General features: G+C 68.9%; 53 protein-coding genes (1 of these 53 only partly in view). 26 read left to right on the top strand and 27 right to left on the bottom strand.

The genetic code is table 11. The features are described from left to right. Positions 1-195: hypothetical protein (locus tag WS69_RS35160; RefSeq protein ID WP_231747232.1), on the bottom strand; the 195-nt coding region annotated here is incomplete at its 3' end. A gap of 224 nt (positions 196-419) precedes the next feature. On the opposite strand from WS69_RS35160, the gene rpsT reads away from it, so the two are divergent. Continuing rightward, positions 420-698, top strand: a complete 279-nt coding sequence (gene rpsT / locus WS69_RS26610; RefSeq protein ID WP_059473639.1) for a 30S ribosomal protein S20 — start codon at positions 420-422, stop codon at positions 696-698. A 191-nt stretch (positions 699-889) separates the two neighbouring features. Here the strand turns inward: rpsT and WS69_RS26615 are convergent, their stop codons facing one another. Next, positions 890-1,213, bottom strand: coding sequence for a DUF3579 domain-containing protein (locus WS69_RS26615; RefSeq protein WP_059473640.1), 324 nt, complete (start codon positions 1,211-1,213; stop codon positions 890-892). A gap of 420 nt (positions 1,214-1,633) precedes the next feature. Between WS69_RS26615 and argF the strand changes: the two genes are divergently transcribed. Continuing rightward, positions 1,634-2,563, top strand: a complete 930-nt coding sequence (gene argF / locus WS69_RS26620; protein ID WP_059473685.1) for an ornithine carbamoyltransferase — start codon at positions 1,634-1,636, stop codon at positions 2,561-2,563. A 129-nt stretch (positions 2,564-2,692) separates the two neighbouring features. Here the strand turns inward: argF and murB are convergent, their stop codons facing one another. Continuing rightward, the gene (gene murB / locus WS69_RS26625) at positions 2,693-3,742 is read right to left on the bottom strand and encodes a UDP-N-acetylmuramate dehydrogenase (protein ID WP_059473641.1); all 1,050 of its coding nucleotides are present in this window, start codon (positions 3,740-3,742) and stop codon (positions 2,693-2,695) included. A 136-nt stretch (positions 3,743-3,878) separates the two neighbouring features. On the opposite strand from murB, the gene WS69_RS26630 reads away from it, so the two are divergent. Beyond that, complete coding sequence (locus tag WS69_RS26630) at positions 3,879-4,364, top strand: YajQ family cyclic di-GMP-binding protein (protein ID WP_059473642.1); 486 nt, start codon at positions 3,879-3,881, stop codon at positions 4,362-4,364. Positions 4,365-4,854: 490 nt separating this feature from the next. Here WS69_RS26630 and plsY read toward each other — a convergent pair whose 3' ends face one another. Further along, the gene (plsY, locus tag WS69_RS26635; RefSeq protein WP_059473643.1) at positions 4,855-5,463 is read right to left on the bottom strand and encodes a glycerol-3-phosphate 1-O-acyltransferase PlsY; all 609 of its coding nucleotides are present in this window, start codon (positions 5,461-5,463) and stop codon (positions 4,855-4,857) included. A gap of 109 nt (positions 5,464-5,572) precedes the next feature. Then, positions 5,573-6,064, bottom strand: a complete 492-nt coding sequence (gene ybaK / locus WS69_RS26640; protein ID WP_059473644.1) for a Cys-tRNA(Pro) deacylase — start codon at positions 6,062-6,064, stop codon at positions 5,573-5,575. A gap of 140 nt (positions 6,065-6,204) precedes the next feature. Between ybaK and WS69_RS26645 the strand changes: the two genes are divergently transcribed. Continuing rightward, complete coding sequence (locus tag WS69_RS26645; protein ID WP_059473686.1) at positions 6,205-7,767, top strand: class I adenylate-forming enzyme family protein; 1,563 nt, start codon at positions 6,205-6,207, stop codon at positions 7,765-7,767. A 216-nt stretch (positions 7,768-7,983) separates the two neighbouring features. Here WS69_RS26645 and xerD read toward each other — a convergent pair whose 3' ends face one another. The 3 genes from xerD to queG all read right to left on the bottom strand — a co-directional run bounded on the left by xerD (position 7,984) and on the right by queG (position 10,747). Then, positions 7,984-8,985: a site-specific tyrosine recombinase XerD gene (gene xerD, locus WS69_RS26650; RefSeq protein ID WP_059473645.1), complete on the bottom strand. Its 1,002-nt coding sequence runs from the start codon at positions 8,983-8,985 to the stop codon at positions 7,984-7,986. Beyond that, positions 8,985-9,452 (bottom strand): methylated-DNA--[protein]-cysteine S-methyltransferase, encoded by a 468-nt coding sequence (locus WS69_RS26655; protein ID WP_059473646.1) that lies wholly within the window; start codon positions 9,450-9,452, stop codon positions 8,985-8,987. Before WS69_RS26655 ends, xerD begins: the two co-directional genes overlap by 1 nt. Positions 9,453-9,523: 71 nt before the next feature. Next, positions 9,524-10,747, bottom strand: a complete 1,224-nt coding sequence (gene queG, locus WS69_RS26660) for a tRNA epoxyqueuosine(34) reductase QueG (protein ID WP_059473647.1) — start codon at positions 10,745-10,747, stop codon at positions 9,524-9,526. 17 nt (positions 10,748-10,764) lie between these two features. Here queG and tsaE point away from each other — a divergent pair, with 17 nt between their 5' ends. Further along, positions 10,765-11,319, top strand: coding sequence for a tRNA (adenosine(37)-N6)-threonylcarbamoyltransferase complex ATPase subunit type 1 TsaE (gene tsaE / locus WS69_RS26665; protein WP_059473648.1), 555 nt, complete (start codon positions 10,765-10,767; stop codon positions 11,317-11,319). After that, positions 11,301-12,863, top strand: coding sequence for an N-acetylmuramoyl-L-alanine amidase (locus tag WS69_RS26670; RefSeq protein ID WP_059473649.1), 1,563 nt, complete (start codon positions 11,301-11,303; stop codon positions 12,861-12,863). The genes tsaE and WS69_RS26670 overlap by 19 nt, the downstream gene beginning before the upstream one ends. 337 nt (positions 12,864-13,200) lie before the next feature. Here WS69_RS26670 and WS69_RS26675 read toward each other — a convergent pair whose 3' ends face one another. After that, entirely contained in the window at positions 13,201-14,085 is an 885-nt protein-coding gene (locus tag WS69_RS26675) for an EamA family transporter (RefSeq protein ID WP_059473687.1), read from the bottom strand. A 158-nt stretch (positions 14,086-14,243) separates the two neighbouring features. On the opposite strand from WS69_RS26675, the gene WS69_RS26680 reads away from it, so the two are divergent. Continuing rightward, positions 14,244-15,125 carry a pirin family protein gene (locus tag WS69_RS26680; protein ID WP_059473650.1) on the top strand — a complete coding sequence of 294 codons (882 nt, stop codon included), beginning with the start codon at positions 14,244-14,246 and terminating at the stop codon, positions 15,123-15,125. A gap of 53 nt (positions 15,126-15,178) precedes the next feature. After that, entirely contained in the window at positions 15,179-16,027 is an 849-nt protein-coding gene (gene trxA / locus WS69_RS26685; RefSeq protein ID WP_059473651.1) for a thioredoxin, read from the top strand. Positions 16,028-16,239: 212 nt separating this feature from the next. On the opposite strand, the gene tcdA is transcribed toward trxA, so the two are convergent. Further along, positions 16,240-17,106, bottom strand: a complete 867-nt coding sequence (gene tcdA, locus WS69_RS26690; protein ID WP_059473652.1) for a tRNA cyclic N6-threonylcarbamoyladenosine(37) synthase TcdA — start codon at positions 17,104-17,106, stop codon at positions 16,240-16,242. A gap of 134 nt (positions 17,107-17,240) precedes the next feature. Between tcdA and pdxH the strand changes: the two genes are divergently transcribed. The 3 genes from pdxH to WS69_RS26705 all read left to right on the top strand — a co-directional run bounded on the left by pdxH (position 17,241) and on the right by WS69_RS26705 (position 20,760). Beyond that, complete coding sequence (gene pdxH / locus WS69_RS26695; protein ID WP_059473653.1) at positions 17,241-17,885, top strand: pyridoxamine 5'-phosphate oxidase; 645 nt, start codon at positions 17,241-17,243, stop codon at positions 17,883-17,885. 138 nt (positions 17,886-18,023) lie between these two features. Then, the gene (locus WS69_RS26700) at positions 18,024-19,244 is read left to right on the top strand and encodes an SAM-dependent methyltransferase (RefSeq protein ID WP_059473654.1); all 1,221 of its coding nucleotides are present in this window, start codon (positions 18,024-18,026) and stop codon (positions 19,242-19,244) included. 25 nt (positions 19,245-19,269) lie between these two features. Next, entirely contained in the window at positions 19,270-20,760 is a 1,491-nt protein-coding gene (locus tag WS69_RS26705) for a DUF72 domain-containing protein (protein ID WP_059473655.1), read from the top strand. 493 nt (positions 20,761-21,253) lie between these two features. On the opposite strand, the gene msrA is transcribed toward WS69_RS26705, so the two are convergent. After that, the gene (gene msrA, locus WS69_RS26710) at positions 21,254-21,811 is read right to left on the bottom strand and encodes a peptide-methionine (S)-S-oxide reductase MsrA (RefSeq protein ID WP_059473688.1); all 558 of its coding nucleotides are present in this window, start codon (positions 21,809-21,811) and stop codon (positions 21,254-21,256) included. A gap of 359 nt (positions 21,812-22,170) precedes the next feature. Between msrA and WS69_RS26715 the strand changes: the two genes are divergently transcribed. Further along, positions 22,171-22,686 carry a flavin reductase family protein gene (locus tag WS69_RS26715; protein ID WP_059473656.1) on the top strand — a complete coding sequence of 172 codons (516 nt, stop codon included), beginning with the start codon at positions 22,171-22,173 and terminating at the stop codon, positions 22,684-22,686. Here the strand turns inward: WS69_RS26715 and WS69_RS26720 are convergent. Next, positions 22,673-23,173 carry an Lrp/AsnC family transcriptional regulator gene (locus tag WS69_RS26720; protein ID WP_059473657.1) on the bottom strand — a complete coding sequence of 167 codons (501 nt, stop codon included), beginning with the start codon at positions 23,171-23,173 and terminating at the stop codon, positions 22,673-22,675. The two genes, WS69_RS26715 and WS69_RS26720, sit on opposite strands and share 14 nt — an antisense overlap. Before the next feature lie 128 nt (positions 23,174-23,301). Between WS69_RS26720 and kynB the strand changes: the two genes are divergently transcribed. From kynB to kynA, 3 genes are all read left to right on the top strand, one after another. Continuing rightward, a complete protein-coding gene (kynB, locus tag WS69_RS26725) occupies positions 23,302-23,943 on the top strand; it encodes an arylformamidase (protein WP_059473658.1) in 642 nt (213 codons plus the stop codon). 34 nt (positions 23,944-23,977) lie between these two features. Further along, on the top strand, positions 23,978-25,228 hold the full coding sequence (gene kynU / locus WS69_RS26730; RefSeq protein ID WP_059473659.1) for a kynureninase: 1,251 nt from the start codon (positions 23,978-23,980) through the stop codon (positions 25,226-25,228). A gap of 93 nt (positions 25,229-25,321) precedes the next feature. Further along, complete coding sequence (gene kynA, locus WS69_RS26735; protein WP_059473660.1) at positions 25,322-26,242, top strand: tryptophan 2,3-dioxygenase; 921 nt, start codon at positions 25,322-25,324, stop codon at positions 26,240-26,242. Positions 26,243-26,275: 33 nt separating this feature from the next. Here kynA and WS69_RS26740 read toward each other — a convergent pair whose 3' ends face one another. The 4 genes from WS69_RS26740 to mdlC form a co-directional block, all read right to left on the bottom strand. After that, positions 26,276-27,733: an MFS transporter gene (locus tag WS69_RS26740; protein WP_059473661.1), complete on the bottom strand. Its 1,458-nt coding sequence runs from the start codon at positions 27,731-27,733 to the stop codon at positions 26,276-26,278. Between the two features lie 462 nt (positions 27,734-28,195). Beyond that, entirely contained in the window at positions 28,196-29,128 is a 933-nt protein-coding gene (locus WS69_RS26745; protein ID WP_059473689.1) for a ketopantoate reductase family protein, read from the bottom strand. 12 nt (positions 29,129-29,140) lie between these two features. Beyond that, a complete protein-coding gene (locus WS69_RS26750) occupies positions 29,141-30,592 on the bottom strand; it encodes an aldehyde dehydrogenase (protein WP_059473690.1) in 1,452 nt (483 codons plus the stop codon). Between the two features lie 83 nt (positions 30,593-30,675). After that, on the bottom strand, positions 30,676-32,295 hold the full coding sequence (gene mdlC, locus WS69_RS26755; RefSeq protein ID WP_059473662.1) for a benzoylformate decarboxylase: 1,620 nt from the start codon (positions 32,293-32,295) through the stop codon (positions 30,676-30,678). A 94-nt stretch (positions 32,296-32,389) separates the two neighbouring features. Between mdlC and WS69_RS26760 the strand changes: the two genes are divergently transcribed. From WS69_RS26760 to WS69_RS26780, 5 genes are all read left to right on the top strand, one after another. Beyond that, the gene (locus WS69_RS26760; RefSeq protein ID WP_059473663.1) at positions 32,390-33,301 is read left to right on the top strand and encodes a LysR family transcriptional regulator; all 912 of its coding nucleotides are present in this window, start codon (positions 32,390-32,392) and stop codon (positions 33,299-33,301) included. 181 nt (positions 33,302-33,482) lie between these two features. Next, entirely contained in the window at positions 33,483-34,874 is a 1,392-nt protein-coding gene (gene dalD / locus WS69_RS26765; protein ID WP_059473664.1) for a D-arabinitol 4-dehydrogenase, read from the top strand. A 96-nt stretch (positions 34,875-34,970) separates the two neighbouring features. Beyond that, a complete protein-coding gene (gene xylB / locus WS69_RS26770; protein WP_059473665.1) occupies positions 34,971-36,452 on the top strand; it encodes a xylulokinase in 1,482 nt (493 codons plus the stop codon). 80 nt (positions 36,453-36,532) lie between these two features. Further along, the gene (locus tag WS69_RS26775; protein WP_059473666.1) at positions 36,533-37,489 is read left to right on the top strand and encodes a sugar-binding transcriptional regulator; all 957 of its coding nucleotides are present in this window, start codon (positions 36,533-36,535) and stop codon (positions 37,487-37,489) included. Between the two features lie 176 nt (positions 37,490-37,665). Further along, a complete protein-coding gene (locus WS69_RS26780) occupies positions 37,666-38,967 on the top strand; it encodes a haloacid dehalogenase-like hydrolase (protein WP_059473667.1) in 1,302 nt (433 codons plus the stop codon). Positions 38,968-39,079: 112 nt separating this feature from the next. On the opposite strand, the gene WS69_RS26785 is transcribed toward WS69_RS26780, so the two are convergent. From WS69_RS26785 to WS69_RS26820, 8 genes are all read right to left on the bottom strand, one after another. Continuing rightward, positions 39,080-40,192 carry an ABC transporter ATP-binding protein gene (locus tag WS69_RS26785; protein WP_059473668.1) on the bottom strand — a complete coding sequence of 371 codons (1,113 nt, stop codon included), beginning with the start codon at positions 40,190-40,192 and terminating at the stop codon, positions 39,080-39,082. A gap of 59 nt (positions 40,193-40,251) precedes the next feature. After that, complete coding sequence (locus WS69_RS26790) at positions 40,252-40,974, bottom strand: HAD family hydrolase (RefSeq protein ID WP_059473669.1); 723 nt, start codon at positions 40,972-40,974, stop codon at positions 40,252-40,254. Further along, on the bottom strand, positions 40,971-41,849 hold the full coding sequence (locus WS69_RS26795; RefSeq protein ID WP_059473670.1) for a carbohydrate ABC transporter permease: 879 nt from the start codon (positions 41,847-41,849) through the stop codon (positions 40,971-40,973). Before WS69_RS26795 ends, WS69_RS26790 begins: the two co-directional genes overlap by 4 nt. Then, positions 41,846-42,790, bottom strand: coding sequence for a carbohydrate ABC transporter permease (locus WS69_RS26800; RefSeq protein ID WP_059473691.1), 945 nt, complete (start codon positions 42,788-42,790; stop codon positions 41,846-41,848). The genes WS69_RS26795 and WS69_RS26800 overlap by 4 nt, the downstream gene beginning before the upstream one ends. Before the next feature lie 106 nt (positions 42,791-42,896). Continuing rightward, complete coding sequence (locus WS69_RS26805; protein ID WP_059473671.1) at positions 42,897-44,225, bottom strand: ABC transporter substrate-binding protein; 1,329 nt, start codon at positions 44,223-44,225, stop codon at positions 42,897-42,899. A gap of 51 nt (positions 44,226-44,276) precedes the next feature. Beyond that, positions 44,277-45,764, bottom strand: a complete 1,488-nt coding sequence (locus WS69_RS26810) for a class II D-tagatose-bisphosphate aldolase, non-catalytic subunit (protein ID WP_059473672.1) — start codon at positions 45,762-45,764, stop codon at positions 44,277-44,279. Further along, on the bottom strand, positions 45,752-46,708 hold the full coding sequence (locus WS69_RS26815) for a sugar kinase (RefSeq protein ID WP_059473673.1): 957 nt from the start codon (positions 46,706-46,708) through the stop codon (positions 45,752-45,754). Before WS69_RS26815 ends, WS69_RS26810 begins: the two co-directional genes overlap by 13 nt. Before the next feature lie 87 nt (positions 46,709-46,795). Then, positions 46,796-47,572 carry an L-iditol 2-dehydrogenase gene (locus tag WS69_RS26820; RefSeq protein ID WP_059473674.1) on the bottom strand — a complete coding sequence of 259 codons (777 nt, stop codon included), beginning with the start codon at positions 47,570-47,572 and terminating at the stop codon, positions 46,796-46,798. 273 nt (positions 47,573-47,845) lie between these two features. Here WS69_RS26820 and WS69_RS26825 point away from each other — a divergent pair, with 273 nt between their 5' ends. The 4 genes from WS69_RS26825 to WS69_RS26840 all read left to right on the top strand — a co-directional run bounded on the left by WS69_RS26825 (position 47,846) and on the right by WS69_RS26840 (position 51,032). Continuing rightward, a complete protein-coding gene (locus WS69_RS26825) occupies positions 47,846-48,310 on the top strand; it encodes a Fur family transcriptional regulator (protein WP_059473675.1) in 465 nt (154 codons plus the stop codon). 71 nt (positions 48,311-48,381) lie between these two features. Then, a complete protein-coding gene (locus tag WS69_RS26830) occupies positions 48,382-49,353 on the top strand; it encodes a metal ABC transporter solute-binding protein, Zn/Mn family (protein WP_059473676.1) in 972 nt (323 codons plus the stop codon). A gap of 16 nt (positions 49,354-49,369) precedes the next feature. Next, entirely contained in the window at positions 49,370-50,248 is an 879-nt protein-coding gene (locus tag WS69_RS26835; protein WP_059473677.1) for an ABC transporter ATP-binding protein, read from the top strand. Continuing rightward, positions 50,241-51,032: a metal ABC transporter permease gene (locus WS69_RS26840; protein ID WP_059473678.1), complete on the top strand. Its 792-nt coding sequence runs from the start codon at positions 50,241-50,243 to the stop codon at positions 51,030-51,032. The genes WS69_RS26835 and WS69_RS26840 overlap by 8 nt, the downstream gene beginning before the upstream one ends. Positions 51,033-51,148: 116 nt before the next feature. On the opposite strand, the gene fghA is transcribed toward WS69_RS26840, so the two are convergent. Both fghA and WS69_RS26850 read right to left on the bottom strand, forming a co-directional pair. Further along, positions 51,149-51,997 (bottom strand): S-formylglutathione hydrolase, encoded by an 849-nt coding sequence (gene fghA, locus WS69_RS26845; protein ID WP_059473679.1) that lies wholly within the window; start codon positions 51,995-51,997, stop codon positions 51,149-51,151. A 116-nt stretch (positions 51,998-52,113) separates the two neighbouring features. Beyond that, complete coding sequence (locus WS69_RS26850; protein ID WP_059473680.1) at positions 52,114-53,220, bottom strand: S-(hydroxymethyl)glutathione dehydrogenase/class III alcohol dehydrogenase; 1,107 nt, start codon at positions 53,218-53,220, stop codon at positions 52,114-52,116. Positions 53,221-53,789: 569 nt separating this feature from the next. On the opposite strand from WS69_RS26850, the gene WS69_RS26855 reads away from it, so the two are divergent. Then, positions 53,790-54,824 carry a GlxA family transcriptional regulator gene (locus tag WS69_RS26855; protein ID WP_059473681.1) on the top strand — a complete coding sequence of 345 codons (1,035 nt, stop codon included), beginning with the start codon at positions 53,790-53,792 and terminating at the stop codon, positions 54,822-54,824. A 183-nt stretch (positions 54,825-55,007) separates the two neighbouring features. Here the strand turns inward: WS69_RS26855 and WS69_RS26860 are convergent, their stop codons facing one another. After that, entirely contained in the window at positions 55,008-56,432 is a 1,425-nt protein-coding gene (locus tag WS69_RS26860; RefSeq protein ID WP_059473682.1) for a xylulokinase, read from the bottom strand. A gap of 397 nt (positions 56,433-56,829) precedes the next feature. Between WS69_RS26860 and WS69_RS26865 the strand changes: the two genes are divergently transcribed. Further along, positions 56,830-56,841, top strand: the 5' end (the start) of a protein-coding gene (locus WS69_RS26865; protein WP_059473683.1) for a nucleobase:cation symporter-2 family protein. 1,362 nt of this gene lie beyond the right edge of the window; only the first 12 of its 1,374 coding nucleotides appear in the window; the start codon lies at positions 56,830-56,832; its stop codon lies off the right edge, out of view.

Genomic DNA, 56,841 nt, shown 5'->3' on the forward strand with positions numbered 1-56,841 from the left:
TCCGCTTGCGTCAGGCGCTTCTCCTGCCAGTCCGTGTAGACCTCTTCGAATCTCATCTTCCGGGTTTCCTGTAACCACCGTGCCCGGCTTACGGGTGGCTTCATGCCGCACCCAAAAACCGGACAGATTACGTGCTACAGACCCGGACAATTCATTTGCTCGCGACACAAGATGCGGCCCGCGCTTGCCACTCATTTTATTTTGTTGTTATAATTCCCGGTTTCTGAGCCTGTCATACGCATTGATACGCATTGCGTGGCGTCGCCAAGCATCGTTTCGCAGTCAAGCGTGCCGGCCGGCCTCGGTTAAACCGACGTTTTTTTGCGCTCCCGGGCAATCGCTCCCGGGAGTCGAATCGAAAAGCAGCGCTTGGCCGTCAGGCTCCAAGCTCTGGAAACAGGACAGGATAAGGAACCGTCATGGCTAACTCCGCACAAGCACGCAAGCGCGCCCGCCAGGCAGCGAAGGCAAACTCGCACAACTCGGCGCTGCGCTCGAAATTCCGCACCGCGATCAAGGCCGTCCGCAAGGCGATCGACGCTGGCGATCACGCCAAGGCCGCCGAAGTCTTCAAGGCCTCGACGAAGACGATCGACACGATTGCCGACAAGAAGATTGTTCACAAGAACAAGGCCGCTCGCCACAAGAGCCGCCTCGCCGCAGCCGTCAAGGGCCTGCAAGCGCAAGCTGCGCAGTAAATCCGGCGCGCCCGCGAAGCGGGCGCCCTGTTTCCTCTGCGATCGACAAAAAAGCCCGCTTCATGCGGGCTTTTTTGCTGGGTCTTCGGGGGACATTTCGACGGCCATCTCTCGACGCCTCCTTTCGATGCCTCAATTGTCGGCTTTGCCGGGCTGCCGCCCGAGCGATCCGATGCCACCGCCTCATCGCGTCACTTCTGCGCCCTGTCGTAATCAGGCAGTTCGCACGCCTCGGTGACGACGAGGTTGTTGTCCTTCGCGAAATTCATCACGAAATCGAATGCCATCGGCTCGATGTCGCGCAGCCGGGCATCGACGATCACGCATTTGAGGTCGCCGAGCAGCGTCGGCCGCACGTAGCGCGAATACTGAAGGCGGGCATTGGGCCCACTCGCTCCCGGGCCGTAGCACGACATCACGCCAGCCAGGCGTTCGGACCAATCGCTCGGCCGAAACTTCTTCCCATCTTTCGTGATGCCCTGAATGAAATATTCGGTCGGGAGAGTTTCAGCCATGAGGGTACCCAAGTGACGGCCCAGCAGTGCGCAGGCGAAGCTTCGCCTGCGTACTTCGAACACAATGGAAGCGGTTTCGCGGCGGCCCGCGACGAGCCCGCCTGAACGAGCGTTCCGGCTTGCGGCGCATCGCGCGCAGGCAAGCCGCCGCCCTCGCCGATTGTGTCCCGCAGACCAAGCATGAACCTTGCCCGCCGGGCTTGAGAAAACTTCGAAATTATACCGCAGCGCGCCATCGCGCGTCGTGTCGAACGCATGCCGGAAACCGGAAGCGCACCGTCCCGCGCGGCGGGCGGCGACGGCGCGCGGCAGCGGCTCGTCAAAGCGGAAAAAATCCTTTATGCTGCATCGAGTTATCACATCCGACGGCGGCGCCGTCCGGCGCGTTCTCCGCCGGGTGAGTCCGCCGCGTTTCGTTTCATGATCGCCAAAACCATTCGTCACTACCTGCAGTTCAAGGATTTCTCGCTGGAAGACTACGAGTACGTGCTCGAACGCACGGGTATCCTGAAGCGCAAATTCAAGAACTACGAGACCTATCACCCGCTGCACGACCGCACGCTCGCGATGATCTTCGAGAAGAGTTCGACACGTACGCGCCTGTCGTTCGAAGCCGGGATCTTCCAGTTGGGCGGCCATGCCGTGTTCATGAGCACGCGCGACACGCAGCTCGGCCGCGGCGAGCCCGTCGAGGATTCGGCGCAGGTGATCTCGCGAATGGTCGACATCATCATGATCCGCACGTTCGAGCAGGACATCATCCAGCGCTTCGCCGAGAATTCGCGCGTGCCGGTAATCAATGGTCTGACGAACGAATACCACCCGTGCCAGGTGCTCGCCGACATCTTCACGTATTACGAACACCGCGGCCCGATCCGCGGCAAGACGGTTGCGTGGATCGGCGATGCGAACAACATGCTGTACACGTGGATTCAGGCCGCGCGCATCCTCGACTTCAAGCTGCGCCTGTCGACGCCGCCCGGCTATACGCTCGACGCGAAGCTCGTCGATCCGGAAAGCACGCCGTTCTATCAGGTGTTCGACGATCCGAACGAAGCGTGCAAGGGCGCGGATCTCGTCACGACCGACGTCTGGACGAGCATGGGCTTCGAAGCGGAGAACGAAGCGCGCAAGCAGGCGTTCGCCGACTGGTGCGTCGACGGGGAGATGATGTCGCACGCGAATCCCGACGCGCTCTTCATGCACTGCCTGCCCGCGCACCGCGGCGAGGAAGTGACGGCGGGCGTGATCGACGGGCCGCAGAGCGTCGTGTGGGACGAGGCGGAAAACCGCCTGCACGTGCAGAAGGCGCTGATGGAGTTCCTGCTGCTCGGGCGGTTGAATCACTGACGCGGGAGCTCGCACCGCCGCCGCGACGGCGCATCGAGCGCCGACACACCCTTCTTCGTCGCCACGAAAAACCTCGCTGGTTCGCAGCGAGGTTTTTTTATTGCCGATGCGCGCGCGTCCGCGCTCCGCCTACAGGCACACCGGCTCCGCCTCCAGTTCGACGCCGAAACGCTCCAGCACGTCGCGCTGAATTGCGCGCGCGAGCGCGAGCACATCGGCGCCTGTCGCGCCGCCCCGATTGACGAGCACGAGCGCCTGCCGCTCGTGGACGGCCGCCGCGCCGAGCGTCCGCCCCTTCCACCCGCAGCGGTCGATGAGCCAGCCGGCCGCAAGCTTCACGCGGCCGTCCGGCTGCGAATACGACACGACGTCCGGCTCCCGCGCGCGCAGCGCGGCGAACGCATGCGCGTCGATCACCGGATTCTTGAAGAAGCTGCCAGCGTTGCCGAGCTCGAGCGGATCGGGCAGCTTCGCGCGCCGGATCGCGACGACTGCGTCGAACGCGTCGCGCGCACTCGCTCGGCTCGCGTCGATCCCGCGCGCGGCAAGCTCGCGCGCGACGTCCGCGTAGCCGAGCCGCGGCGTCCACGCCTTCGGCAAGCGAAACGTCACCGCCACGATCGCGAAACGGCCACGCCCTTCCCGCTTGAAGAAGCTGTCGCGATAGCCGAATGCACAGCGCTGCGCATCGAATTCGACGATCTCGCCCGTCGCGAGCTCGACCGCGCGCAGCGACGCGAAATGTTCCTTCATCTCGATCCCGTACGCGCCGATGTTCTGGATCGGAGCCGCGCCGACCGTGCCTGGAATCAGCGCGAGGTTCTCGAGCCCCGGCATCCCTTTTGCGAGCGTCCATTCGACGAACGCATGCCAGTTCTCGCCGCCGCCCGCCTCGACGTACCACGCGCCGTCGTCTTCGCGCACGAGCGCGCGACCGCGGATTTCGTCGAGCAGCACGAGGCCGTCGAAGTCGCCCGTGAACACGACATTGCTGCCGCCGCCGAGCACGAGCGTGTCGAGCCCCGCGACGCGTGGATCGCCCGCGAGCGACGCGAACTGCTCGGGCGAGCCGATCCGCGCCGCGACGCGCGCGCGCACGTCGAAGCCGAACGTGTTGTGCGCACGCAGCGGATAGTCGGGAATCAATCGGATGGAAGAATCGGGACGGAACATCGGCATTCGCGGTTGCGCCGGCGCGCGGTCAAGCCTGCGGCCTTGGGCAAATGTAGGGGCGCCGGTAAAATGGCGGTCAGCCCGCAATTATAGCGAGTGACCGCGCGCAGGCCGCGCGCGGCACGCTCTACAGGAGAATGCCATGCCATCGTTCGACGTCGTTTCCGAAGCGAACATGATCGAAGTGAAAAATGCAGTCGAGCAATCGAACAAGGAAATTTCCACCCGCTTCGACTTCAAAGGCTCCGACGCGCGCGTCGAGCAGAAGGAGCGCGAGCTCACGCTCTACGCCGACGATGAATTCAAGCTCGGCCAGGTCAAGGACGTGCTCATCGGCAAGTTGGCGAAGCGCAACGTCGACGTGCGCTTCCTCGACTACGGCAAGATCGAGAAGATCGGCGGCGACAAGGTGAAGCAGGTTGCGACGATCAAGAAAGGCGTGTCGGGTGACCTCGCGAAAAAGGTCGTGCGCATCGTGAAGGACAGCAAGATCAAGGTGCAGGCGAGCATCCAGGGCGATGCGGTGCGCGTGTCCGGCGCGAAGCGCGACGATCTGCAAAGCGTGATCGCGCTGCTGCGCAAGGAAGTGACCGACACGCCGCTCGACTTCAACAACTTCCGCGACTGAAACCGGACGAGCCGCTCGCCGGTCGTATCGTAGCGGGCGGCTTCAGGTCGGGCGCGCCAGTCGCGGCGCGACAAGTCGTCGAAGGTCGATTCGCCGTGCGCCGCGCACCGTATCGCGTGGAGCGGATGCGTCGTTCGCGGCGTGACGGTCGGCTGAATAAGCGGACGCACCGTTCGCCAAGCGGCAAATCGTCGAGATTAAGCGCGTCTTCGTTGCACGCGCCGCAGCGGCTTGCGTGATTTATGCGCGAGCACAACGGACTCCGGAACACGCGGTGCGCCTTGCATCTGCGCTCGTTCGCGTGCCGCTTGCGCTAACTGCAGCATCAACGTTTGAGGATGCGATCGACGCCCGAATCGCGTGCGCCGCCGATGCAAAACCGGCCTTCCCGCTCCGATCGAACACATCTCGATGCGCGACGGCACCGCGACGCGCATCGTATCCGCGTGTCCCGAACGAAACCAAACGAAATCGGGCGAATCCGCCCAGATTACACGCCGGTCTTCTTCTGCCCGATCCGGCTTTCCTCGCCTGCAATGAGCTTCGAAATGTTCGAGCGATGCCGCCAGATCAACAGCACGCTCATCGCAAGCACCGCCCACGCGACGGGATTGTTGCGCGTGCCGAACAGAAACACGTCGAAAACCGGCGCAAACACGGCGGCGACGAGCGCCGCAAGCGACGAATAGCGGAAGAAGAACGCGACGATGACCCAGGTCAGCGCGGTCGCGAGGCCGAGCACCGGATGCACGGCAAGCAGCACGCCCGCCGCGGTCGCGACGCCCTTGCCGCCCTGGAAGCGGAAGAAAACCGGATACAGGTGGCCGAGGAACACGGCGGTCGCCGACAGTGCGACGCCGATCTCGCCGCCGATGCCGAAGCGCCTGACGAGCCAAACCGCAAGCCAGCCCTTGAACGCGTCGCCGACGAGCGTGAGAATCGCCGCCTTCTTGTTGCCGCTGCGCAGCACGTTGGTCGCGCCGGGATTCTTCGAGCCATACGAGCGGGGGTCGGCGAGCCCCATCGCGGCGCTGACGACGACGGCAAACGACACCGATCCGATCAGATAGGCGGCGACGGTAGCGAGCAGGATCTGCATGCGAAGGACTCTTGTTTCAACGTATAGGTTGGATGGGCGGCCTCGGTCGCGAGGTCGCGGCGGCGCTCATTCTACCGAACCGGCGCGGCACGCCATGCGGGTGAAACCCTCAGTCGACGATTGCGCACTGCACGGGCCGTGCATCCAGGAGCGTCGTCAGCGCCGCGGGCGCGAGGCTCACGAGGTAGCCGCGCCGGCCGCCGTTCAGGTAGATCGACGGCAAGTCGAGGATCGTCGATTCGACGTAGACGGGCATCGCCTTCTTCGTGCCGAACGGCGACGTGCCGCCGACGAGGTAGCCCGAATGCCGGTTCGCGACCTCGGGCTTGCACGGCTCGACGCGCTTCGCGCCGATCTGCCGCGCGAGGTTCTTCGTCGACACCGTGCGATCGCCGTGCATCAGGATGATGAGCGGCTTCGCGCGCTCGTCTTCCATCACGAGCGTCTTGACGACGGCGTGCTCGTCGACGCCCAGTTGCCGCGCCGATTCGGACGTGCCGCCGTGGTCGACGTAATCGTAGACGTGCTCGCCGAACGCGACGCTGTGGCGGCGCAGGAACTGCGTCGCAGGCGTTTCGGAAATGTGTTTGGATTTGCTCATGTGCGCATTTTAATTGCAGGCGGCGCACGGGACTATTGTCCGAATGGCAGATTGTCCGCGCGGCCGCCGCGTGGCACGATCGTCGGCACACGGTCGGCAACGGCGCGACGTCGCGCTCGCGCCGACCATACGGAGACGCCATGACAACCCATTTTTCCGCTGGCGCGGCGATCGACGTCGACGCGCTGATCGCCGCGTTGCCGTCGCGGATCGCGGCACTGCCCGCGCGCATCGCCGAACGCATGCCCGATCACGTCGCGCTGATCGAGGACGCGCGCCGGCTCACGTACGCGCAGCTCGCGCATGCGATCGACGCGGCCGCCGACCGGCTGCGAAGCCTCGGCGTGCAAGGCGGCGACCGCGTGATGATCGTCGCGGAGAACAGTGTCGCGCAGCTCGTGCTGCTGTTCGCCACGACGCGGCTCGCAGCATGGGCGATCGTGTCGAACGCGCGCCTTGCGGCGGCCGAGCTCGATGCGATCGCCGCGCATGCGCAGCCGCGCCTGATTGCGTTCGTCACCGGCACGTCGCCCGACGCGTGCGCGCATGCCGAACGGTGCAGCGCGCAGCAGGCCGCGCCGTTCGAGCTCGACATCGGCGCGTGGTCCTACACGCTCGACGCGAGCGTGCGCGCGGAACCGGTCGAAGCGGACGGCGCACGCCAGTGCGCGGCGCTCATCTATACGACGGGCACGACCGGCACGCCGAAGGGCGTGATGCTGTCGCACCGCAACCTGCTGTTCGTCGCGGCGGTGTCGAGCACGCAGCGGCGCGTCGCGCCGACCGACGTGGTCTACACGGTGCTGCCTGTGTCGCACGTCTACGGGCTCGCGTCGGTATGCCTCGGCAGCCTCTACGCGGGCGCAACGCTCAAGCTCGTGCCCCGCTTTTCGCCGGAGGCGCTGCGCCGCGCGCTCGCCGACGAGCGCGTAACCCTCTTCCAGGGCGTGCCGGCCATGCACGCGAAACTGCTCGAGCATCTCCGCGCGCACGGACACGCGTGGCACGCACCGCATCTGCGCTTCGTCTATTCGGGCGGCTCGCCGCTCGACGCCGATCTGAAAGCGCGCGTCGAACGCGTCTACGGCCTGCCGCTGCACAACGGCTACGGGATGACCGAGAGCAGCCCGACGATCACGCAAACGCCGATCGACGCGCCGCGCGCCGACTGCTCGGTCGGCATGCCGATTCCGGGCGTCGCCGTCCGCTTCCGCACGGCGAACGGCGCCGACGTCGCGCCGGGCGAAGTCGGTGAGCTGTGGGTGCGCGGACCGAACGTGATGCTCGGCTACTACCGCAATCCGGAAGGCACGCGCGCGGCCGTCACGGCGGACGGCTGGCTGAAGACAGGCGACCTCGCGCGCGCGGCCGACGACGGCGCGGTGACGATAGCCGGCCGCAGCAAGGAACTCATCATTCGCTCGGGCTTCAACGTCTATCCGTCCGAAGTCGAACAGGCGCTGAACGCGCATCCGGACGTCGTGCAGTCGGCCGTGATCGGGCGCGCGGTCGAAGGCAACGAGGAGGTGATCGCGTTCGTCGAGCTCGCGCCGAATGCAGCCGCAACCGAAGACGATCTGAAGGACTGGTGCGCGGGCCGGCTCACCCCGTACAAGCGCCCCGCGCAGATCCGCGCGCTTGCCGCGCTGCCAGCCGCGTCGACGGGCAAGGTGCTCAAGCACAGGCTGCGCGAGATGCTGTGACGTGGCGCGGCTCGCACGCCGGCGTCCGACGCACACGGAGAGCGGATGCCGGAAGGACGAAGATGTTCCGCAAACGACCGATACCCGAATGATCGATGCGTGAAGGATCGATCATCCGCACTCGACGCGAACCGCGCCGCGGGCAGCCGCGCGACGCCCGCGCGGCGGATGCGCGAGTCGCGCGCGCGACGAATGGGCGCAAGGTCGCCGCAGGCGTCACCCGCGCGGATGATGCGCCGCATGCAGCGTCTTCAGCCGCTCGCGCGCGACGTGCGTGTAGATCTGCGTCGTCGAGATGTCGCTGTGGCCGAGCAGCAGTTGCACGACCCGCAGGTCCGCGCCGTGGTTCAGCAGATGCGTCGCGAACGCGTGCCGCAGCGTATGCGGCGACAGATGTGCGCGGACGTCCGCCTGCTGCGCGTGGCGCTTGATGATGTTCCAGAACTGCTGGCGCGTCATCCCGTCGCCGCGCGCGGTGACGAAGAGCGGATCGGCTGCGCGCGCGCCGAGAAGCGCGGGCCGCCCGTCGCGCAGGTAGCGCTCGATCCAGCCGTGCGCGACTTCGCCGAACGGCACGAGCCGCTCCTTCGAACCCTTGCCCGTCACGCGCACGACGCCTTCGTTCAACCCGACCTCGACCGACTTCAGCGTGACGAGCTCGCTCACGCGCAGCCCGCTCGCGTACATCAATTCGAGCATCGTCCGGTCGCGCAGGCCGAGCGGTGTATCGACGTCGGGGGCGGCAAGCAATGCCTCGACCTGCGCCTCGGACAGCGTCGACGGAAACCGCGGCGCCTGTTTCGCCGATGCGATCCTGAGCGTCGGGTCGGCGGCGGCGCGATGCTCGCGCAGCGCCCAGCCGTAATAGCGGCGAAACACCGACAGCCGGCGATTCGACGACGTCGCCTTGCCGTCGCTGCGCGCGGCGATGTAGCCCGTCAGCATCGCCTCGCTCGCCTGATCGACGTTCGCCTCATGCTGCGCGGCGAGCCATTGCGCGAACAGTTGCAGGTCGCGCCGGTACGCGTCGAGCGTGTTGCGCGACAGCCCGTGCTCGAGCCACATCGCATCGCAGAACAGATCGATCGACGTGCGGCTGTCGACCCATGCGGGCGACGCGGCCAGCTCGTCGGACGGACGATCGGACGACGGCGCGTGCGCACGCTCGGGCTCGACGATCGCCACGGGGGCCGCGGGGGCACCTGCTGCGCGCGCCATCAGTACTGCACGCCCTCGTGCGCAAGCAGCCAGCGCTTGACCTTGAGGAAGTAGCCGTCGTCGTCGTGGTTCGCGAAGCCGCCGATCCCGCCCGACGCGACGACGCGATGACACGGAATCACGAGCGGAAAATAGTTCGAGCCGCACGCCTGGCCGACCGCGCGCGGCGCGCTGCCGATCTGCTTCGCGATCTGCCCGTAGGTCAGCACGACGCCGGGCGGAATCGCGCTGATCGCGTTCCACACGCGATGCTGGAACGGCGTGCCGACTGCCGCGAGCGGCAGGTCGAAACGCGCGGACGCACGCTCGAAATAGCGCTCGATCTGGCGCGCGGCCCGCTTCGCGAGCGTCGTGTCCGGCGCGACGCTCTTCATCGATTCGGGCAGATAGACGATCTCGCGCACGACCGACGCATCGGTGCGGATACCCATCTTGCCGAATGGCGCATCGATTACTGCGTTGAACATCGTTGTCTCCTGAAAGGGGCTCGCCCGCGACGTGCGCCGGCCGCCCGCCAAACCGTCACTTTACGCCGCCTTCACGCAGCGCGCAGCGCCCACTCGACGTGCTCGCGCACGAGCTCGGACGAATCGTCCGCACGCGCGCGCAACGCCGCGACGATCGCCGCGCGCGCGACGGGCTCGACGCTGCCGGGCGCCGTGCGCAGCGCGTTGCCGAGGCCGACCGCGAGATTGCGCAGCCAGCGCTCGTGACCGATCCGGCGAATCGCGCTGCCTTGCATCCGCTCGTCGAATTGCTCGGCAGTCCATGCGAACAGTTCGACGAGCGACGCGCGATCGAGCCCGTGCCGCACGTCGAAGTCGGCCACGGGCGCCGCCTGCGCGAACTTGTTCCACGGGCAGACGAGCTGGCAGTCGTCGCAGCCGTACACGCGATTGCCGACGAGCGGCCGCAGCGGCTCGGGAATGCTGCCGTGTAATTCAATCGTCAGATAGGAGATGCAGCGCCGCGCGTCGACGCGATACGGCGCGACGATCGCGCCGGTCGGGCACGCGCCGATGCAGCGCGTGCAGCTGCCGCAATGCGCGCCGGACGTCTCGGGCGCGGCGGCGGGCGACGTCTGCGCGTCGGTCGGCAGCGGCACGTCGACGTAGATTTCGCCGAGAAAAAAGAACGAGCCCGCGTCGCGCTGCAAGAGCAGCGTGTGCTTGCCGCGCCAGCCGACGCCCGCCTTCTGCGCGAGCTCGACTTCAAGTACCGGCGCGGAATCGGTGAACACGCGATAGCCGAATGCGCCGATCTCGGCTTCGATCCGCTCGGCGAGCGTCTGCAACCGGTGGCGCAATACCTTGTGATAGTCGCGGCCGCGCGCGTAGACGGACACGACGGCCGCCTGCGGATCGGCGATGCGCGCCGCCTCGCGCGCGCGCCAGTCGCGCGGCGCGGCGCTCGAATCGGGTGCGTCGCCGAGCGTCGCGGCGGGCAGATAGGCGAGCCGCGCGGAGATCACGCGTCGCGTGCCGGCCACAAGTTCGGCCGGCCGCGCACGTTTCATCCCATGTTTGGCCATATAATCCATCTCGCCGTGGCATCCGGCTTCCAGCCAGGCGGCGAGCCCCGCTTCGGCATCCGAGAGATCGGTATCGCTGATGCCGATCGCCCCGAAACCCAATTCGCGCCCCCACGCCTTGATGCGCGACGCGAGCCCGGCGAGCTTCGCATCGTCGAGGCGAGACGGCGCGGCGCGCCCGTCCTGCGAGGGGCGCGCATCTGCGACTGCGAGTTCCGGAATTCGGTCCATCGCTCTATTTTACGAGAATGTCCGAGCAGCCTAGCCACGCGCATGCCGCGCCCTTCCCGCCCGCTCCGATCGCCGAGCGCACGCTCGCGCTCGCCGACGAGGCGGCGACGATCGCGTTCGGCGAGCGCTTCGCGCACGCGCTCGACGCGGTGCGCGGCGAGCGCGCCGCCGCGCACGCGTTCGACGGCCTGCAAATCCAGCTTTACGGCGATCTCGGCGCAGGCAAGACGACGCTCGTGCGCGCGATGCTGCGCGGCCTCGGCCACGCGGGCCGCGTGAAGAGCCCGACCTACGCGCTCGTCGAGCCATACGCACTCGCGCGTTCCGATGGGGAACTCGAGGTCTATCACTTCGATCTGTACCGTTTTAGCGATCCGGCCGAATGGGCCGACGCAGGCTTTCGCGAGTATTTCAATTCCGGCGCGATCTGCGTCGTCGAATGGCCGCAGCGGGCGGGCGCGCTCCTTGGCGTGCCGGATCTCGTGTTCTCGCTCGACGTGGACGGCGAAGGCCGGCTCCTCACCGCCCGAGCGTACAGCGCATCAGGAAAGGCATGTCTCGAAAGATGTTGATCAAACCGTTCCGCTCGATCGAATCGGCGGCCACCGCGACCCATAACTGGCGACGCCGGCAGATCCTGCGCGCCGGCGCGTCGACGCTCGTGCTCGGGCTCGCGCTGCCGCGCCTCGCGCACGCGTCGTCGGTGCTCGGCGTGCGCGTGTGGCCCGCGCGCGACTACACGCGCGTGACGATCGAATCCGACCAGCCGCTGCAGAACTCGCAGCAGTTGCTGCAAAGACCGGACCGGCTCGTCGTCGATCTGAACGGTCTCGATCTCGACCAGGCGCTGCGCGACCTCGTGTCGAAGATCACGCCGAACGATCCGCAGATCCAGTCGGTGCGGGTCGGCCAGTATCAGCCGCACGTCGTGCGGATGGTGTTCGACCTGAAAGGCTCGGTGAAGCCGCAGGTGTTCACGCTGCCGCCCGTCGGCACCTATCGCTACCGGCTCGTGTTCGACCTGTATCCGGCCGTCGCGCCCGATCCGCTGTCCGACCTGATCGCGCAGACCGAGCGCAAGGAACAGCAGCTGAACGACACGATGCGCGCGCAGCAGGCGCAGCCGCCGACGGCCGCGCTCAACGGCCCGGCCGCCGCGCCGCCCGCCGCGGCCGACAACAGCGACGCATTCTTCCAGCGCTTTGCGCAGAACAATCCGCCGCCCGCGCACGCCGCGCGCCCGGCGCCGGGCGCGCCTGCCAATCCGCCCATCGCGCAGACGCCGCCTGCCGCGCCGTCGCGGCCCGCGGTCAAGCCGCCGCCCGTCATCGCGCGCAAGAACGACGACGAATCCGGCGATGCCGACACCTACGCGTTCTCCGCGCCGAAATCCGGCCGCGGCACCGTGCGCCTCCTCACCGTCGCGATCGATCCGGGCCACGGCGGCGAGGATCCGGGTGCGATCGGCGGCGGCGGCACGTACGAGAAGCACGTCGCGCTCGACATCGCGAAGAAGCTGCGCGCGAAGATCGACGCCGCGCCGAACATGCGCGCGATGATGACGCGCGACGCCGACTTCTTCGTGCCGCTCAACGTGCGCGTGCAGAAGGCGCGGCGCGTCGGCGCGGATCTGTTCGTGTCGATCCACGCGGACGCGTTCACGACGCCGTCGGCGCGCGGCTCGTCGGTGTTCGCGCTGTCGGACCACGGCGCGTCGAGCGCGGCCGCGCGCTGGCTCGCGAACAAGGAGAACTCGTCGGACCAGATCGGCGGGATCAACATCAAGACGCAGGACGTCTCGGTGAACCGCGCGCTTTTCGACATGTCGACGACCGCGCAGATCCGCGATTCGCTGCGCTACGGCGGCTACGTGCTGAAGGAAGTCGGCGGCATCAACAAGCTGCACAAGGGCTCGGTCGAGCAGGCGGGGTTCGCGGTGCTGAAGGCGCCCGACATTCCGTCGATCCTCGTCGAAACCGCGTTCATCAGCAATCCGGACGAGGAGCGCCGGCTGAACGACGACGCGTACCGCGACCAGATGGCCGATGCGATCTTCCGCGGAATCAAGCGCTATTTCGCGGCCAATCCACCGCTCGCGAAGAGCCGGATGACCTGACGCGCCCGGTCTGGCGCGGCGGCGTCCCGCGCCGCCGCGCGCGGGGACGCTCGAGCCCGCCGATTCGTCCCGCGCGCCTTCGCGATAGTCCCTTCGCGATAGTCCCTTCGTCAAATTGCGCGCTGTACCGCGTCTCGCAACCCGATCTTCCCGGCGGTGCGCACCGCTTCGGCACGCCCGCCTTAGCCGTCTCGCCCCAGCCTTCGTCGATCGCGGTCGCCGCGCGCGAATTCCGCGACTGGCCGATCAGCACGTCCGCCGCACGATCCGGCGCCGCGCATCGCGCCGAGTACCTCGTTGCCATGCGCCTTTTCGCCGCCGGAATCCCGCGGCGCGATCACGACGCCGCGGCGAAGAACCGCCGCGCGAGTCGGTCGCCGAACACGTTGACCGCGAGCCCTGCCATCACGAGCGCCGCGCCCGCGAGCTGCGCATGCGTCAACTGCTCGCCGAGCAGCAGCGACGACGACGCGAGGCCGACGATCGGCACGAGCAGCGAGAACGGCGCGACCTGCCCGGCCGGATAACGCGACAGCAGGCGGCTCCACAGCCCGTAGCCGAGCAGCGTCGCGACGAACGCGAGATAGACGACCGCGAAGACCGACGCGCCCGACAGCGACGTCAGCGCGGCCCCGATCCGCTGCGGCCCCTCGAAGCAATACGACAGCACGAAGAACGGCACGGGCGGCACGAGGCTCGCCCAGACGACGAGCGACACGAGATCGACCTTGCCGAGCTTCTTCGTCACGACGTTGCCGAGCGCCCACAGCGCGGCGGCGCCGAGCGTCAGCAGAAAGCCCGCGAGCGTCATGCCGCGACCGCCCTGCACGGCGATCACGACGAGCCCGGCCGCCGCGATCGCGAGGCCCGCGAGATTCTGCGCGCGCAAGCGCTCGCCGAGGACGAGCATCGCGAAGAACAGCGTGAAGAACGCCTGCGACTGCAGCACGAGCGAAGCAAGTCCGGCCGGCATGCCGACGTGCATCGCGGAAAACAGGAACACGAACTGGCCGAGCAGGATCGTCGACCCGTACAGCGCGAGGAGACGCCACGGAATCTGCGGGCGGCGCACGAAGAACACTGCGGGCACCGACGCGAGCAGGAAGCGCAGCCCGCCGAGCAGCATCGGCGGCACGCCGTGCAGCCCGACCTTGATCACGACGAAGTTCACGCCCCACGCCAGGATCACCACCAGCGCCAGCAGCAAGTCTCTCGGGGCCATCGTCGTCTCCATGTTTTTTGCGCGAGCCGTCGAGTCTACCGGCGTTCCGTCAAGCCTGCAGACAGCCGCGCGCGTCCCGAGCGCATCCGCCGCGAGCGCCGCTACGCCGTTACAATGGTTCGCATTCCGCCGCACGAACGCCCCGAACGCCGCCCGCCATGACCGACTCGATCAAAGCCATCCTGAAGCCGCACGTCCGCGACATCGGCAACCTGACCGTGCGCCGCACGCTGCCCGCGCTCGCCGCGCGCACCGTCGGCCCGTTCATCTTCTTCGATCACATGGGCCCCGCCGAGCAGCCCGCGGGCGCGGGCCTCGACGTGCGCCCGCATCCGCACATCGGCCTCGCGACCGTCACCTATCTGTTCGACGGCGCGATCATGCATCGCGACAGCCTCGGCTCCGTGCGAAAAATCGTGCCGGGCGACGTCAACTGGATGACGGCCGGACGCGGGATCGTCCATTCGGAGCGCACGCCGGACGAGGCGCGCGCGAGCGGGCAGACGGTGCACGGGATCCAGACCTGGGTCGCGCTGCCGCTCGCGCACGAAACGCGCGAGCCGTCGTTCGAGCACCACGCGGCCGCGACGCTGCCGAAACTCGAGCGCGACGGCGTCGTGATGACGGTGATCGCGGGCGACGCGTTCGGCGTGCGCTCGCCCGTCACGACGTTTTCGCGCACACTGTACGTCGCCGCCGTGTTCGCGGCAGGCGGCGCACTCGCGCTCGATGCCGAGCACGAAGAGCGCGCGGTCTATCTCGTCGACGGCGACCTGACCGTCGACGGCACGCCGCTCGAAACCGCCCAGATGGCGATGCTCGCGCCGGGCACGCGGGTTGCGCTCGCAAGCGCCGGCGGCGCGCGCGCGATGCTGCTCGGCGGCGACAAGCTCGACGGCGAGCGCTTCATCGAATGGAATTTCGTCGCGAGCTCGCGCGGCGCGATCGAGCGCGCGAAGCGCGCGTGGGCGGCGCAGGAGATGGGGACGGTACCCGGCGAAACCGACTGGATTCCGTTGCCCGAGCGCCGCGCGCATTGAAAAAAAGGCCGCGCACCCTCATTGTGCATTCATCCAATACTGACGAGGACGCCATGGACACCACGCTCGCCACTTTCGAACGAGACGTCATCGAAGCATCGCTTGCCGCCCCCGTGCTGGTCGACTTCTGGGCGCCCTGGTGCGGTCCGTGCAAGACGCTCGGTCCGCTGCTCGAAAAGCTCGAGCGCGAATACGAAGGCCGCTGGAAGCTCGTCAAGGTGAACGTCGACGAAAACCAGGAGCTCGCCGCGCATTTCCAGACGCGCAGCATTCCACACGTGATCGCATTCGCGGGCGGGCAGCCGGTCGACCAGTTCGTCGGGGTGCTGCCCGAGGGGCAGCTGCGCGTGTTCCTCGACCGTCTCGTGCCCGCGCCCGACGAAGCCGAACGCCGCGCCGCGCAAGTCGCGCTCGCCGAAGAACGCATCGACGACGCGATTTCGCACCTCGAAAATGCGCTCGCGCTGAATCCCGGCTACGATGAGGCGCGCCTCGATTTCATCGAGCTGCTGCTCGCGCTGAACCGGATCGACGAAGCACGCGCCGAAGCAGAGCGCCTGTCGCCGCAGATAACGGGCGGCGCGGACGCCCGCTACCAAGCGATCAAGACGCGCTTCGACGCGCTCGACGCGGCCGCGGATCTGCCGCCGACCGACGCGCTCGAAGCGCGGATCGCGAGCAACCCCGCCGATCTGGAAGCGCGCTTCGATCTCGCGCAGGCCCTGATCGCGCGGCGCGCGTACGAAGGCGCGCTCGAGCAGCTGCTGGAGATCGTCCTGCGCGACCGGACGTTCGGCGACGACCTCGGCCGCAAGACGATGATTTCGGTGTTCGATCTCGCGGCGGACCAGCCGACGCTCGTGTCCGCGTGGCGGCGCAAGCTGAGCGCGGCGCTGAACTGACGAACCCGAGGCTTAAGGCCGGAGCGGCCATGCGGCGGCACGCGTTGCGCGTCCGCCGCTTTTTTCTTTCAACGCCATTTCACGACGGCTACGCCGTCCTTTCTTTCAATGAATGGGCCGCGTCGGCGCCATGCCGCAATCGCGCTCAGACAATTCCGCGCCAGGCGCGAACGCAACTCCGGCGGCGATCGCCTCGCGCGTCAAGATGAGCGTTATCGCCCCGCCCGCGCGGCGAGCGCGCGCAGCGCATAAGCCGCCGCCGCGAAGCCGAAGCTCGCGGTCACGCACACGCTCGAGCCGAAGCCCGCGCAATTGAGCCCCGTCGGCCCCGGCGCCTGCGCGCCCGTCGCCGTGTGCATCGCGACGTCGTCGACATCGCACACGGCCGCCTCCGGATAGATCAGCGGCTCGTCCGAATAAACGGCGCACACCTTGAATTTCGCTTTCGGCCCGCGCGGAAAGCCGTGCTGCTTGCGCAGCTGCGCGCGCACTTTCGACAGCAGCGGATCCTGGATCGTCTGCGCGAGATCGTCGATCCGGATGCGGGTCGGGTCGAGCTGGCCGCCCGCGCCGCCAACCGTGACGAGCGGCTGCCTGCGAGCGACGCACCACGCGATCAGCGCGACTTTCGTGCGCACGCTGTCGATCGCGTCGACGATGAAATCGAAGCCGCCGCCAAGCAGCGCGTCGAGATTGTCCGGCTCGACGAAATCCTCGATCTTCACGACCTGGCACGCCGGATCGATGAGCGCGATCCGCTCGGCCATCGCGTCGACCTTCGGCTTGCCGTAGTTGCCGTCGAGCGCGTGAATCTGCCGGTTCGTGTTGCTTTCGGCGACGTTGTCGAGGTCGATCAGGGTCAGTTCCCCGACCGCGCTGCGCGCGAGCGCCTCGGCCGCCCACGAGCCGACGCCGCCGATGCCGATCACGGCGACGCGCGCGCGCTCGAACGCGGCGAGCGCGTCGACGCCGTAGAGCCGGGCGACGCCGCCGAAGCGCCGCGCCCGATCCGCGTCAAGCTGTCCGGATAGCTGCGGAGTAAGATCGTGAGGCGTTGCAATGGCGTCGGTACGGGACATACAAGCTGAATGAAACGAAAGGCGATAGCCCGCTATTTTGCCTGATCACCCCGTAGCAAACACGCGCCGAACCGTTGCAACGCAGATTTTTTCCACCTTCGCTATACTGGCCCCGATTGAGCGTTCGCACACCAATGACGACACTTGCCGATCTCCGCACCAACTATTCCCGCGCGTCGCTCGACGTCGCGGACGTGAATCCGAATCCGTTCGTCCAGTTCGACGTCTGGTTCAAGGAGGCGCTCAGCGCGCAGTTGCCCGAGCCCAACACCATGACGCTCGCGACCGTCGACGAATCCGGGCGGCCGTCCGCGCGGATCGTCCTCATCAAGGGCGTCGACGAGCGCGGCTTCGTGTTCTTCACGAACTACGAGAGCCGCAAGGGGCGCGAGCTCGCGCACAACCCGAACGCGGCGCTCCTCTTTTACTGGATCGAGCTCGAGCGGCAGGTGCGCGTCGAAGGACGCATCGAGAAGACGAGCGAAGAAGAAAGCGACCGCTATTTCGCGTCGCGGCCGCTCGGCTCGCGGATCGGCGCGTGGGCGTCCGACCAGAGCGCGGTGATCGAGAACCGCGCGATGCTCGAGGTTCGCGAGAAGGAAATCAGCGCGCGCTTCGGCGAGAATCCGCCGCGCCCGCCGCACTGGGGCGGCTACCGTCTCGTGCCGACCTCGATCGAATTCTGGCAGGGCCGCCCGTCGCGGCTCCACGACCGCCTGCTGTATGCGCGCGATTGCGCGTCGGCGAGCGGCTGGAAGATCACGCGCCTCGCGCCGTAGTTCGCCGCGGCGCGCCCGCAACCGCGTCCGCCCTGCCGTGCGTTTCGTTTTGCTCGCGGGCGGTCGGCGATTCCGAACGCCGGCCGCCCGCTCGAAAACTAGGCTTCATTTCGTTTCAACGAACAACGGAGATTCCAAATGTTCTGGGAAAAGAAACTGGCACAGTGGGCGGACGAAGTACGGGAGAAGTCGAACATACCGGCGCGCCTCGTCCTCTGGAACGGGCAGCAACTCGATTTCGGCACGTTCGCGGCGCCGCAGGTGACGCTCAAGGTCAACAGCGCGTCGGCGCTGCCGCTGCTGCTCGAACCGAGCCTCGACAATCTCGGCGAGGCGTACGTGAAAGGCAAGATCGACATCGAGGGCAAGCTCGCCGACATCATCGACATCGGCTACGCGCTCGCGCGCAGCACGGTGACGAACGCAAGCAAGCTCGCGCGCGTGCGGCGCTACTTCAATCACTCGAAACACTCCGACAAGAAGGCGATCCAGTATCACTACGACGTGTCGAACGAGTTCTACAGGCTGTGGCTCGACGAGAACATGGTCTATTCGTGCGCGTACTTCGAGAACGGCGACGAAGACCTCGGCACCGCGCAGATCAAGAAGATCGACCACATCCTCACCAAGATCCAGGTGCAGCCCGGCCAGCGCCTGCTCGACATCGGCTGCGGCTGGGGCGCGCTCGTGCTGCGCGCGGCGGGCAAGTTCGGCGCGCGCTGCGTCGGCGTCACGCTGTCGCAAAACCAGTTCGATCTCGCGACCGAGCGCGTGAAGAAGGCCGGCCTCGAAGACAAGATCGACATCCGGCTGCAGGACTATCGCGAAATCGAAGGCCAGTTCGACCGGATCACGAGCGTCGGGATGTTCGAGCACGTCGGCCGCAAGAACCTGCCGCTCTACTTCTCGCGGATCCGCGAGCTGCTCGCGGACGACGGCGTCGCGATGAACCACGGCATCACGTCGACCGATGCCGACAGCGGCGAAACGGCGCTCGGCGGAGGCGAGTTCATCGACCGCTACGTGTTCCCGGACGGCGAGCTGCCGCACATCAGCCTCGCGCTCGAGGCGGCGCAGCGCGGCGGGCTCGAGGCGGTTGACGTCGAGAGCCTGCGGCGGCACTATGCGCGCACGCTCGACATCTGGACCGAGAACTTCGAGGCGAAGGCCGAAGAAGCCAGAAAGCTCGTCGACGACGAAAAATTCCGCATCTGGCGCGTGTACCTGGCCGGCTGCGCGTATGCATTCGAGCACGACGACGTGTCGATCTTCCAGATCGTGTGCCGCAAGGCCGGGCAGAGCGCGAAGACGCTGCCGTGGTCGCGGCGCTACATGTACGAACACGCGCTGCCGCGCTGAGGGCGGCGCCTTTTTGCGATGACGGATGGGTGACGGCAGCACGCGGCGCAAACCAGCGCAGCCACGACGACAAGACGACGCGCCGAGCGATCAGTTCGATCTGTTCGGGGCGGAGCCGCTGCCGGCGCCGCCTTCTTCGTCCGCTTCGCCCCCTTCGCCCGCTTCCGCATCGGGAGCGAAGCGAAAGCGCGCGGCGGACGGCAAGCCGCGCGACGTGACGCACAATGCGGCGGCGAGCGATGCGCCGCTGCCGGACGATGTCGCGGGGACCGCCGAGCCGGCGGTCGGTGCTGCGCCAGGTGCCGGCGATGCCGCCAATGGCGAAGTCGATGCCGGCGCGGATGCGGATGCCAAAGCGGATGCGGATGCGGATGCGGATGCGGATGCCAAAGCCAAAGCCGAGAATAACCCCGAGGCCGACGGTCCGGGCAAGCCGGCCGATACCGCCGCCCCCACCGACTCCGCCGCGACGCCCCCGCTCCCCGGCTTCGACGCGCCTCCCCCCGCCGCCCCGCCGAAGAAGCGCCCCCGCCGGCGCGGCGTCGCACCCGCCGCGATCTCCGACGAAGTCGCCGCCACCGCCCGCGAACTGCCGCCGCACGTGCGGCTCGGCACGTCGTCGTGGTATTTCCCCGGCTGGAAGGACATCGTCTACGGCGACGACTACGCGCAATCGAAGCTGTCGCGCGAAGGGCTCGAAGCGTACGGCGCGCATCCGCTCCTCAAGAGCGTGAGCCTCGATCGCTCGTTCTACGCGCCGCTCACGGTCGCCGACTATCTGCGCTACGCGCAGCAGGTGCCGGACGACTTCCGCTTCGTCGTCAAGGCGCCCGCGCTCGTCACAGACGCCGTGCTGCGCGGCGCGCGGGGCGAGCCGACCGGCCCGAACCCGGCGTTCCTGAACGCGCAGCTCGCCGCCGACGAATTCGTGCGCCCGTGCGTCGAAGGCCTCGGCCGGAAGGCGGGCGCACTCGTGTTCCAGTTCCCGCCGATGCCCGACGCGATGCTCGCCGACCCGGCCGCGCTCGTCGACCGCCTGAGCGCGTTCCTCGGCGCGCTGCCGCCGCTGCCGGACGATCCGGACGGCCCGCGCTACGCAGTCGAGATCCGCGACGCGAGCCTGCTGACGCCGCGTTTCATCCGCGCGCTCGCGGCGGCGGGCGTGCGCTACTGCGTCGGGCTGCACGCGAAGATGCCTGATCCGCTGCGGCAGGCGGCAGCGCTCGCGCTCCTCGACGGCGAGCCGTCGGGCCCGCTCATCGTCCGCTGGAGCCTGCACAGTGGCTTCAAGTACGAACAGGCGAAGGCGAAGTACGAGCCGTTCGATCGGCTCGTCGACGAGGATCCGCACACGCGCTCGGCGCTCGCGGAACTTGCCGCGCGCTACGTGCTCGCCGGGCAGCCGGTGCTCATCACCGTGAACAACAAAGCGGAAGGGTCGGCCCCATTGTCGTGCATCGCGCTCGCGAAGGAGATCGCGGCCGCGTGCGCGCGCTGGCGCGGCGAGGCGGCGTAACGCGCGTTGCGTCGAGCCCGGACCGCGGCCGGGGCGCCATTCACCGTCGACGACGCCGTGAAACGCTCGGTGCCGCTGCGCGCGTCACACTAACGCGGAGAAGCGCAGCAGCCTGGCACACCGACGTGGCGAAGCGGTACGGCTCGCGTTGGCCGTCGGGTTCGGCTCACAGCCGGCGCCATTCGCCGTCGACCACGCGGCGAAAAGCCCGGCGCCGCTGTCTGCGTCAGACTCGCAAAGAAAAGCGCGACGACCCATGTGCGCCGACGTGCCGACACGGCACACGGCAAGACGCGCGTGACTCGCCACGCATGCCATTTAGCCTGCGCCTTTCATGGCGAACGGCAACGCAAGAAGCTCGACGCCGCTGCCCGCATCGCGCCCGCAAAAGCGATCACGAACACGCCGCGGCACGCCGGACCGACGACACGGCGACACGGCACGGCGACGCGCTGCACGGACACGCGATGCACCCGTGCTCGCCCCACCGCCGTCAAGCGCCGCGCGACTTCAGCCGACGCGCGAACTTCTGGCGAAACTTCGCGAGCTTCGGCCCGATCACGACCGAACAGTAGCCCTGCCCCGGATTGCGCGCGTAGTAGTCCTGGTGATACGCCTCGGCCGGCCAGTAGTTGCCGTTCAGCGGCTCGACCTGCGTGACGATCGGATCGTCGTAGAGCTTGTCGCGCTCGAGCGTCCGAATCAAGTCGAGCGCGGTGTCGCGCTGCGCGTCCGAGTGCGTAAAGATCGCCGACCGGTACTGCGTGCCGACGTCGTTGCCCTGGCGGTTCAACTGCGTCGGATCGTGCGTCGCGAAGAAGATCTCGAGGATTTCGCGATAGCCGATCCGGCTCGGATCGAACGTCACGTTGACGACTTCCGCATGGCCCGTGTCGCCGCCGCATACGTCGCGATAGCCGGGGTTGCGCGTGCGGCCGCCCGCATAGCCCGATTCGACGGCCGTCACGCCGTCGACGTCCAGGAACACAGCCTCCTGGCACCAGAAACAACCGCCGCCCAGCGTGGCCACTTCGTTCGTTGCTTGACTCATACCGGTTTCCCTTTCGTTCGTTATGTCCGTTGCACGCGCCGCGTGCAGCACGTGTCCGCCGCGCGCCATGCTTTTCCGGCGGCTCGACGCGCATGCGCGCCCCGCCGGCAGATCGCGTCGCCATCGCAGCACCTGCGTCCGCACGCGCCAAAACACGCGACGCATTCCGCGAAAAATGTGGCGTCGGCCACTCGCCGGGCGCGGCGGCCCGTCGCAGCTCCGCGCGATTCCGCTAAAATCGTCCCCAACCAGACGAATTTTCCGATGACCGTCCTGCTCACTTCCCGCCATTCCGCACGCGCCGCCGCCGCCCGTTCCGCTCGCCGCAGCGCGCTTTCGTCGCTCGAGGCCGTCACGCGATGAAAAAAGAACAGGCCAGCCCTCCGAATTTCGATGCCGGCGCATTCCGCCAGGCGCTCAGCCAGTTCGCAACCGGCGTGACCGTCGTCACGACGCGCGCGCCGTCCGGTCAGTTGATCGGCATCACCGCGAGTTCGTTCAACTCGGTGTCGCTCGATCCGCCGCTCGTGCTGTGGAGCCTCGCGCACAAGTCGGCGTCGATGCCGGTGTTCCGCACGAACAGCCATTATGTCGTCAACGTGCTCGCCGCGTCGCAGCACGATCTGTGCATGCGCTTCGCGACGCTGAAGGGCAACCGCTTCGAAGGCGTGTCGCACGCAGAGGGCGACACCGGCATGCCGGTGCTCGACGGCGCGCTCGCGTGGTTCGAATGCCACAACCGCAGCCGCTACGACGAAGGCGACCACGTGATCTTCGTCGGCGAGGTCGAACGCTGCGGCGTGCACCCCGACGCCGCGTCGCTCGCGCCGCTCGTGTTCCAGAGCGGCGGCTTCCACCGTCTCACACGACTTTGACGGCGCCCGTGCGCGCGAGCGCGACGGGCGGCCCCGCTTCGTCCTTCAGCGTCTGCAGCACGATGTTCGAGCGGATGTCGAGCACGCCGGGCGCCTTGTACAACTGATTCAGCACGAAATCGGAGTAGTGCCTCAGGTTGTGTGCGAGCACGCGCAGCAGATAGTGCGTCTCGCCCGTCACGACGAATGCGCCGACCACCTCCGGCCATTCGCGCACCGCTTCCGCGAAACGCTCGTGCCATTGCGTCTGGTCGTTGCGCATCGACACCTGCACGAACGCCTCCAGCTCGAACCCGAGCTTCTCGCGGCTCAGGCACGCGCGATAGCGTTCGATCACCCCCTGCTCTTCGAGGAGCCGCATCCGCCGCAGGCAGGCGGAAGGCGACAGCGAAATGCGCTCCGCCAGGTCGAGGTTGCTGATCCGGCCTTCCTGCTGCAGGACCGCGAGAATACGGCAATCGGTTGCGTCCAGCGTGATCGCATGCATTTTTGGTCTCCGTTTTAGATCTGTTTCGAATTATCTGCCATATTAGTGGATTGTCCATGCTTATTTCGCAAGCACCTGCCTCGCGTGTTTGCCTATCATCCGAAGCATCCAACGTTCTTCGATATCGCATGGACACGATCTGGGACATCTCCCCGTCAATCGACCCCGAAACGCCCGTCTGGCCGGGCGACACGCCCGTCGGCGTCGAGCGCGTGTGGCGGATGGAGGCGGGCTCGCCCGTCAACGTCGCGCGCATCACGCTGTCGCCGCACACGGGCGCGCACGCGGACGCGCCGCTCCATTACGACGAGCACGGCGCGCCGATCGGCGCGGTGCCGCTCGACGTGTATCTCGGGCGATGCCGCGTGATCCATTGCATCGACGCCGGCCCCGTCGTCGCGCCCGACGACGTGCGCGCTGCGCTCGCCGACGCGCCGCCGCGCGTGCTGCTGCGCACGTACCGGCAAGCGCCGCAGCGCGCGTGGGACAGCGCGTTCTGCGCGGTCGCGCCGGACACGATCGATCTGCTCGCCGCACACGGTGTGCGCCTCGTCGGCATCGACACGCCGTCGCTCGACCCGCAGGAATCGAAGACGATGGACGCGCACCGGCGCATTCGCGCGCACCGGATGGCGATTCTCGAAGGACTCGTGCTCGACGACATCGCGGCGGGCGACTACGAATTGATCGCGCTGCCGCTCAAGTTCGCGACGCTCGACGCGAGCCCCGTGCGCGCGGTGCTGCGCCCGCTGCCCGGCGCGCCGCGTTGAGACCGCGCCCCCTTTCCCAACCAGGTTCGACATCATGAAAACACGTGAAGAAGCGCTCGCGCTCGACCGCGACGACCCGCTCGCGTCGCTGCGCGACCAGTTCGCGCTGCCCGACGGCGTGATCTATCTCGACGGCAATTCGCTCGGCGCGCAGCCGCGCGCCGCGGCCGCCCGCGCGCAGCAGGTGATCGGCGCCGAATGGGGCGCAGGCCTCATCCGCAGCTGGAACACGGCCGGCTGGTTCGCGCTGCCGCGCCGCCTCGGCGACCGGCTCGCGCCGCTCGTCGGCGCGGCGGCGGGCGAAATCGCGATCACCGACACGATCTCGATCAACCTCTTCAAGCTGCTGTCCGCGATGCTGCGCCACCAGGCGCGGCACGCGCCGAAGCGTCGCGTGATCGTGTCGGAGCGCTCGAACTTTCCGACCGACCTGTACATCGCGCAGGGCCTGATCGCGCAACTCGGCGGCGACTACGCGCTGCGCCTCGTCGACGATCCCGCCGACCTGCCCGACGCGCTCGACGACGAAACCGCCGTCGCGATGATCACGCACGTGAACTACCGGACGGGCTACATGCACGACATGCCGTCCGTCACGCAAACGGTCCGCCAGGCGGGCGCACTGATGCTGTGGGATCTCGCGCATTCGGCGGGCGCCGTGCCCGTCGACCTGAACGGCGCGCTCGCGGATGGCGCGGTCGGCTGCACGTACAAGTATCTGAACGGCGGCCCCGGCTCGCCCGCGTTCGTCTGGGTGCCGAAGCGCCATCAGCATGCGTTCGAGCAGCCGCTCTCCGGCTGGTGGGGCCATCGCGCGCCGTTCGCGATGCAGCCGACGTTCGAGCCCGATCCGGGCATCGCGCGCTTTCTGTGCGGCACGCAGCCGATCGTGTCGATGTCGATGGTCGAATGCGGGCTCGACGTGTTCGCGCAGACCGACATGCATGCGATCCGCCGCAAGTCGCTCGCGCTGACCGACGCGTTCATCGCGCTCGTCGAATCGCGCTGCGCGGGCCAGCCGCTCAAGCTCGTCACGCCGCGCGCGCATCATCAGCGCGGCTCGCAGGCAAGCTTCGAGCATCCGCACGGCTACGAAGTGATGCAGGCGTTGATCGCGCGCGGCGTGATCGGCGACTACCGCGAGCCGCACATCCTGCGCTTCGGCTTCACGCCGCTCTACACGCGCTTCGTCGACGCGTGGGACGCGGTGGAGACGCTGCGCGACATCCTCGAAACCGACGCATGGCGCGCGCCCGAATTCGCGACGCGCGCCGAGGTGACCTGAGCCGGCCCGGTCGCGCGCCGTCCGCGCCACGCCGCGACTCGTCGCTCACCCCGCAACGCATTCTCAAGGGAGACAACCGTGAATTCAGGTCACATGCAACCGCCCGGCGACGGTAACGCGCCCGGCTGCCCGTTCGCCGGCGCCCATGCGCACGAAGCGCCGCACGTGCCCGTCGCCGAAGGCGAAGACGCGCCGGCCGGCTGGCACCACGCGCAGCTCGACTTCTCGCAATCGATGAGCTACGGCGACTACCTGTCGCTGTCGACGGTGCTCGACGCGCAGCATCCGCGCTCGCCGGACCACAACGAGATGCTGTTCATCATCCAGCATCAGACGAGCGAGCTGTGGATGAAGCTCGCCCTCTTCGAGCTGCGCGCGGCGCTCGCGTCGATCCGCGACGACGCGCTGCCGCCCGCGTTCAAGATGCTCGCACGCGTGTCGCGCGTGCTCGAGCAACTCGTGCAGGCGTGGAACGTGCTCGCGACGATGACGCCGTCCGAGTATTCGGCGATGCGGCCGTATCTCGGCGCGTCGTCGGGATTCCAGTCTTATCAGTATCGCGAGCTCGAGTTCATCCTCGGCAACAAGAACGAGCAGATGCTGCGTCCGCACGCGCACCGGCCGGAAATCTACGCGCATCTCGAGGCGTCGCTGCGGGCGCCGTCGCTGTACGACGAAGTGATTCGCCTGCTCGCGCGCCGCGGCTTTCCGATCGCGCCCGAGCGGCTCGATGCGGACTGGTCGCAGCCGACGCGCCACGATCCGACGGTCGAGGCCGCGTGGCTCGCGGTCTACCGCGAGCCGAACGCGCACTGGGAGCTGTACGAAATGGCCGAAGAGCTCGTCGATCTCGAAGACGCGTTCCGCCAGTGGCGCTTCCGCCACGTGACGACGGTCGAGCGGATCATCGGCTTCAAGCAGGGCACGGGCGGCACGAGCGGCGCGCCGTATCTGCGCAAGATGCTCGACGTCGTGCTGTTTCCCGAGCTCTGGCACGTGCGGACGACGCTGTAGCACGCGCCGTCCGTCCATGCGGACGGCCGCGCGTCAGGGCGCCGTGTGCGCGAGCTCGTCGCTCGCCGGCAGACCGCCGCGGCGCAGCCGCGGGATGTGCCGGCGCAGCGCGAGCAGCGCGACGAGCACGACCGTCATCGCGGCGGCGAGCATCGTCAGATACGCGTTCGCGCCGCCCGCCGAGATCACGTACGCGCCCGCGAACGCACTCAGAATCGCGCCGGTGCGGCCGAACGCGACGGCGCCCGCGGTGCCCGTCGCGCGCACGGGCGTCGGGTAGATGAACGTGCAGAGCGCGTACATCGTCGATTGCACCGCGTTGACGAAGAAGCCGTGCGCGCCGAGGCCGAGGATCAGCCAGCCGGTGTGGCTCGCCGCATCGATGCCGAGCAGCCACGCGGCGCTCGCCGCGCCGCCCGCGCAACAGAACGCGAGCGGCCAGCGCGACCCGAAACGTCCGATCGCGAATGCACAGCCGAGCGCGCCCAGCACGCCGCCCAGGTTGTACGCGGTGAGTCCCGAACCCGCGACCGACACGCTCAAGCCCTGTGAAGTCAGCATCGTCGGCAGCCAGCTGAATGCGCTGTAGACGGCGAGCAGGCACATGCAGAACGCGCACCACAGTGCGATCGTGTCGCGCGCGTAGCCGGCCGAGAACAGCACGCGCATGCCGCGCTGCTGGCCTTCGTGCGCGCGCGCTTCGGCGAGATCGGTGAACGCGGTGCCGTCGGCGACGGGCCGCCCCATCCGCACGAGCAGCGCGCCGAGCTCGCGCCAGCGCGCCGGATTGCGCGCGAGATAGCGCGGCGATTCGGGCAGCGCGCGCACGAGCAGCAAACCGAGCGCGAGCGGCAGCGCGCCGCCGATCCAGAAGAGGCCGCGCCAGCCGTACGCAGGCAGCACCTCGTGCGCGAACAGCCCCGCGAGCATCCCGCCGAGCGGCACGCAGACGATCGTCGCCGTCACCATCATCGTGCGGCGGCGCGCGGGCGTGTATTCGGCCGTCATCGTCGTCGCGGTCGGCAGCGCGCCGCCGATCCCGAGCCCGGCGACGAAGCGCAGCGCGGCGATCGTCGCGATGTTCGGCGCGAAGCCGATCGCGCACGTGGCCGCGCCGAATACGAACACGCTGCCGATGATCGCCCAGCGCCGGCCGAAGCGGTCCGCGAAGAGGCCCGCGCACGCGCTGCCGACACCCATCCCGAACAGGCCCGCCGCGACGGCGGGCGCAAACGCGCCGCGCGTGATTCCCCACTCCTTGATCAACACGGGAATCGCGAAGCCGATCAGCTGGCTGTCGAAGCCGTCGAGCACGATCGCGAACGCGGCGAGCAGCACGGCGATGCGCTGCATCGCGGTGAACGGTCCGTGGTCGAGCGTCGCGCCGATGTCGACCGCAAGCGGCGCGCTGCCGTGACGGGCGCTCATGCGAGCCTCCGGCGCGCGGCGGTCGAACAACAAAGAACGCGGCGGCGCGCCGCGGCGAAACACGGGGTCGGGGTGTGCTGCATGTCGTCTCCTGAATGTCCTCTGGATCGGCGCGTCGCGCTGACCCGCCCCGCCCGGCTTTCTTCGGAACCGTTTGCGATGTCGCGGGCAAACCCTGCGGCGCTAGGGCTTCATCGGCCTCGCGCAGCCGCCGCGCAGCGCCGGCTGGCGGCGTCCGCACGACGAAACATTGATCTGGCGCAAGGCTACGAATTTACGCATAGTAAAACTAATTTCGATTAGTTGAATTATTGGAAACCCCTAGCGCCGCTGGCATGCGCTCGCGCGGCGGACGTCGTATGCCGGCGTGCACATCGATCCTCCTGACGAATGCGGACGACGTCGGCTCGACGGCGGACGATGCATGCGCTGTCGATGCCGATGCCGATGCCGATGCATCGATCGGAACGGCGGCTGCGCGAACGGCCGGCCGAACGCCTGCCCGAGTCTGCGTCTGCGCCCGCGTCATCCGACGCGCGCGTCGATCAGCCTGACGAGCTGCAGCAGCGTCTCCGCATGCGGCGTCGCGACGCCGACCCCGCGCGCAGCCGCGACCACCGCGCCGTTGATCGCCTCGATCTCGGTGCGCCGCCCCGCGAGCACGTCCTGCAGCATCGACGGCCGATGTCCGTGATGCGCTCGGATCGCGTGCAGCACGTTGTCGCGCATCTTGCATTCGTCGACGCCGATGCCCTTCGCACGGGCGACCGCCGCCACCTCCGCGACGATCTCAAGCGCGAGCGCCGGCCCGTCTTCGCGCGCGCCGAGTTCGTCGACCGTGCAGCGCGTGACCGCGCACAGCGTGTTGAGCGCCGCGTTGAATCCGACCTTCTCCCAGATCGTCGTCCACACGCCGGCGTCCACCGCGCAGTTCAGCCCGACGCGCTCGAACGCGTCGGCACTCGCCTGCACGATCGGCCGCATCGCGCCGTCCGCGCTCATCAGCCGGATCCAGCCGGCGCCGTGCGAGCGCACGTGCGCGGGCCCGGCGAGATCGGCGGGCCACGTCGTCACGCCGACGAGAATCCGCTCGAGCGGCACGAACTCGCCGAGCGTCTCGACGTTGCCGAGCCCGTTCTGCAGCGTCAGCACGAACGTCTGCGGGCCGAGCAGCGCGCGCACGCCGTCGAGCGCCGCGCGCGTGTGCAGCGTCTTCGTGAATACGATCAGCAAGTCGGGCGGCGCGTCGGCACCCGCCTGCACGTCGTCCGGCCGCAGCGCGCGCAGCCGCGCGACGCGCCGGTCGCCGCGATCGGTGTCGAGCCGCAGCCCGTCGCGCGCGATCGCGTCGACGTGCGCGGCGTTCACGTCGACGAGCGTCACGTCGCGCCCCTCTTCCGCGAGCAGGCCGCCGAACAGCGAGCCCATCGCGCCCGCGCCGAGAATCGCAATCTTCATCGTCGTCATCGTTCAGAACGGATAGTGGCGCGGCGCCGTCTGCACGGTGATCCAGCGCAGATCGGTGAATTCGGCGATGCCCGCCTGGCCGCCGAAATGGCCGAAGCCGCTCTCCTTCACGCCGCCGAACGGCATCTGCGCTTCGTCGTGGACGGTCGGCCCGTTCACGTGGCAGATCCCCGATTCGATCCGCGCGGCGACGCGCATCGCGCGCGCGACGTCGCGGCTGAACACCGCCGACGACAGCCCGAACGCGTTGTCGTTCGCGCACGCGATCGCTTCCTCTTCGCCCGCGACGCGCACGATGCCCTTCACCGGCCCGAACGATTCGTCTTCGTAGATCCGCATCGCGGACGTCACGCGATCAACGAGCGTCGCGGGCATCAGCGTGCTCGCCGCCTTGCCGCCGCAGAGCAGCACCGCGCCTTTCGCGAGCGCGTCGTCGATGAGCGCGTTGCAGCGCTCGACGGTGCGCATGTCGATGACCGAGCCGAGCACGACGGGCCCGTTGCGCGGATCGCCCAACGGCAGCGACGCGGCCTTGTCGGCGAGCTTCGCGACGAACGCGTCGGCGATCCGCGCATCGACGATGATCCGCTCGGTCGACATGCAGATCTGCCCGGAATTCGCGAACGCGCCGAACGCGGCCGCCGCGACGGCCGCGTCGAGATCGGCGTCGTCGAGCACGACGAACGGCGCCTTGCCGCCGAGTTCCAGCACAGCGGGCTTCAGATGCCGCGCGCAGCGCTCGGCGATGATCCGGCCGACGCGCGTCGAGCCCGTGAAGTTCACGCGGCGCACGGCCGGGTGCGCGATCATCGCGTCGACGATCGCGCCGGCGTCGGCGGGCGCGTTCGTCACGAAGTTCACGACGCCGGGCGGCAGCCCTGCTTCCTGCAGCGCATCGACGATGAGCCCGTGCGTCGCCGGACACAGCTCCGAGCCCTTCAGCACGACGGTGTTGCCGCACGCGAGCGGCAGCGCGATCGCGCGCACGCCGAGGATCACGGGCGCGTTCCACGGCGCGATGCCGAGCACGACGCCCGCCGGCTGACGCACGCCCATCGCGAGCGAGCCCGGCACGTCGGACGGAATCAGCTCGCCGCCGATCTGCGTCGTCAGCGCGGCCGCTTCGATCAGGCCGTTCGCGGCGAGCTGCACGTTGAACTGCGCCCAGATCGCCGAGGCGCCCGTCTCGGCCGCCATCGCGGCAACGAACGCGTCGCGCTTCGCTTCGAGCGCGGTGGCCGCCTTCAGGAGCAGCGCTCGGCGCGCGGTCGGGCCGAGCGCGGCCCACGGCGCGAAGGCGGCCGCCGCGGCGTCGACGGCCGCGCGCGCATCGTCGGCGGTCGCGGCGCTCGCGCGCGTCGCGACTTCGCCGTCGAGCGGATTGCGGCGCTCGAACGTCGCGCCGCCCGTGGCCGAGCGGCGCTCTCCGCCGATCAGCATCGAGATGTCCTGCATGCGGGTGTTCTCCTTCGGGTTGCTTGTTAACGCTTGCAATGCGTGATCATGCGATGGATGCAACAACGGCGCGACCGCGCGCGTCACGCGATCTCGACGTCGACAACGACGGGAGTCGGCGACGTGAGCGCCTGTTCGAGCGCATCGCGCAGGCGCGCGCCGGCAGCGACGCGCACGCCCGCGCAGCCCATCCCATGCGCGAGCGACACGAAATCGAGATCGGGCAGCGCGGTGCCCTGCACCGGCTCGCCTTCGCGAAAGCCGAACACGGGCGCGAAGTCCTGCAATGCCGCGTAGCGCGCGTTGTTCAGGATCACGAACGTGATCGGCAGCTTCAGGTGCGCGGCGCTCCAGAGCGCCTGGATCGAATAGAGGCTGGAGCCGTCGCCGATCAGCGCGATCACGCGCCGCCCCGGCTGCGCGAGCGCGACGCCGACCGCGGCCGGCATGCCGTAGCCGAGACCGCCGCTGTCCATCGTGTAGAACGTGTCGCGGCGCGTGAACGGCAGATGCCGCTGCATCACCGACCGCGCGCTCGGCGCTTCCTCGACGACGACGTCGCTTGAATCGCGCACGTCGGCGAGCGTCTGCAGCGCGAACGCAACCGGCATCCGCCCGCCCGGCGCGCCCGGGCCGACGCGCTCGCGCGGCGCCTGCGGCGCGGGCATCGGCCGCGCACGCGGCGCGGGACGCGCGAGCAGATCGCGTGCGGCGAGCCTCAGATTGCCGACGACCGCGTCGCCGACGGGCGTCCACGCGGCGACCGACGGATCGTCGACGAGCTGGTGAAGCGTCGCGCCCGCGGGCACGTGCGGGCCAAAGCCTTCGACGTGATACGTGAACGCGGGCGCGCCGAACGCGAGGATGAAGTCGTGGCCCGCGAGCTGCTCGACGATCCGCTCGCGGATCGCCGGCAGGAAGCCCGCAAACAGCGGATGATCCTCGGGAAAGCTGCAGCGTCCCGACATCGGCGCGACGAACACGCGCGCGCGATGCCGCTCGGCGAGCTGCACCGCCTCGTCCCACGCGCCCGCGCGCGCCACCGCCGCGCCGATCACGAACGCCGGGCGCTCGCTCGCGTCGAGCGCGTCGGCGAGGCGCGCGAGCGCGTCGGGCGCGGGCCGCACTTCGGCGCTCACCGTGCGCGCGGGCACGGGCTCGGCGGGCCGGTCCCAATCGTCGGCCGGAATCGACACGAACACGGGCCCGCGCGGCTCCTGCATCGCGACACGATACGCGCGCGCGATCGCCGCAGGCACGTCCTCCGCGCGCGCGGGCTCGATGCTCCACTTCACGTACGGCTTCGGCAGCTCGGCCGCCTGCACGGACGCGAGAAACGGCTCGAACGGCAGAATCGAGCGCGCCTGCTGGCCGGCCGTGACGATGAGCGGCGTCCTGTTCTTGTACGCGGTGAAGAGGTTGCCCATCGCGTTGCCGACGCCTGCCGCCGAATGCAGGTTCACGACGGCGGCATTGCCCGTCGCCTGCGCGTAGCCGTCCGCCATCCCGACCACGACCGCCTCGTGCAGGCCGAGCACGTACTGGAAATCGTCGGGGAAGTCGCGAAACATCGGCAGCTCGGTCGAGCCCGGATTGCCGAATACCTTGTGGATGCCGAACTGGCGCAGCAGATCGATTACGGCGTCGCGGACCGTGTACAGGGTGCGCATCGGTGCGTCGGCGCGAAGGTCGGGGGCGGTCATGCGTGCGTGTCTCCTCATTATCGATTTCCACAGTATCGACGGCGGACACATTCCCCGATACTGTATTTTCTGCAATAAGCCATTACGTGACAGCATGACTTTCGATCTGCGCCAGCTGCGCGCCTTCACGACGATCGCCGCGAGCGGCAGCCTCGGCCGCGCGGCCGACGCGCTGCACGTCACGCAGCCCGCGCTGAGCCGCATCCTGAAGCGGCTCGAGGATCAGATCGGCGCGCCGCTCTTCGAGCGTCATTCGAAGGGAATGCAGCTCACCGCGATCGGCGAGGCGCTCTTGCCGCATGCGACGCTCCTGCAGCACGAGGCCGAGCACGCGCGCGAAGAAATCGACGCGCTGCGCGGGCTCGCGAAGGGCGCGATCAAGGTCGGCGCGGTCGGCAGCATCGCGAGCCTCGTGCTGCCCGTCGCGATCGGGCGCGTGCTCGACCGGTGGCCCAACCTGCGCATCGAGATCGTCGAAGGCGTGTGGGACCGGCTCGTCGAAGCGCTCCTGACACACGAGGTCGACGTCGCGCTCAGTACGCGCGTGCCGGACACCGACGATGTCGTCGCGATCCCCGAATGCCGGTGGAACGACGTGAGTCACGTCGTCGCCGCGCCCGATCATCCGCTGCGCGGCGCCGGCATGCCGCTTGCGCTCGCCGACACGCGCGCCGCGCGCTGGGCGATCCCGCCACGCGGCACCGCGCCGTACGAGCAGATGCGCGCGGCGTTCGACGCGCAAGGGCTCGCGCCGCCCGACGTCGCCGTCGAGACCCGCTCGGTGACGGCGCTCAAGAGCCTCGTCGCGCATGCGGGCTTCCTGAGCTGGATGGCCGAGCCGATGTATCGCGCGGAGCGCCGCGCGCGCACGATCGATACGCTGCCCGTCGAAGGCGTCGCCGCGACCCGCACGCTGACCGCGTTCCGCCGCCGCCACGGGATCCTGCCCGGTCCGGCGGCAAAGCTGCTCGAGCAGCTCGCGCTGCTGACCCGCCAGCCTTTCTGACGCTTCGCACCGACGCGTCCCCCCTCACGCGCGGCGCGCCCGGATTGGCGCGCCGCAGCATCGAAACCCCACGCGATCGCCTTGACTTTCGCCCAATCGAATAAGATCATTCGCTCACATAAAGAGCAAATGATCTTATTCGGGATTCGGCAGGCGCCAGCCAGCCGCCAGGAGACACGGGATGAGCAGTCCATCCAGCGCCGCGCCGGCGATCTTGCACATCGGCGTCGGCTCGTTCCACCGCGCGCATCAGGCGTGGTACCTGCATCGCGTCAACGCAGCGTCGCCCGCCGGCGAGCGCTGGTCGCTCGTCGTCGGCGACATCCGCGACGACATGCGTGCGACGCGCGACGCGCTCGCCGCGCAGCACGGCGTCTACACGCTCGAAACGGTCACGCCGCAGGGCGAGCGCGCATACGAGACGGTCCGCTCGATCTCGCGCGTGCTGCCCTGGTCGATCGATCTCGCGGCGCTCGTCGACGCGGGCGCCGATCCGGCGTGCAGGATCGTGTCGTTCACGGTGACGGAAGGCGGCTACGCCCTCGACGAGCACGATCGGCTCGACACGTCGAATCCCGATCTCGCGGCCGATCTGCAAGGCGCGCGCGTCACGATCTACGGCGCGCTCGCGGCGCTGCTCGCCGAGCGCGTCGCGCGCGGCGCGGGCCCCGTCACGCTGCAGAGCTGCGACAACCTGCGCAACAACGGCGCGCGCTTTCGCGCCGGCATGCGCGAATTCCTGTCGCGGCGCGGGCTCGTCGATCTGCTCGCGTGGTTCGACGCGAACGTCGCGTGCCCGAGCTCGATGGTCGACCGCATCACGCCGCGCCCGACGCCCGATGTCCGCGAGCGCGTGCTCGCGGCGGCGGGCGTCGACGACGCGTGCCCGGTCATGGGCGAAGCGTTCATCCAGTGGGTGATCGAAGACCGCTTCGCGGCCGGCCGACCGGCATGGGAGAAGGCGGGCGCGGAGCTCGTCGGGGACGTTCATCCGTACGAGGAAGCGAAGATCCGGATCCTGAACGCAACGCACAGCTGCATCGCATGGGCGGGCACGCTCGCGGGCTACGCGTACATCCACGAAGGCACGCACGACGCCGGCATCCGCCGCTTCGCGCACGCGTACGTGACGGACGGCGTGATCCCGTGCCTCGCGCCGAGCCCGCTCGATCTCGCGCGCTACCGCGACGTCGTGCTCGACCGCTTCGGCAATCCGCACATCCGCGACACGAACCAGCGCGTCGCGGCCGACGGCTTCTCGAAAATTCCCGGCTTCATCGCGCCGACGCTCGCCGAATCGATCGCGCGCGGCGTCGAGCCGGCGTCGACCGCGGTGCTGCCCGCCCTCTTCCTGCGCTTCCTGCAACGCTGGGCGAAAGGCACGCTGCCGTACGCGTACCAGGACGGCGTGATGGACCCCGACGCCGCGCGCGCGATCGCGGGCGCGGACGATCCCGTCGCCGCGCTCGCGGGGCAGCGCCCGCTGTGGGGATCGCTCGCTGGCACGGCCGCGCTCGACCACGCGCTGCGCGCGGGCCTCGCGCGCGTCGACGCGTGGCTCGCGAGCCGCTGAACGGCCGTGCGCGTCACTCGGGTCAAATCGCCATTGGCACGGCAGCGGGCGCGCGGCTAAAGTAGCGGCTCCCTGTCGACGCACCGTTTTCCGCCCATGTATCTCGGCATCGATCTCGGCACCTCCGAAGTCAAGGTGCTGCTGCTCTCGCCCGACGGCATCGTCGTCGGCACGGCGGGCACGCCGTTTACCGTCGCACGCGCGCATCCGCGCTGGGCCGAGCAGCATCCGGACGACTGGTGGACGGGCACGCTCGCCGCGCTCGCCGCGTTGCGCGCGCGGCATCCTCGCGCCTTCGGCGACGTGCGCGGGATCGGCCTGTCCGGCCAGATGCACGGCGCGGTGCTGCTCGATCGCCACGATCGCGTGCTGCGCCCGGCCATCCTGTGGAACGACATGCGCAGCGCCGACGAATGCGTGGCGCTCGAAGCCCGCGCGCCCGATCTGCATGCGATCGCCGGCAATCTCGCGATGCCGGGCTTCACCGCGCCGAAGCTCCTGTGGGTCGCGCGGCACGAGCCGCACGTGTTCCGCGAGATCGCGTGCGTGCTGATGCCGAAGGATTATCTGCGCCTGAGGCTCACGGGCGCGAAGGTGTCGGACCCGTCCGACGCGGCGGGCACGCTGTGGCTCGACGCCGCGAAGCGCGACTGGTCCGGCGCGCTCCTCGCCGCGGGCGGCATGGCGCGCGCGCAGATGCCGCGGATCGTCGAAGGCAACGCGCCGTCCGGCACGCTGCGCGCGGACATCGCACGCGAGCTCGGGCTCGCCGAAGCGGTCGTCGTCGCGGGCGGCGGCGGCGACAATGCGACGAGCGCGCTCGGCATCGGCGCGACGCAGCCGGGCGACGGCTTCGTGTCGCTCGGCACGTCGGGCGTGCTGAGCGTCGTCGGCGACCGCTTCCGGCCGAACCCGGCGTCGGCCGTCCACGCGTTCTGCCACGCGATTCCCGACCGCTGGCAGCAGATGAGCGTCGTGCTGTCGGCGGCGAGCTGCCTGCGCTGGATCTGCAAGCTGACGTCGACCGACGAGCCGGCGCTCCTCGCCGAAGTCGCCGCGCTCGATCCCGCCGCGTGCGGGAACGCGCCGTACTTCCTGCCCTATCTGTCGGGCGAGCGCACGCCGCACAACGATCCGTATGCGCAAGGCGTGTTGTTCGGGATGACGCACGGCGCCGACCGCGCGCTCCTCGGCTACGCGGTGCTCGAAGGCGTGACGCTCGCGCTCGCCGACGGCTTCGACGCGCTGATCGCAGGGGGCACGCAGACCGACGCGCTGTCGCTGATCGGCGGCGGCGCGAGAAGCGCGTACTGGGCGCAACTGATCGCCGACGCGCTCGGCGTGCGCACGCGCCGCCACGGCGGCGGCGAGACGGGCGCGGCGCTCGGCGCGGCTCGGCTCGGCTGGCTCGCGGTCGGCGGCGATCCGCGCGACGTGCTGACGAAGCCGCCGCTGCGCGACGAGTTCGCGCCGAACGCGGCTCGCCACGCGGCGCTGCGCGAGCGGCTCGACACGTTCCGCGCGCTGTACCGTCACGTGCGGCCGCTGTTCGAGCCGTCGCGCGAGCGGCTCGCGTGAGCGCCGTGCGCTACAGTGCGAACTTTTCCCCGGCGCTCGACGGCCCGCCTGACGCCCGCCTGACCTGAGATCCCTCTACCGTGTCCAAATCCTCCGAAAAACTCGATCTCGCGACGCGCGCCGCGTGGCTCTACTACGTCGCGGGCGACACCCAGAACGAAATCGCCGAGAAGCTGCAGGTGTCGCGCCCCGTCGCGCAGCGCCTCGTCGCGTTCGCGGTCGAGAAGAACCTGATTCGCGTGCGCGTCGACCATCGCGTCGCCGACTGCCTCGATCTCGCCGCGCAGCTATCGAAGCGCTACGGCCTCGCGATGTGCGAAGTCGTGCCGATCGACGGCGACGCGCCCGACGCGGTCGACCGCAAGCTCGCGGTCGCGGGCGCGCAGGTGATGGAGCGCTATCTGAACGAAGAAAGGCCGATGGTGGTCGCGGTCAGCAGCGGCCGGACGCTGAAGGCCGCGGTCGCGCAGATCGCGCAGATCGAGCGGCCGCAGCACCGGCTCGTGTCGATGGTCGGCGCGATCGCGCAGGACGGCTCGTCGAACCCGTACGACGTCGCGCAGCACATCTCCGAGAAGACGGGCGGCAAGCATTTCCTGCTGCCCGCGCCGCTCTTCGCGGACAGCAACGCCGAACGCGCGCAGTGGTGCAATCACCGGCTGTACCGGATCGTCGAGAAGCTGTCGGCGGAGGCGGACGTCGCGTTCGTCGGCGTCGGCAACATCGGCGCGCACTGCCCGCTGTTCGAGGACGGCTTCATCACCGCCGACGAACTGAGCGAGATGGTCGAGCTCGGCGCGGTGGCCGAAATGCTCGGTCTGCCGATCGATGCGCAAGGCCGGCGGATCGAGGCGTCGACGAGCGCGCGCGTGACGAGCGTCGCGCTCGACGCGCCGCCGAAGCGTCCGACGATCGGCTTCGCGGGCGGGCCGCGCAAGCGCGTCGCGGTGCTCGCGGCGCTGCGCGGCGGGTGGCTGTCGGGGCTCGTGACCGACGAAACCTGTGCGCGAGCGGCGCTCGTCGAGCAAGCCTGCTAGCGACACGCCGCGTGCTGCGCCGCATCAGTCGCGTTTCGACAGACAAACGTCCGATTTCGTCATGCAATCCGTTTTATGGGGCGCGATGCTGACCGGCATCCCGTCGCTTCCAGCGAATCGGGCGGCGTCATTTCCGTCGTTCCGCTTCGCCGCGCGCATCCCTTCGGAGAACCTCGATGAAAACAGGACGTCGACACTTCGTTCGCTCGCTGGCGAGCGCCTCGGCCGCGATGGCCGCCGCCGCATGGTCCCCGGCGCGCGCCGCGTCCGACGCATCCGCCACGCCCGCCGCCCCGCTGTCGCTGACGCCCGGCCGCTGGTCGCCGCGCAACGTCGCGCGGCTGCGCGCCGTGCTCGCCGCGCACGGTGCGCCGAGCCCGACCTACCGCGCCGACCGCCGGCCCTACGCGGTGTTCGACTGGGACAACACGAGCATCATGAACGACTGCGAAGAGGCGTTGCTGATGCACCAGATCGACGGGCTGCATTACCGCCTGACGCCTGGCCAGTTCTCCGCGATCCTGCGCCAGGGCGTGCCGGACGGCCCGTTCGACGCAAAGCTCGGCTACACGACGATCGACGGCAAGCCGGTGCGGATGGAGGACATCGCGGCCGACGTCGACAATGACTATCGCTGGCTGCACGCGAACTATCAGGGCCTCGGCGGCGACAAGCCGCTCGACGAGATCCGTCGCAGCGAGCGGTTCTTGGATTTCCGCGCGAAGCTGTATTTCATGTACGACGCGATCTGCGACACGTATCCGGTCGAGATCGGCTACAAGTGGATCATGTACTGGTACGCGGGCATGACGCGCGACGAGTTGCAGGCGATGGCGTATCAAAGCAACGTCGCGAATCTCGGCGACGCGCTGCGCAAGGTCACGTACGAAAGCTCGCGCGCGCTGCCCGGCCGAGCGGGCGTCGTCGCCGCGACGCACTTCCACGGCATCCGCATCCACGAGGAAATTCGCGCGATGATGGACACGCTGCGCTCGAACGGGATCGACGTATACGTCAGCACCGCGTCGCTCGACGACGTCGTGCGCGTGTTCGCCGGCCATCCGGCGTTCGGCTACGGCGTGCCCGACGCGAACGTGATCGGCATGCGGCTCGTGACGGCCGACGGCAAGTACGTGAACGAATACGCGCCGAACTGGCCGTTCAACTACGGGCCGGGCAAGACCGTCGGCATCCGCAACGAGCTGCAATCGAAGAAGGGCTACGGGCCGCTTCTCGTGTTCGGCGACAGCGACGGCGACGCGTGGATGCTGCGCGACTTCGCCGACACCGCCGTCGGCGTGATCGTCAACCGGATGAAGAAAGGCGAGATCGGTGTCGACAGCCGGAAGGCGGCCGAGCAGATCGGCGCGAAGGACGCGCGTCTCGTGCTGCAGGGGCGCAACGAGAACACCGGGCTGATGGTCGCCGACGAGCGCTCGATCAAGTACGGCAAGAGCGATCCCAAGCTGCTCGCGTGATCGCGCCTGCGCGCGCGCATCTCGCCGCAATGCGCACCGCAACGCGCACGGCAATGCACGCCGCGACGCGCGCCGGATCGGGCGACAGGCCAGATCCGGCGCGGCCCTCGCGTCAAGCCGCCATCGCGTGCTTCGGCTTCCGCTTGAACGCGCGCCCCGCTTCGTCGAACAGATGGCAATGCTCGGGCTGCGCGCCGACGCGCAGCCTCTCGCCCGCGCGATACATGTCGAGCGGCGGAATCCGCGCGATCAGCCCGTCCGGCGCGACAGCCGACTCCGCGTACAGATAGGCGGCGTCGCCGAGCGACTCGACCGCCATCGTCCGCGCGACGATGCCGTTGCCGCCCGCGATGCCGACGTGCAGATGCTCGGGCCGGATGCCGACCGTCACGCGCTCGCCCGCGCGCAGCGCCGCCGCTTCGACCGCGACGCGCTGCGTCTCGCCCGATTCGAAGCGCACGAGCACGCCGTCGGCCGACGCCGATTCGACGACGCCCGCGAGAAAGTTCATCTTCGGCGAGCCGATGAAACCCGCGACGAACTGGTTCGCGGGCGCGTGATACAGCGCGTTCGGCGCGCCGACCTGCTGGACGCTGCCCGCCGACAGCACGACGATCTTGTCGGCGAGCGTCATCGCCTCGACCTGATCGTGCGTCACGTAGATCATCGTCGTCTTCAGCGCGTCGTGCAGCCGGGCGAACTCGAGCCGCATCTTCACGCGCAGCGCCGCATCGAGGTTCGACAGCGGCTCGTCGAACAGGAACACCTTCGGCTTTCTCGTGATCGCGCGGCCGATCGCGACGCGCTGCCGCTGGCCGCCCGACAGTTGCTTCGGCTTGCGGTCGAGCAGATGGTCGATGTGCAGGATCTTCGCCGCCTGCCTGACCGCATCGTCGATCGCCTGCTTCTTCGCGCCCGCGAGCTTGAGGCCGAACGCCATGTTGTCGTAGAGCGTCATGTGCGGATAGAGCGCGTACGACTGGAACACCATCGCGATGCCGCGCTTCGCGCTCGGCGCGTCGTTGACCTTCGCGCCGTCGATCAGCAAGTCGCCGCTCGAGATGTCCTCGAGCCCGGCGATCATCCGCATCAGCGTGGATTTGCCGCAGCCGCTCGGCCCGACGAACACGACGAACTCGCCGTCCGCGATGTCGAGATTGACGTTGCGCAGCACTTCGTTGTCGTCGTAGCGCTTCGCGATATTGCGCAGGAGCACGCTTGCCATGATTTGTCTCCGTTCAGTTAGGCGGCCGCGCGACGATCGAACGCGCTCGGCATGATCGTTCAGTGCGGCTGCACCGCGCCCGTCGCGACCCATTGCGCGACGAGCCCGGGCAGCTCGCGCATGTCGTCGAACACGCGCCGCGCGCCGATCCCGCGCAGCGCACCGACCTGCGCCGGCGACGCGTGCCCGCCGCCGACGAAGCCGAGCACCGTCATGCCCGCTGCCGCCGCGGCCGTCACGCCCGTCGCGCTATCCTCGACGACGAGGCACTGCGAAGGCGCGACGCCGAGCGCGCGCGCGGCGGCGAGATAGACGTCGGGCGCGGGCTTCGGCCGCGCGACGCCGTCCGCGCAGAAAAGCCGCTCGCCGAAGAAGCGCTTGAGGCCCGTCCGGCGCAGCGCGGCGTCGACGTAATGCCGCCGGCTGTTGCTCGCGCACGCGATCGTCAGATCGATCTGCGCGAGCGCCGCGTCGATGCCGTCGACGATCGGCGCCTCGACGGCCGCTTCCTCGACGCTGCGCCGAATCGCTTCGACATCCGAATCGACGAGCGCGCGGCCCGCGCGCGCGCTCGCGCTGTCGAGCACGCGCTCGGTCCGCAGGCCGAGGAGCGGCATCACGATCGGCCGCACCGCGACGCCCGGCCAGCGCGCTTCGAGCTCGCGCACGAGCACGTCGGCCGCGATCGCCTCGCTGTCGATCAGCACGCCGTCGCAGTCGCAGACGAGCACGCGCGCGTCGTTCGCCCGCGCCGTCGCACTTGCCGTCGCACTTGCCGTCATTTGACCGCCCCGAACGTGAGGCCGCGCACGAGCTGCTTCTGCGACAGCCAGCCGACGACGAGGATCGGCGCGACCGCGAGCAGCGACGCCGCCGACAGCTTCGCCCAGAAGAGCCCTTCGGGGCTCGAGTACGACGCGATGAACACGGTCAGCGGCGCGGCGTTCGAGCTCGACAGATTGATGCTCCAGAACGCTTCGTTCCACGACAGGATCACGAGCAGGAGCGCGGTCGACGCGAGCCCCGGCAGCGCCATCGGCATCAGCAGATAGACGATCTCCTGCCACGTCGACGCGCCGTCGATGCGCCCCGCTTCGAGGATGTCCCTTGGAATCTCGTTGAAGTACGTGAACGTCATCCACACGGCGATCGGCAGATTGATCAGCGTGTAGACGATCACGAGCCCCGAGACGGTGTCGAGGAGCCCCGCGTTCTTCCACAGCAGATAGATCGGCACGAGCACGCCGACGGACGGCATCATCTTCGTCGACAGCATCCACAGCAGCACTTTCTGCGTGCGCTTGCCGGGAAAGAACGCCATCGCGTACGCGGCGGGCACCGCGAGCAGCAGGCAGATCACGGTGGCGCCCGCCGAGAGCAGCACCGAGTTCCACGCGAACGCGAAGTAGTTGCTGCGCGCGAACACCTCGCGGAAACTGTCGAGCGTCGGCACGAAGACGAGCGTCGACGAATACGCCTGCTGCTCGGTCTTGAACGCGGTGATCGCCATCCAGAAGATCGGGAAGAACAGCACGAGCGCGACGAGCCACGCCAGCACGCCGGGCAGCGCGCGCTTCACGGCGCCGAACGCGGCGGGCAGCCCGCCGCCCGCGCCGCGCGAAGTCCCATGCGAAGTCGATACGGTCAGATCGCTCATGCTTCGTACTCCCCTTTCAGATTCCGCGCGAGCATTCTCACGAGGAAGAACGACACGACGTTCGCGAGCACGACGGCGAGAATCCCGCCCGCCGATGCAAGCCCGACGTCGAACTGCTGCAGGCCGAGCGCGTAGATCAGGTACGACAGGTTCGTCGTCGCGTCGCCCGGGCCGCCGCCCGTCGTCGTATAGATTTCCGCGAAGATCGACAGCAGGAAGATCGTCTCCATCATCACGACGACCGCGATCGCGCGCTTCAGGTGCGGCAGCGTGATGTAGAAGAACATCGCGAACGGGCCCGCGCCGTCGATCCGCGCGGCCTCCTTCTGCTCCTGGTCGAGCGACTGGATCGCGGTGAAGAGAATCAGGAAGGCGAACGGCAGCCATTGCCACGCGACGATCATCACGATCGACGCGAGCGGATATTGCGCGAACCAGTCGATCGGCTGCATCCCGAGCGCGCGCATCGCACACGCGACGAGTCCGTATACCGGATGCAGGATCATGTTCTTCCAGATGAGCGCCGACACCGTCGGCATCACGAAGAACGGCGCGATCGCGAACAGGCGCGCGACGCCCTGCCCGTAGAACTTGCGGTCGAACAGCACGGCCATCAGCACGCCGCCGGCCACCGTGATCGCGAGCACCGAGCCGATCAGCGCGAGCGTGTGCCAGATCGCCGGCAAGAACGACGGATCGGTCGCGAGAAAGCGGTAGTTGTCGAGGCCGGCGAAGCCTTGGACGTCGGGGTTCAGCAGGTTGTAGCGAGAAAGCGAGAACCAGATCGTCATCGCGAGCGGGATCGCCATCCACAGGAACAGCACGGCGACGGACGGCGTCGCGAGCCAGCGCGCCGGCTTGCCGCGCGCGCGCTCGTCGGCAGCGGGCCTCGCGTCGCCAAGCGACGCCGAGTGAGCGAGAGGAAGACGTAAGTGACGCATGATCGGGATCACCTCGTTCGATACGCGGGCGCGCGTGCCGCCTGCGCCCGCGTCACTGCGATGCCGTGCGCGCCGCGCCCGCGAGCGGCGCGGCGCGCGCGGCGCTTCACTTCCGGTAGCCGGCCTGGCGCGCCGCGCGATCGGCCGCGGCCTGACCGGCGGCGAGCGCCTGATCGACGCTCATCTGCCCCGCGACCGCGCCCGCGATCGCCTGGCCGACCACCGTGCCGAACGACTGGAATTCAGGAATGCCGACGTACTGGACGCCCGTGTACGGCACCTTCTTCAGCGAAGGATCGTTCGGATCGGCGGTCTGGATCGCCTTCAGCACGAAGTCGGAGAACGGCGCGGCGGCCTTGTATTCGGCGCGCTGATAAGTCGATTGGCGCGTGCCCGGCGGCACCGACGCCCAGCCTTCGTCCTTGCCGGCCATTTCGACGTACTGCTTCGACGTCGCCCATTCGATGAACTTCTTCGCCGCGTCCTGCTGCTTCGATGTCTTCGGGATCGCGAGCGCCCATGCCCACAGCCAGTGCGAGCCCTTCGGCGTGGCGGCCACGGGCGCCGCCGCGAAGCCGATCTTGTCCGCGACTTGCGATTGCTGCCTGTTGTACAGCATGCCCGCCGCGACCGTCGCGTCGATCCACATCGCGCACTTGCCCGACGCGGTGAGCGTCAGGTTCTCGTTGAAGCCGTTCGAGCTCGCGCCCGGCGGCCCGTTCTTCCTCAGCAGGTTCACGTAGAAGTTGATCGCCTTCTTCCATTCGGGCGACGTGAGCTGCGCGTTCCAGTTCTCGTCGAACCAGCGGCCGCCGAACGTGTTGACGACCGTCGACACGTACGCCATGTTCTCGCCCCAGCCGGCCTTGCCGCGCAGGCAGATCCCGTACGTGCCGTTCGCCTTGTCGGTCAGCTTGTCGGCGAACTCGGCGATCTGGTCGTAGGTCGGCTGCCCGGGCATCTTCAGGCCCTTCGCCGCGAACAGGTCCTTCCGATAGAACGTCATCGAGCTCTCGACGTAGAACGGCAGCGCGTAGAGCTGGCCGTTGTACGACAGCGAGTCGCGCGCCGTCTTGATCACGTCGTTCAGATCGTAGTCGGCGGGCAGGTTCGTCATCGGCGCGAGCCAGCCGCGCTTGCCCCACTGCGGCGCCTCGTACGTGCCGATCGCCATCACGTCGAACTGGCCGCTGCCCGTCGTGATGTCGGTCGTCGCGCGCTGACGCAGCACGTTTTCTTCGAGAATCACCCAGTTCAAACGAATGTCCGGGTTCGCCTTCTCGAACGCGGACGACAGCTTCTTCAGCTCGATCATGTCCGGGTTGTTGAGCGTCGCGACCGTCAGCGTCGCCGCCTGCGCGGCGAGCGCCGACGACGCGAGCGCGGCGCCCGCGAAGAGGCGCGCGGCGGCGGCGATGAACGTCTTTCGTTGCATGGCATGTCTCCTGTCTTGATATCGTGTTTGCCGCCCGTTGGACGGACTGCTTCAAGCGCTTTGCTGCATCCCGCACGCGCGCGCATAGCGCGAGATCACGTCCCGGATTCGGTGGCGCACCCACGCGACCGGCTCGCGCTCGAGCTCGCCGCGACGGCACGCGGCATACACGTCGGGCAGCCATTGCGCGACGAGCGTCTCGGGCGGCGCGCGGCGCGCGAGGTTGTCGAAGAGGCGCGCGAGCGCCGCCGCGACGGCGGGCTGCAGCCAGTAATAGCGGATCCGGTCGCTGTAGCTGAACTGACGCGCGAGCCGCTGCGCGAGCGCGTCGCCGCGGTAGTACGGCGCCCAGTATTCGGGACGCTCGCGCATCGCCGCATCGATCACGTCGCGCAGCTGCGAGCGTTCGGACGCGTCGTCGAAGAGCGCATCCTCGATGTAGGTCAGCGCGAACAGCGCCTCGCGCAGCGCGAAGGTCAGCGCCGGCCCGACCTTCAGGATCGCAAAGTGATCGCGAACGAGCGCGGCGAGCGCGTCGTCCGTCTGATAATCGGTCGAATGCGCTTCGAACACGAGCGGCGGCGTGCGCAGGATGCTCGCACCGAGCTCGGCTCCGCGCGCCGGATCGTAGTCGAGCACGCGGCGATCGTCGAAGTCGACGCCCGGCTGTGCGACGATCGCGATCACGCGCGACCACGCGTCGCGCAAGCCGTGCCGCGCGAACGCGTCGCGATGCGCGGCGAGCGTCGCGCTCACGCTGTCCGCGCGCGTGACTTCGATTTGCGAGAACGCGCCGCGATGGCCGGCCGCCGCGCCGCGCGCATCGCTCGCCGGGGGATTCGCTTCGCCGCCATGCTCGTTCGCCGCGCCATGCGCCGCTTCATGCGCCGCTTCATACGCCGCGCCGGTTGCCGTGTCCGTTGCCGCGCCGGCCGCCGCCACGCTCAGCTCGCCGCCCGGCGTCGGCACTTCAGTGCCGATCACGTAGACGGGCGACACGCCCGCGGCGGCGGCCGCCTCTTCCGCGGCCGCGCAAAGCTGCGCCGCGCGCTCGGCGAGCGTCGCGTCGGACAGCGGCGCGGCATCGTCCGCGCACGCCATGCTCGCGTCGAGATGGATCTTCATGAAGCCCGCGGCGACGTACGCGGCGACCATCGTCCGCGCCTCGCGCATCGCGTCGTGCGCGCACAGGTGCCGCCACGGATTCGGGCCGAGGTGATCGCCGCCGAGAATCAGCGCCTGCGCCGGAAAGCCCGCGTCGCGCGCGAGCGCGTCGACGTCTCGCCGGAAATCCGCGGGCGTCATCCCGGTATAGCCGCCGCGATGATTGACTTGGTTGCAGGTCGCTTCGACGAGAAGCGGCGATTCGTCCGCGCGCGCCGCTTCGAACGCCGCTTCGAGCACGAGGCGATGCGCACTGCACACCGAATAGATGCCGCTCGCGCGGCCCGCGCGGTTCGCGTCGAAGATCCCGCGCAGCATCTGCACCGGGTGGCCGGTCGCACGCGGGCGTTCGACGACGGTGCTCACGCCGCGCATCGCCCCCCCCGCTCGGCGAGAAAACGATCGATTTCGTCCGGCATGCTGTTGCCCTCCATCGGCCCGACGCGCGACACCGCGAGCGCGCCCGCCGCGTTCGCGCGAGCGAGCGCGGTCGCGGCCGGCAGCCCCGCGATCGCGCACGCGACGAACGTGCCGCCGAAGCAGTCGCCCGCGCCGGTCGGATCGACTTCGGCGGTCTCGTATGCGGGCGCGGCGACGCTGCCCGTGCGGTCGAACGCGGCGCTGCCCGCCGCGCCGCGCTTCAGCACGACGCGCTCGAGGAGCGGATGCGTCGCGAGCAGCCCCGCGATCGCGCGCTCGGCCGGCTGCGGTCCGCAGAAGAACGGCAGATCGGCGTCGCTCGGCAGGAACAGGTGGCACGCGTCGAGCATCTCGCGGAGCGCCGAGCGCATCGGCGCGAACGCGAGCATCTCGGCGCGCACGTTCGGATCGAACGAGATCTTCGCGCCGACGCGCGCCGCCTCGATCACGCCGCGCTTCACCGCGGCGATCGCGTTCTCGCTCGTGAGCGACGAGCCCATCACGTGGAAATAGCGACAGCCCGCGAACATCGACGGATCGACGTCGGCCGGCTCGAGGAGCGCGGATGCGCTGCCTTCGATGCTGAATACGAATTGCCGGCCGCCGTCCGCGCGATAGGCGACGCATGCGATGCCGGTCGGCCGCGCGGCGCGGCGAACGCGCGCGACGTCGACGCCGTGGCCCGCGAGCCGCGCGACGATCGCGTCGCCGAACGCGTCGTTCCCGACGCAGCCCGCGTACGCGACCGACGCGCCCATGCGCGCCGCCTGATCGGCGAAGATCGCGGGCGCGCCGCTCGGAAACGGGCCGGCGAACGCGCCCGGCACATCGAAGCCCTGGCCGCGCTGCGCGGCGACGAATTCGGCGAGCAGTTCGCCTGCGGCGACGATCGCGGCCATCACGCCGGCTCGCGCAGGGCCGCCCCGAGGCGACTGACCGCCCCCGCGCGGGAGAACGAGCGACGAAAGCATGGGAATCGTTTCATGTCAGCTCATCCAGTTGCCGCCGTCGACGTTGAGCGTCTGGGCGGTGATGTAGTCGGCGTCGGCCGACGCGAGGAACAGCGCGGCGCCGGTGAGATCGTCGGGCACGCCCATTCTGCCGAGCGGCACCGCTTCGCCGACGAGCCGCTTCTTCTCGCCGAGCGGGCGGTTCTCGTAGCGCGCGAAGAGCGCGTCGACCTGCACCCACATCGGCGTGTCGACGACGCCGGGCGCGATGCCGTTCACGTTGATCCGGTGCTTCGCGAGCGCGAGCGCGGCCGACTGCGTGTAGCTCAGCACCGCGGCCTTCGTCGCGCAGTAGTGCGACACGAGCGCCTCGCCGCGGCGGCCCGCCTGCGACGCCATGTTGACGATCTTGCCGCCGCGCCCCTGCTCGACCATCCGCTGCGCGACCGCCTGCATCAGGAAGAACATCCCCTTCACGTTGACGGCGAAGAGGCGGTCGAACACGTCCCACGATTCGTCGAGGAGCGGGCGCATGTCGAAGAGCGCCGCGTTGTTGAAGAGAATGTCGACGCCGCCGAAGCGCTCGACCGCCGTGGCGACGATGCGCGCGATGTCGTCGCGGCGCGTGACGTCCGCCGGCACGGCGATCGCGCGGTCGGAATGCGCGTCGATGAGCCGCGCGAGCGAGCCGTCGGCCGGCTTCAGATCGACGAGCACGCAAAGCGCGCCCTCTTCCAGATAGCGCCGCGCCACCGCTTCGCCGATACCGCTTGCCGCGCCCGTCAGGATCGCGACCTTCTCCTGCAGTCTCACGGGTGTCTCCGATTCGTTATACGTCGCGCCGTCGGCCGTCGAATCGAGCGTTCGCTCGCCTATCGATCATTTGCTCCATGCGCGAACGCATGATCGATCACGAATCCGGCACTGTCAAGGCGGAAGAGCCGTCTTTCGATGATGCGCCGCCGCATCGCGAATGCGGGCGGCTCAGGCGGGAGAAGGGCTACGGGCGGGGTGTACGGCGCGAGGATGCAACGCGATCGGATACGTTATATCATCACGCCATCTTCCGTCCGACCGGTTCGCACGATGGCCTCGACCCACTCGCTCTCCGCCCGCCTCTCCCGCGCCGACGCGTTCGCCGCCGAGCACGGCCTCGCGTGGACGCCGCTGCGCCGGCAAGTCTACGAGCGCGTGCTCGCCTCCGGCCGGCCGATCGGCGCGTACGATCTGCTCGCCGAGCTCGAGCCGCAACGCGGCCGCGTGCCGCCGACGACCGTCTACCGCGCGCTCGAATTTCTCGTCGAGCACGGCTTCATCCACCGGATCGAATCGAAGAACGCGTTCATCGCGTGCTGCGAGATCGGCAAGCCGCACGAAGGGCAGTTCCTGATCTGCGAGGAATGCGGCGAAACCGTCGAGATTCCCGGCGGCGATCTCGCCAAGCAGCTCTCGGCGAGCCCGCCCGCGCACGGCTTCGAGGTGCATCGGCAGGTCGTCGAGCTGACCGGCCTCTGCGGACAGTGCAAGACGAAGCACGCGCACCACGGCTGAGCCGCTCGACATCTTTTCCGGCTGCCTTCCCCCGGCTTTTCATTCCGTCAACCGAATCGAGGATCGACCGCATGTCCTTTGCCGCCACGTTGCGTGCGCCGTTGCGCACGTTTGCATCTTTGTCGCGCGCGCCGCGTTCGGCAGGCTCGCCGCTCACGCTGCGCGCGTCGCGCGTGACGCGCACGCTCGCCGCCGGCGTCGCCGCGCTCGCGCTCGCCGGCACCGCGTTTGCGCAGAACGCGACGTTCAAGATCGTCGCCGCCGAGAACTTCTACGGCGACGTCGCTAAGCAGATCGGCGGCGCGCACGTCGTGGTGTCGAGCATCCTCAGCAATCCGGATCAGGATCCGCATCTGTTCGAAGCGAGCCCGAAGGTCGCGCGCGAGCTGCAGCGCGCGGACCTCGTGATCTACAACGGCGCCGACTACGATCCGTGGATGGCAAAGCTCCTCGCCGCGTCGAAGAATACGAAGCGCAAAGCGGTCATCGTCGCGGAGCTCGTCGGCAAGAAGGCGGGCGACAACCCGCACCTGTGGTACGACCCGGCGACGATGCCCGTCGCCGCGCGCGCGCTCGCCGCGGCGCTCGGCTCGGCCGATCCGGCGCACAAGGCCGAGTACGACGCGAACCTCGCGAAGTTCGTCGCGTCGATCAAGCCGATCGACGCGAAGGTCGCCGAGCTGCGCGCGCGCTACAAGGGCGTGCCCGTGACCGCGACGGAGCCCGTGTTCGGCTACATGGCCGATGCGATCGGGCTCGAGATGCGCAACCCGCGCTTCCAGCTCGCAACGATGAACGACACCGAGGCGAGCCCCGCCGACGTCGCCGCGTTCGAGAACGATCTGAGAAAGCGCCAGGTGCGCGTGCTGATCTACAACAGCCAGGCGGTCGAGCCGATGACGAAGCGGATGCTGACGATCGCGCAGGATGCGCGCGTGCCGACGGTGAGCGTCACCGAGACGCAGCCCGCCGGCAAGACCTTCCAGCAATGGATGCTCGCGCAGCTCGACGCGCTCGCGGCGGCGCTCGGCCAGCGTCCGTAACGACATGACCCAATCCATGCATGCGCTCGAACTCGAACACGTGACGCTCGCGCTCGGCGGCCGCACGATCCTGCGCGACGTGAGCTTCGCCGTCGAGGCGGGCGAATTCGTCGGCGTGCTCGGGCCGAACGGCGCCGGCAAGACGACGCTGATGCGCGCGGTGCTCGGCCTCGTGCCGGCCGAATCCGGCGCGATCCGCGTCGCGGGCGAGCCCGTCGCGCGCGGCAATCCGGCGATCGGCTACATGCCGCAGATCCGCAGCGCGCTCGCCGGTCGCCGCGTGCGCGGCCACGACTTCGTCGCGATGGCGGCGGACGGCCATCGCTGGGGGCTGCCGCACGCGAGCGCTTCGGTCGCGGCCGACGTCGACCGCGTACTCGAGCTCGTCGGCGCGACGGCCCTCGCGAAGCGGCCGCTTTCCGAGCTGTCGGGCGGCGAGCGCCAGCGCCTGCTGCTCGCGCAATGCCTGCTCGGCGCGCCGAAGCTCCTGTTGCTCGACGAGCCGCTCATCAGCCTCGATCCGAATCATCAGCGCGGCGTCGTCGAGCTCGTGCGGCGCGTGCAGCGCGAGCTCGGCATCACCGTGCTGTTCTCCGCGCACGAGCTCAACCCGCTGTTGAACGCGCTCGATCGCGTGCTGTATCTCGGCAACGGCGTCGCGGCGCTCGGCACCGTCGACGAAGTAATCACGAAGCCCGTGCTGTCGCGGCTGTACGGCTCGCCGATCGACGTGATGCGCGTGAACGGCCGCATCTTCGTGATGTCGGGCGACGTCGAGGTCGAGAAGCACGATCACGGGCACGAAGACGAGCACGACCACGAGCATGCTCGCGGACATGGGCACGGCCATGGCCACGCCCACTCACACGGCGCCGGACACTCACACGATGTTTGAATACGAATTCATGGTCAACGCGTTCGCGGCGGCGGGGATCGTCGCCGTGCTCGCGGGCATCGTCGGCTACTTCCTCGTGCTGCGCGGGCAGACGTTCGCGGGCCATGCGCTGTCGCACGTCGGCTTCACCGGCGCGACGGGCGCGGCGCTCCTCGGCCTGTCGCCGATCTGGGGGATGATCGGCTTCACGCTCGCCGCCGGCATCGGCATGGGCGCGCTCGGCGAGCGGCTCGCGGGCCGCGACGTCGCGATCGGCGTGATCCTGTCGGTCGCGCTCGGCTGCGGGCTGCTGTTCCTGCATTTCTACACGAGCTACGCGACGCAAGTCACGGCGCTCCTGTTCGGCAACGTGCTCGGCGTGAGCCACGCGACGCTCGTCGTGCTCGCCGCGATCGGCGCGGTGAGTCTCGTCGCGCTCGCGGCGATCGCGCGGCCGCTCCTCTTCGCGTCGCTGCAGCCGGAGCTCGCGGAGGCGAAGGGCGTGTCGCTGCGGCTCGTGTCGATCCTGTTCCTGTCGATCTGCGCGCTCGCCGTCGCCGCGTGCACGCAGATCGTCGGCGTGCTGCTCGTGTTCACGCTGCTCGTCGGGCCCGCGGCCGCCGCACAGAATCTCGCGACGCGCCTCACGACGGGCGTCTGGCTCGCGGCCGCGTTCGCGCTCGGCGAAGCGTGGCTCGGCATCACGCTCGCGTATTACACCGACTGGCCGACGAGCTTCTGGATCACCGCGCTGTCGGCAGTCGTCTATGGCGCGAGTCTCGCCGGGCGGCGGCACAACGCATGACGTTCGGCGGCGCGCGAAGCACGCCGATCGGCCGATAGAAAAGCCCACGCCGCTCGCCTGAGCCGTGTGGGCTTTTTTCGTTGCCGGGTCGCTCTCGCGAGCGATCTATCGTATGCTCATCGGCACAGCACGCGCGCGTGATGCTCGATGTGATCGGCGATGAACGTCGAGATGAAGTAATAGCCGTGATCGTAGCCTTCGTGACGGCGCAGCGTGAGCGGCTGCCCCGCCGCGCGGCATGCGGCCTCGAACACGTCCGGGTTCAGCTGCGTCGCGAGGAACGGGTCGGCGAGCCCCTGATCGATCAGAATGCCTTCGCCGAAGTGCGGCGCGTCCGCGCGCGCGACCCGTTCGCTTGCGTCGTACTGCTTCCACGCGTCGCGATCGGCGCCCAGATAACCGGAAAACGCCTTCTCGCCCCACGGGCAACGCGTCGGCGCCGCGATCGGCGCGAATGCCGACACCGACCGATACACGCCCGGATTGCGCAGCGCGAGCACGAGCGCGCCGTGCCCACCCATCGAATGGCCGAAGACGCCGAGCCGCGCGCCGTCGATCGGCAACCCGGCCGTCACGATCTCGCGCAGTTCGTCGACGACGTACGCATCCATCCGCCAGTGCGTCGACCACGGCGCTTCGGTCGCATTCACGTAGAAGCCCGCGCCGACGCCGAAGTCCCACGCATCCGCCTCGCCCGGCACGCCCGCGCCGCGCGGGCTCGTATCGGGCGCGACGAGCGCGATCCCATGCCGCGCGGCGAAGCGCTGCGCGCCCGCCTTGATCGCGAACGTCTCCTCGGTGCACGTGAGCCCCGCCAGATAGAACAGCGCCGGCACGCGGCCGTGCGCCGCCTGCGGCGGCACGTACACCGAGAACTGCATCGGCAGTCCGATCGCCTTCGACTCATGGCGATAGAAGCGCTGTTCGCCGCCGTGACACGCGTGCGACGAAACGAGTTCGAGCATTGTCCGTCTCCTGTCGATCAGATGTCGACCGAACCAGGCGCCTTGGCGCTTGGGTCGGTCCGATGCGAAGCCGTTAGCGCATCGGCGCTGACTCCGCTCGCAAGCAAGGTTCGCGATCAGTACAGCACGACCGAGCGGATCGACTCGCCCTTCTTCATCAGATCGAAGCCGTCGTTGATCCGTTCGAGGGGCAGTGTGTGCGTGATCAGGTCGTCGATGTTGAGCTTGCCTTCCATGTACCAGTCGACGATCTTCGGCACGTCGGTGCGCCCGCGCGCGCCGCCGAACGCCGAGCCTTTCCACTCGCGGCCCGTCACCAGCTGGAACGGCCGCGTGCTGATCTCCTCGCCCGCCGCCGCGACGCCGATGATGAACGACTGGCCCCAGCCCTTGTGCGTGCACTCGAGCGCCTGGCGCATCACCTTCACGTTGCCGATGCATTCGAACGAATAGTCCGCGCCGCCGTCCGTCAGTTGCACGACGTGATCGACGACGTTCTCGACCTCGCTCGGGTTGACGAAGTGCGTCATGCCGAATTTCCTCGCCAGCTCGACGCGCTTCGGGTTGAGGTCGACGCCGATGATCTTGTCCGCGCCGACCATCTTCGCGCCCTGGATCACGTTCAGGCCGATCCCGCCAAGACCGAACACGACCACGTTCGCGCCCGCCTCGACCTTCGCCGAGTAGACGACCGCGCCGACGCCCGTCGTCACGCCGCAGCCGACGTAGCAGATCTTGTCGAACGGCGCGTCCTCGCGCACCTTCGCCACCGCGATCTCCGGCACCACGATGTAGTTCGAGAACGTCGACGTGCCCATGTAGTGGAAGATCGGCTTGCCGCCGATCGAGAAGCGCGACGTCGCATCGGGCATCAGGCCCTTGCCCTGCGTCGCGCGGATCTTCTGGCACAGGTTCGTCTTGCGCGACAGGCAGAACTTGCACTCGCGGCATTCGGGCGTGTAGAGCGGAATCACGTGGTCGCCCTTCCTCACGGTGCCGACGCCCGGACCGACGTCGACGACGACGCCCGCGCCTTCGTGGCCGAGGATCGCCGGGAAGATGCCTTCGGGGTCCGCACCGGAGAGCGTGTAGTAGTCCGTGTGGCAGATGCCCGTCGCCTTCACCTCGATCAGCACCTCGCCCGCGCGCGGACCTTCGAGATCGACCTCTTCGATCGTCAGCGGTTCGCCCGCCTTCCAGGCGATCGCGGCTTTCGTTTTCATGCGTGTTCTCCAGAGAAGTAGCTGGGTTGAGTGCCCAAAGTGTATCCGCATGCACGGCCGGCCCGGCGGCAGCGGCAAGGAAATTGGCAGGAATCGGCGGAAAGTTGTCAGGACCCGGCGGCCATCGCCATGCCCGTTCCTGCGGCGCCGCCCGTTCTTCCCGTCCGTTCTTCCCGCCCGGGTGCGCACATGCCCGGGGGCCGGATGCCCGCGACGGGTGACGCGCGTCGCCGACGTATCCGGAGCACGCGCGCCCGCGCCCGGCGGGCGCACGTGCCGCCCGTGATTGTGCCCCAACTCGCCGCACGCCGCCGCACGCCGCCGTTCGTCGACGGGGCGCGATCGGTCGCGACGCGCGAGCGGACCGGATAAACGAACCCGCAATACCGGTGCCGGCGCGCCGCCGGACGCAGTGCGCCCCGTGCCCAGGAGAACCGCGCCCGCCGGCAGCGCTCGCGAACAACGGCGACCGTGCGCGCCGGGACGCGCTCCCGCGGCGCGAGCGATCGTCCGGATCGATGAAGTGGGTTAAGATCGGCGCCGTCTCGGCAAGTCGATGGTGAAACGGCATGGCAGCGGAAATCCCCCCTCGGCATCGAACGACGACCGTCGATGTCGTGATCTATCCGGGATTCAAGGCAATCGAGGCCGTCGGCGTCATCAACGTGTTCGATTATGCGAACGCGCGGCTCGCCGCCGCCGGACACGCGCCCGTCTACGATCTTCAGATCGCCGCGCCCGCGAAGGGCGCAGTCAAGTCCGACACGCTCATCGTGCTCGAAGCGACCAAGGCGATCGATACCCTCGCCGTGCCGGATACGGCGATCGTCGTCGGCGCGCGCGACATCGAACGCGCGCTGCGCGACACGTCGATGCTCGTCGGCTGGTGCCGCGACGTGTCCGGCCGGATCGGCCGGATGGTGGGGCTGTGCTCCGGCTGCTTCTTTCTTGCCGAGTCCGGGATGCTGGACGGCCGCCGCGCGACGACGCACTGGAGCGTCGCGACCATGTTGCAGGTTCGCTATCCGGCGGTAAAGGTGGAACCCGACGCCATTTTCGTGCGGGAAGGCAACGTGTGGACTTCGGCGGGCGTCACGGCCGGCCTCGATCTCGCGCTCGCGATGGTCGAAGAGGATCTCGGCCGGGAGATCGCGCTCGCCGTCGCGCGCGATCTCGTGATCTACCTGAAACGGCCCGGCGGACAATCGCAGTTCAGCGTCTATCTGGCCAGTCAGATGACCGCCCACTCGTCCATCCGCGACGTTCAGGACTGGATTCTGAATTCGCTGGACGAGCGTTTGACCGTTGCGCAACTCGCGAAGCGCGCCACGATGAGCGAGCGCAACTTCATCCGCGTCTTCGTGCGGGAAACCGGCTATCGACCGGCCGAATTCATCGAAATCGCACGACTGGAAAAAGCGCGTCGAATGCTCGAGCAAGAAGGGCTGCCGCTCAAGACCGTCGCCGTTCGCAGCGGATTTCATTCCGACGATCAACTACGGCGCGTGTTCGTGCGCCGCCTGGGCGTGACGCCCGGCGCCTACCGCGAACGGTTCTCCGGCACCGGCGTGCGCGAGCTGCCCGCGAGCGGCGACGCGCACTGAAGCGTCGGCCGCGCCGGCGCTCTCCTGCCGGGCGCCCGGCGAAACGCCGTGCGTCGCCGTGTCCGACCGCCGTTTTCGGCGGCGCGGCGATGCGATTCGCGTGGCGAACGCTTCGCTTTCACGACGACGTTCGCGCCGCGCCGGTCGAAGCGGCATCGACGCCGGCCGGCGCGACGGAAACACTCACACGCCCGCCGCGAACCATGCTTCGGTGCGTCGATAGAGTTCGACGAAGCGCGCGTGGCGCGCGGCAAGCGAGGCATCGTGCGCCGGCGCGGCGACGCGGGTCGCGCCCGGCGCGAGCGCGGCGAACTCCGCCGCCCGCCAATGGCCCGCCGCGACGCCGCCGAGCAGCGCCGCGCCGCGCGCGGCGGCGTCCGCGCCGTCGACCGCGAAGAGCTCGACGTCGAGCACGTCGGCGAGCAGTTGCCGCCAGCGCGGCTCGACCGAGCCGCCGCCCGCGAGCCGCAGCGCACGCACGGGCGAGCCGTCGGCGCGGATCGCGTCGAGCCCCGCGCGCAACGCGAACGCGACGCCTTCGAACGCCGCGCGCATCAGCGCGCCGCGCGAGTCGCCAAGCGACAAGCCGAGCCAGCCGCCTCTCGCGGCGGGATTCATCCACGGCGAGCGCTCGCCCGTCAGATACGGCAGAAAGCTGATCCGCGGCGATGCGTTCGCGCCGAACGCATCGTCGTAGGCGGCGCGCCAATCCGGATAGACGAGCCAGCCGCGCGCCGATTCGAGCGCGATCCCGACGTTCTGCATCGCGGCCATCGTGTAATAACGCGCGCCGCCCGCCGCACGATAACGGTGCAGGCCCGCGCGCGGCACAGCGCCCTGCGCGGTCAGCACGACGATCTGGCCGCCCGTGCCGGTCGTCAACAGCGCGTCGCCGTCGTGCGCGAGGCCGCTGCCGAGCGCCGCGCACGGCGTGTCGCCCGCGCCCGTCGCGAGCGCGATGCCCGCGGGCAGGCCGAGCGCGCGCGCCGCATCGGCCGACAGCGTGCCGCACCGCGCGTCCGATGCGCTCGGCGGCGCGAACAACGCGCGTGGCAAGCCGAGCGATTCGATCAGCGCATCGTCCCAGTCTCCGTCCGGGCCCGCGAGCGCGGTCGCGCACGCGTCGGACGGATCGCTCGCGACATCGCCGCCCAGCGCGACGCGCAGCCAGTCTTTCGGCTGCAGCGCCCAGCGCGCGGCGCGCAGCGTGTCGGGCTCATGCGCGGCGAGCCACGCGAGCAGCGGCCCCGCCATGCCGGGCGACACGGGATTGGACGCCGCGGGCCAGCTCGCGACGAGCGCGGTCGCCCGCGCATCGGGCCAGAGCATCGCGGGCCGCAGCGCGCGCCCGGACGCGCCGGTCAGCACGACGCCGTGCATCTGCCCGGAAAAGCCGATCGCCCGCACCTGCTCGCGCTCGCGTCCGGGCAAGCGCTGCGCGGCGTCGGCGAGCGCGCGCCACCACGCGGCGACGTCGATCTCCGCCCAGCCTGGCTGCGGCGTCGCGACCGCGTACGCGGCGCCCGCCGACGCACATACGCGCCCGTCGCCGTCGACGATCGCGAGCTTGAGGGAACCGGTCCCCAGATCGATGCCGAGAAATCGCATAACGAAACATGGATTCGAATGAGCCGACGCCGATGATAACCGTCCGCTCGTCCGCGCTCACGCAGTCCGCGTGTACCGCCCAAATTCCCGCACGAAACGGCTGCGCGCGGGTTAACCCGGTGCGAATTTCGCGCGTCGCGCGCGGCCACTATGCCGCTCCGTCGATACAGACCATAAACCAGACGATATTTGGCGACGTCGACCGATCAATTTTGGCCGGCGATAAAACCGCGACACCCACTTGCCCGCAGGTCCCCGAGATGAACGCATCGCTCCCCGACGCCCCGCGCGCATATCGACGCAGCAAAGCACGGAATAGAACCCAGTGCTCTTGTTGCGGTTCGTCGATGCGCATAACGTCGAATCATCTTCAAAACAAGATCATGGAGTGAGACAGATGCAATCGAAC

The sequence above is a fragment of the Burkholderia sp. BDU5 genome (genome assembly GCF_001522845.1).
GTDB lineage: Bacteria > Pseudomonadota > Gammaproteobacteria > Burkholderiales > Burkholderiaceae > Burkholderia > Burkholderia mayonis.

Coding starts and splice junctions, on each gene's coding strand:
- WS69_RS26825 (WP_059473675.1), top strand. CDS start 47,846: ATGGCCTCGACCCACTCGCTCTCCGCCCGCCTCTCCCGCGCCGACGCG.
- argF (WP_059473685.1), top strand. CDS start 1,634: ATGATCGCCAAAACCATTCGTCACTACCTGCAGTTCAAGGATTTCTCG.
- WS69_RS26655 (WP_059473646.1), bottom strand. CDS start 9,452: ATGTTCAACGCAGTAATCGATGCGCCATTCGGCAAGATGGGTATCCGC.
- WS69_RS26830 (WP_059473676.1), top strand. CDS start 48,382: ATGTCCTTTGCCGCCACGTTGCGTGCGCCGTTGCGCACGTTTGCATCT.
- msrA (WP_059473688.1), bottom strand. CDS start 21,811: ATGAGTCAAGCAACGAACGAAGTGGCCACGCTGGGCGGCGGTTGTTTC.
- pdxH (WP_059473653.1), top strand. CDS start 17,241: ATGACGACACTTGCCGATCTCCGCACCAACTATTCCCGCGCGTCGCTC.
- fghA (WP_059473679.1), bottom strand. CDS start 51,997: ATGCTCGAACTCGTTTCGTCGCACGCGTGTCACGGCGGCGAACAGCGC.
- WS69_RS26705 (WP_059473655.1), top strand. CDS start 19,270: ATGGGTGACGGCAGCACGCGGCGCAAACCAGCGCAGCCACGACGACAA.
- WS69_RS26675 (WP_059473687.1), bottom strand. CDS start 14,085: ATGGCCCCGAGAGACTTGCTGCTGGCGCTGGTGGTGATCCTGGCGTGG.
- ybaK (WP_059473644.1), bottom strand. CDS start 6,064: ATGAGCAAATCCAAACACATTTCCGAAACGCCTGCGACGCAGTTCCTG.
- WS69_RS26860 (WP_059473682.1), bottom strand. CDS start 56,432: ATGCGATTTCTCGGCATCGATCTGGGGACCGGTTCCCTCAAGCTCGCG.
- WS69_RS26835 (WP_059473677.1), top strand. CDS start 49,370: ATGCATGCGCTCGAACTCGAACACGTGACGCTCGCGCTCGGCGGCCGC.
- kynA (WP_059473660.1), top strand. CDS start 25,322: ATGCAACCGCCCGGCGACGGTAACGCGCCCGGCTGCCCGTTCGCCGGC.
- plsY (WP_059473643.1), bottom strand. CDS start 5,463: ATGCAGATCCTGCTCGCTACCGTCGCCGCCTATCTGATCGGATCGGTG.
- WS69_RS26805 (WP_059473671.1), bottom strand. CDS start 44,225: ATGCAACGAAAGACGTTCATCGCCGCCGCCGCGCGCCTCTTCGCGGGC.
- WS69_RS26780 (WP_059473667.1), top strand. CDS start 37,666: ATGAAAACAGGACGTCGACACTTCGTTCGCTCGCTGGCGAGCGCCTCG.
- WS69_RS26850 (WP_059473680.1), bottom strand. CDS start 53,220: ATGAAAACGAAAGCCGCGATCGCCTGGAAGGCGGGCGAACCGCTGACG.
- trxA (WP_059473651.1), top strand. CDS start 15,179: ATGGACACCACGCTCGCCACTTTCGAACGAGACGTCATCGAAGCATCG.
- WS69_RS26745 (WP_059473689.1), bottom strand. CDS start 29,128: ATGAAGATTGCGATTCTCGGCGCGGGCGCGATGGGCTCGCTGTTCGGC.
- WS69_RS26815 (WP_059473673.1), bottom strand. CDS start 46,708: ATGGCCGCGATCGTCGCCGCAGGCGAACTGCTCGCCGAATTCGTCGCC.
- rpsT (WP_059473639.1), top strand. CDS start 420: ATGGCTAACTCCGCACAAGCACGCAAGCGCGCCCGCCAGGCAGCGAAG.
- WS69_RS26630 (WP_059473642.1), top strand. CDS start 3,879: ATGCCATCGTTCGACGTCGTTTCCGAAGCGAACATGATCGAAGTGAAA.
- WS69_RS26810 (WP_059473672.1), bottom strand. CDS start 45,764: ATGCGCGGCGTGAGCACCGTCGTCGAACGCCCGCGTGCGACCGGCCAC.
- WS69_RS26795 (WP_059473670.1), bottom strand. CDS start 41,849: ATGAGCGATCTGACCGTATCGACTTCGCATGGGACTTCGCGCGGCGCG.
- WS69_RS26645 (WP_059473686.1), top strand. CDS start 6,205: ATGACAACCCATTTTTCCGCTGGCGCGGCGATCGACGTCGACGCGCTG.
- WS69_RS26855 (WP_059473681.1), top strand. CDS start 53,790: ATGGCAGCGGAAATCCCCCCTCGGCATCGAACGACGACCGTCGATGTC.
- WS69_RS26840 (WP_059473678.1), top strand. CDS start 50,241: ATGTTTGAATACGAATTCATGGTCAACGCGTTCGCGGCGGCGGGGATC.
- WS69_RS26750 (WP_059473690.1), bottom strand. CDS start 30,592: ATGCAGGACATCTCGATGCTGATCGGCGGAGAGCGCCGCTCGGCCACG.
- WS69_RS26615 (WP_059473640.1), bottom strand. CDS start 1,213: ATGGCTGAAACTCTCCCGACCGAATATTTCATTCAGGGCATCACGAAA.
- dalD (WP_059473664.1), top strand. CDS start 33,483: ATGAGCAGTCCATCCAGCGCCGCGCCGGCGATCTTGCACATCGGCGTC.
- queG (WP_059473647.1), bottom strand. CDS start 10,747: ATGGACCGAATTCCGGAACTCGCAGTCGCAGATGCGCGCCCCTCGCAG.
- mdlC (WP_059473662.1), bottom strand. CDS start 32,295: ATGACCGCCCCCGACCTTCGCGCCGACGCACCGATGCGCACCCTGTAC.
- WS69_RS26670 (WP_059473649.1), top strand. CDS start 11,301: ATGTCTCGAAAGATGTTGATCAAACCGTTCCGCTCGATCGAATCGGCG.
- tsaE (WP_059473648.1), top strand. CDS start 10,765: ATGTCCGAGCAGCCTAGCCACGCGCATGCCGCGCCCTTCCCGCCCGCT.
- WS69_RS26785 (WP_059473668.1), bottom strand. CDS start 40,192: ATGGCAAGCGTGCTCCTGCGCAATATCGCGAAGCGCTACGACGACAAC.
- WS69_RS26680 (WP_059473650.1), top strand. CDS start 14,244: ATGACCGACTCGATCAAAGCCATCCTGAAGCCGCACGTCCGCGACATC.
- WS69_RS26790 (WP_059473669.1), bottom strand. CDS start 40,974: ATGACGGCAAGTGCGACGGCAAGTGCGACGGCGCGGGCGAACGACGCG.
- tcdA (WP_059473652.1), bottom strand. CDS start 17,106: ATGTCCCGTACCGACGCCATTGCAACGCCTCACGATCTTACTCCGCAG.
- WS69_RS26700 (WP_059473654.1), top strand. CDS start 18,024: ATGTTCTGGGAAAAGAAACTGGCACAGTGGGCGGACGAAGTACGGGAG.
- WS69_RS26760 (WP_059473663.1), top strand. CDS start 32,390: ATGACTTTCGATCTGCGCCAGCTGCGCGCCTTCACGACGATCGCCGCG.
- kynU (WP_059473659.1), top strand. CDS start 23,978: ATGAAAACACGTGAAGAAGCGCTCGCGCTCGACCGCGACGACCCGCTC.
- kynB (WP_059473658.1), top strand. CDS start 23,302: ATGGACACGATCTGGGACATCTCCCCGTCAATCGACCCCGAAACGCCC.
- WS69_RS26720 (WP_059473657.1), bottom strand. CDS start 23,173: ATGCATGCGATCACGCTGGACGCAACCGATTGCCGTATTCTCGCGGTC.
- xerD (WP_059473645.1), bottom strand. CDS start 8,985: ATGGCGCGCGCAGCAGGTGCCCCCGCGGCCCCCGTGGCGATCGTCGAG.
- xylB (WP_059473665.1), top strand. CDS start 34,971: ATGTATCTCGGCATCGATCTCGGCACCTCCGAAGTCAAGGTGCTGCTG.
- WS69_RS26800 (WP_059473691.1), bottom strand. CDS start 42,790: ATGCGTCACTTACGTCTTCCTCTCGCTCACTCGGCGTCGCTTGGCGAC.
- murB (WP_059473641.1), bottom strand. CDS start 3,742: ATGCCGATGTTCCGTCCCGATTCTTCCATCCGATTGATTCCCGACTAT.
- WS69_RS26715 (WP_059473656.1), top strand. CDS start 22,171: ATGAAAAAAGAACAGGCCAGCCCTCCGAATTTCGATGCCGGCGCATTC.